The organism is Comamonas sp. MYb69 (assembly GCF_037479315.1).
GTDB lineage: Bacteria > Pseudomonadota > Gammaproteobacteria > Burkholderiales > Burkholderiaceae_C > Comamonas.
In genome coordinates this window covers 217,582-263,373 of record NZ_JBBGZG010000008.1, presented here as the reverse complement: position 1 = coordinate 263,373, position 45,792 = coordinate 217,582, and the positions used below count along the sequence as shown (strand labels likewise).

The following is a 45,792-nucleotide window of genomic DNA, read 5'->3' as shown; positions in this document are numbered from 1 at the left end:
CCGGGCCGTCCAGGCGCTGCAGGTTGCAGTTGATCACGAAGATCAGGTTGTCGAGGTTTTCACGCGCGGCCAGGCCGCTACGGTGGCGGTCGCTGCGGGCTTGCCGTCTGCGGGGGCTGCGGCCGATGCTGTGGTGGCTGCGGTGCCGGCAGCGGCTTGCTTGAGCTTGTTGAGCTCTTCGATGTTCTTGTTCAGCTCGGAGCTGCGCTCCTGGGCCGCATTGGCCTGCTGGGCGCTGGCGACGCTGGCTTCGGCCGACTTCGTGCCCTTGGCTGCTTCCTTGCTCAGCTTGAGCTGGTCCGGTGCCACGCTCTGGGGCTTCTTGTCGTCCACCGAGGCCTCGACCTTGCCGCTGGCAGCGCGCGTGTCGGTGGCGACCTGGGCCGGCGCTGCCTTGGCTGCGAGCTGGCTGCGGTAGCTGTTGAAGTCGCGGCTTTGTGCGGCCACCATCTGGCGCGCCTGGCGGGGCGATACCGCGCGGGCCTGCTCGGCCGTCGGCATGGTCAGCGTGACACCTGCCTTCATGCGGTTGACGTTGCCACCAACAAAGGCGTGCGGGTTGCTCTGGACCACGGCGATGAGCATCTGGTCGAGCGAGATATCCGCGGGCTTGTTTTGCGCGGCGATGCGGCCCAGCGTGTCGCCGCGTTGGGTGCGCACGCTGTCGCCACCGCTGTTGTTGCTGGCGGTGGCGGGAATATTGGCGCGTGCTGCGGGTGCTGGGCGCGGTGCAGCAGCGCTGCGGGCGGCGGGGGCCGGCGCTGGTGTGGCCGAAGCCAGGGGCTCCTCGATCACGCGCACAGGCGGTGCCGGTGGGCGCGCGGCAGGGGCGGCTGCGCTCAGCTGCGGCGCCACCGTGACGGCGGGTTCGGGCTTGCGCAGGTTGGGCGGGTCGAACAGCATGGTGTAGCTGCGCACGACCTGGCCGGAATTCCAGTTGGCGTCGATCACATAGTCGACAAAGGGATCATTGACCGGACGCTGCGTGGTCAGCACGATCACCGCCGTGCCATTGGCGCGGCGCTGCAGCTGGGCGCGCACGCCACTGACCGTGCCCGAGTAGTCCATGCCCTGGGTGCGGAAGACCGCCGACGAGGCCGTCTTGACCTGCAAGGTGTCGGCCTCGGCGTCGGTGATCTGCGGAACTTCGATTTCCGCGCGCAGGGGCTCGCCCAGCGCGGATTTCACATTGATCTTGCCCAGCGCGAGCGCTGATGCTTCCCCTGTGTACAGGCCAAAGGCTGCCATGGCGGCGGCAAGCGCAGTGATTTTCCAGCGATGCATAGTGCTATTTGATTGAATAGTAGAAGCGTGCGGGGTTGTTTTTGTACCCATGAGAAAGCCCTCCCCCTAAGACGCGAAATCGGTAATTATCAGTAAAAAGAACCTTAACAGTAATGTGTTGGAGTGACAAGTTAAGGAATGGGCATCTCATTTGATAGGGTGCTTGGGCTCACTCCGGTCGGTCTGATTGTTGTTCCAGAGCAACTTTTCAGAGGGGGGCTGCCGGGCAGACCCAGGCTTGAATCGTTAGCAAAAGCAGCAAGAAAAACACCTTCCGGCTGCTGGGGGCAGGCCCGGAAGGTGGGGTGGTTGGGCCGCTTATGCAACGGCCGGCATCAGGCCGCCAGCAGGATGCGCAGCATGCGGCGCAGCGGCTCGGCAGCGCCCCAGAGCAGCTGGTCGCCGATCACGAAGGCCGAGACGTACTCGGGGCCCATGTTCAGCTTGCGCACACGGCCCACGGCCACTTCCAGACCACCGGTCACCGCAGCGGGGGTCAGTTCCTTGACGGTCACGGCGCGCTCGTTGGGCACCCACTTGACCCAGTCATTGCCACCCTTGATCAGCGCTTCGATCTCGGCCAGCGGCAGGTCCTTGTTGAGCTTCAGGGTCAGCGCCAGGCTGTGGCAGCGCATCGCGCCAATGCGCACGCACAGGCCGTCGACGGGGATGGTGGCATCGGTGCCCAGGATCTTGTTGACCTCGGCCTGGCCCTTCCACTCTTCCTTGGACTGGCCATTGTCCAGCTGGGCATCGATCCAGGGGATCAGGCCGCCGGCCAAAGGCGCGCCAAAGAACTCGGTGGGCACATCGCTGCGGATGGTCTGGGCGACCTTGCGGTCGATCTCCAAAATGGCGGAGGCGGGCGTGGCCAGCTCATCGGCCACGGCAGCGTGCACCACGCCCATGCCCTTGAGCAGTTCGCGCATATGGTTGGCGCCACCGCCGGACGCGGCCTGGTAGGTCATCGACGAGACCCATTCGACCAGACCGGCGTTGAACAGGCCCGACAGGCCCATCAGCAAGATGGAGTTGGTGCAGTTGCCGCCGATCCAGTTCTTGCCGCCAGCGGCCAGCTTGCGCTGGATCAGTGCGTCATTGACAGGGTCCAGCACGATGACGGCATCGTCTTGCATGCGCAGCGACGAGGCGGCATCGATCCAGTGGCCGTTCCAGCCGGCAGCGCGGATCTTGGGGAAGACTTCCTTGGTGTAGTCGCCGCCCTGGCAGGTGATGATGATGTCGCACTTAGACAGCTCGGCGATGTCATTGGCATCCTTGAGCTGGGTGTGCACGGTGGCCATCGCCGGGGCCTTGCCACCGGCGTTGGAGGTCGAGAAAAACACCGGCTCGATCAGCGCGAAGTCACCCTCGGCCTGCATGCGGTCCATCAACACCGAGCCGACCATGCCGCGCCAGCCCACCAAACCTACCAATTGCTTGCTCATAAAACGCCCTTGTCTACCTAAACGAAAGGAAATGCCACGGGGGCTGAGGGCCTGGCTCGTCGGCCAGTTGGAGGCGCACGACGAACCAGGCTGGATCAGCCGGTAATCTTCGTGGTGGTTGTGAATGTGTATGCGCGCGCAGCCATACCCGCCTCAATGGGGGTGGTGGTGTTCAGCCAAGAAATAGGGCAGTGCGCAGACATAGGAAGCTATTCTAGCGCCAAATTTTAAAACCTGTGCAAGAAATTTTATAAGTTTCGAGTGCTGGCGCATCGAAGCGCATGCATATATGACGTTAAAAACTATTTTTCGACCATTTATGGTTTTTTAATTCGTCGAAATGACTAAAGTCGAAAGCGTGCCGTGCTTCTGTCGTCGTTTTGGTGTTGAAACGCGGCGGTTGCAAGTAGCAGTACCAGCGCTTCATGGTTCTGCAGGCGCAAAAAAGCGACCCGCAGGTCGCTCTTGGAAAGGCATTGTGAAGACGGCTGCTTACAGCGCGGCCACCACGGCATCGCCCATTTGCTGGGTGCCGACCTTGGTCGTGCCTTCGCTGTAGATATCCGGCGTGCGCAGGCCCTGGGCCAGCACCTTTTGCACAGCGGCTTCGATCTTCTGGGCAGCGGCTTCCTGGCCCAGGCTGAAGCGCAGCATCATCGCGGTCGACAGGATGGTGGCCAGCGGGTTGGCGACGCCCTTGCCGGCGATGTCCGGGGCCGAGCCGTGGCTGGGTTCGTACAGGCCTTGCTTCTTGTCGTTCAGGCTCGCCGAGGGCAGCATGCCGATCGAGCCGGTCAGCATCGAGGCTTCGTCGCTCAGGATGTCGCCGAACATATTGCCGGTGACGACCACGTCGAAACGCTTGGGTTCCTTGACCAGCTGCATCGCCGCGTTGTCCACATACATGTGGTCCAGCTGCACATCGGGGTACTGCTTGCCCACTTCGGTCATCACATCCTTCCAGAGCTGGAAGGTTTCCAGCACATTGGCCTTGTCCACGCTGGTCACGCGCTTGCTGCGCTTTTGCGCGGCCTGGAAGGCCACATGGCCGATGCGCTCGATCTCGGGGCGGGTGTAGCGCATCGTGTCGAAGGCTTCTTCGGCGCCGGGGAAGTGGCCGTCCGGTGCGCTGCGGCGACCGCGTGGCTGGCCGAAGTAGATGTCGCCGGTCAGCTCGCGGATGATCAGGATGTCGAGGCCGGACACCAGCTCAGGCTTCAGGCTGGAGGCGTGGGTCAGTTCCTTGTAGCAGATCGCGGGGCGGAAGTTGGCAAACAGGCCCAGTGCCTTGCGCAGGCCCAGAATTGCCTGCTCGGGGCGCAGTGCGCGTTCCAGCGTGTCGTACTTCCAGTCGCCCACGGCGCCAAACAGGATGGCGTCCGATGCCTTGGCCAGCTCCAGCGTGGCGGGTGGCAGCGGGTGGCCGGAGGCCTCATAGGCGGCGCCACCGACGGGTGCGCTTTGCAGGTGCAGGTCCAGCTTCAGGGCGTCGAGCACCTTCACGGCTTCTGCAACGATTTCTGGACCAATGCCGTCTCCGGGCAATACAGCGATTTTCATGGTTTTTTCTCAGTCAGGATGGCAGGGCCGCGCCCGGTGGGGCGCAGCAGGGATGGCGGTGAACCGGTTTTCGTGGCGCTCAGGCCTTGGCTTGCACCAGGCTGTGTGCCAGCCAGGGCTTGGTGGCCAGGCGGTTGGCTTCATAGGCCTGGATCTTGTCCTTGTGGCGCAGGGTCAGGCCAATGTCGTCAAAGCCGTTGAGCAGGCAGTACTTGCGGAAGGCGATCACATCGAAGGGGATGCTTTCGCCGCCGGGACGCAGGATGACCTGCTGGTCCAGGTCGATGGTCAGGCTGTAGCCGGGGTTGACCGCGACTTCGTTGAACAGCATGTCGATCGTGGCCTCGGGCAGCACGATAGGCAGCAGGCCGTTCTTGAAGCAGTTGTTGAAGAAGATGTCGGCAAAGCTGGGTGCCAGGATGGCACGGAAGCCGAACTGGTCCAGCGCCCAGGGTGCGTGCTCGCGGCTGGAGCCGCAGCCAAAGTTCTTGCGGGCGATCAGGATGCTGGCACCCTGGAAGCGCTGCTGGTTCAGCACAAAGTCCGGGTTGGGCTTGCGGGCGGACTCGGGCACGCCAGGTTGGCCGGGCTGGTCCAGGTAGCGCCATTCGTCGAAGGCGTTGACGCCAAAGCCGGTCTTCTTGATCGACTTGAGGAACTGCTTGGGGATGATGGCGTCGGTGTCGACGTTCTCGCGGTCCATGGGCGCCACGAGGCCGGTGTGGATGGTGAATTTCTGCATTTCAAGCCTTTGGTCTGCCCGCCGTCATTGGATGAGCGCGGGCAGCGGTAGATGTGATGGTTTAGCGTGCTGCGCGAGAGATGGCGTTGCCCGCTCCCTGCACATCCTGGCCAATGCCGTGGACGGTGTTGCAGCCCGACAGCAGCGCGGCGAGCGCGATGGTGATGAAGGCAAAACGGGTTTTCATCGCATAGCTCCTGGGGTCATGCAAAACGGCGGATATCCACAAAGTGGCCGTGCACGGCAGCGGCGGCCGCCATCGCGGGGCTCACCAGGTGGGTGCGGCCACCGGCGCCCTGGCGGCCTTCAAAGTTGCGGTTGCTGGTCGATGCGCAGCGCTCGCCGGGCTCCAGGCGGTCGGCGTTCATCGCCAGGCACATCGAGCAACCGGGCTCGCGCCACTCAAAACCGGCGGCGGTGAAGATCTGGTCCAGGCCTTCGGCCTCGGCCTGGGCCTTGACCAGACCCGAGCCGGGCACCACCATGGCCAGCTTCACATTCTTGGCCACTTTCTGGCCCAGCTTCTTGACCACGGCAGCGGCTTCGCGCATGTCTTCGATGCGGCTGTTGGTGCAGCTGCCGATGAAGACCTTGTCGACGAAGATGTCGTTGATCGGCTTGCCCGGTTCCAGGTTCATATAGGTCAGCGCACGCTCGATGGCGCCGCGCTTGTTCGGGTCCTTTTCCTTGTCCGGATCGGGCACGGTTGCATCCACGCCCAGCACCATTTCGGGGCTGGTGCCCCAGGTGACCTGGGGCACGATGTCTTCGGCGCGCAGGGTGACCACGGTGTCGAACTTGGCATCGACATCGGAGTGCAAGGTCTTCCAGTAGTTGACGGCCTGGTCCCATTCGACGCCGGTAGGTGCCAGTGGGCGGCCCTTGACGTAGTCGATGGTCTTGCTGTCCACGGCTACGAGACCGGCGCGGGCACCAGCTTCAATCGCCATGTTGCAGACCGTCATGCGGCCTTCGATGGACAGGTCGCGGATGGCGGAGCCGGCGAACTCAATGGTGTAGCCGGTGCCGCCAGCGGTGCCGATGCGGCCGATGATGGCCAGCACGATGTCCTTGGCGGTCACGCCGGGGGCGACCTTGCCGTCCACCTTGATCAGCATGTTCTTGGCCTTCTTGGCCAGCAGGGTCTGCGTAGCCATCACGTGCTCGACCTCGGAGGTGCCGATGCCATGGGCCAGCGCGCCAAAGGCGCCATGGGTGCTGGTGTGGCTGTCGCCGCAGACCACGGTCATGCCGGGCAGGGTGGCGCCTTGCTCGGGGCCCATCACGTGGACGATGCCCTGGCCCTTGTCCATGAAGGGGAAGAAGGCAGCAGCGCCGAACTCGCCGATGTTGTCGTTCAGGGTGACGATCTGTTCCTTGCTGATCGGGTCCTCGATACCGTCGTAGCCGCGCTCCCAGCCGGTGGTGGGGGTGTTGTGGTCGGCGGTGGCGACCACGGAGCTGACGCGCCAGAGCTTGCGGCCCGCCATGCGCAGACCTTCGAACGCCTGGGGGCTGGTGACTTCGTGCACCAGATGGCGGTCGATATACAGCACGGCGGTGCCATCCTCTTCGGTGTGGATGGTGTGCTCGTCAAAAATCTTGTCGTAGAGGGTGCGTCCGGTCATCGTGGTTCTCTTTGGGTCAAGGGTCTCATCAAGGGGCTAAATACGAAATATCAGAGATGGGCAAAGGTCTGCAGGTGCGCGGCCAGGTCGGCGTCTTGCTGGTCTGCGGCCTGGGCCTCGTCGGCAGGCCGGGGGCTCAGGTGCTCGACCAGCAGGCGGGCGGTCACCGGCAGTGCCTCAAAATCGCGGGCCATCAGGCGCAGCTCGCGGTGCGCCCAGGCGTCGGCCAGGCGGATGCCGCGCAGGTTGCCCACGCCATGCATCAGCGCAAAGGCGCGGTCCGGCAGCAGGCCAATGCCCAGGCCGTTGTCGATCATGCGGCACATGGCATCGAGGCTGGTGACCTGGATGCGCTGGCGCAGCGGCCGGCGCAGCTGGGCCGATGCGGTGCGCATGGCCTGGCTGATGCTGCTGCCCGATTGCAGGCCGACGATGTCCCATTCCAGTGCTTCTTCAAAGCTGATCGTGTTGCGCTGGGCCAGTGCATGGTCCAGCGGCACTACGAGCATCAGGTGGTCGCTGCGGTAGGGGCGCGACTGCAGATCGAGCTCGGCGGTGTTGGCAACGGCATCGGGGTTGCAGATGCCCAGGTCGGCCGTGCCTTCGTGCACGGCCTGGATCACCTGCGCACTGAGGTGCTCCTGCAGGTCGATCTTGATCTGGCTGTGCGCGCGGGCAAAGCTGCCCAGGTCCTCGGGCAGAAACTGCACGATCGCCGAAATATTGGCATGGATGCGCACATGGCCGCGCACGCCATCGGCGTATTCGCTGAGCTCGCCCTGCATGCGCTCCAGCCCGAACAGCACATTGCGGGCATGGTGCAGCAGGCTCTCGCCTGCCGGCGTCAAAGTGACGCCCCGGCTGTGGCGGTACAGCAACTGGGTGTCGACGGCTGTTTCCAGGTCCGACAGGCGCTTGCTGACGGCCGAGGCCGCGATGAACTCCCGCTCTGCCGCGCGGCCAATGCTGCCCAGCTCGCACACTGCCACAAACAGCTGGAGCGAGGTCAGGTCGATGCGGCGCGCAAAACTGCGCTCTGAGCTTTTCATGGCGGGGAGGTATCGTATTTTTAGAAATCAGCAGCTATTTTATCTATAAATAGCGTGTCTGGTATCGCGGATGACGATGGCTGATGTGTCATTTGCATGAAAACGTAGCGGGGCGCTCGGGCAAGGAGGGTTCGCCCGTCGGCGCTGAATGTGTTCGTTTTTGTAAAGCGTTGACCCCATTCGCTGGGCTCACAGCGATTGTGCAGACATCGCAAGCAGCGATGCTCTAGAAACGGAATCACCCATGTCTTCTCGCTCCCCTTCCTTTGGCCTGTTCAGCGCGCGTCCTGGTGGCCTGGCAGCCGTTGCCATCGCGGTGGCCGCCTTGCTGGCTGGCTGCTCGCCAGATGCCGGGCAGAGCGCGCCGCCCGCTGAAGCGCAGATGGCCACCCCTGCTGCGCCCGCGCCGGTAGCGCCGATGGCGGCGCGCTCCATGGCCAAGATGGCGACCAAGGAGATGGCGCCCGCCGCCGATATGGCTATGGGGCAGGGCGGTGCGGCTGCGCCCAGCGAGCGCTTTTTGGCGATCAGCCACCGCATCCAGGTGGAGACGCCTGCGGCCGAGCTGGCGGCGCTGTGGGAAGAGGTCAAAGCGCGCTGCGAGCGGCTGGACTGCTATGTCGAAGGCTCACAGCTGCGGCGCGAAACCCCGCAGTCGGCCGCCGAGGCCATGCTGGCGATGCGGGTCAGCCCCCAGGATTTTGCTGAACTGACCTCGTCGCTGGGCGCTGGCGCCAGGGTGCTTAACCACCAGACCACCACCGAGGACAAGACCTATGAGGTCGTGGATGTAGAGGCGCAGATCAAGAACCGTACCGAATACCGAGACAGCCTGCGTGCGCTGATGCTGGAGAAGAATGTCAAACGCACTTTGCAGGACCTGATGGCCATCCGCGACACGCTCTCCCAGGTGCAGGCCGAGATCGATGCGGCCAACACCCACCGCGCGCTGCTGCAGCGCGATACCGCCAAGCAGTTTGTGCAGATGCGTTTCCAGCCCACGCGCGCCATCGTCAGCGGCACCTACAGCCCCTGGCAGCAAACCTGGCAGCGCAGCTGGGATGGCCTGACCCGCAGCGTGCAGTCGCTCATTCTGACCGCCGCGCAATCGCTGCCCTGGTTGCTGGCGCTGGCCCTGGTGGTGCTGCTGCCGCTGCGCTTTGCCATCAAGCGCTGGATGCGCCGCAGCGCGGCCCGGGCGCAAGTAGCACACCAGGCAGACAACCAGAGCTGAGAGGCGCTGCGGCCATGAAAAAAGCACCAGCGAGGCTGGTGCTTGGCAGAGGAGACGCTGCATCGGCTGGATGCGGCGTTTCTTTCTATCAGGTGAACAGGTTCTTCAGGCGGTCGGCCCAGGACTGGTTGTTGGGCGTGTGCTTGGCGCCGCCCTTTTTCAGCGATTCATCGAGCTCCTTGAGCAGCTTGCGCTGGTGCTCGGTGAGCTTGACGGGCGTCTCGACGACGATGTGCACATACAAGTCGCCCGGGTAGCTGGCGCGCACGCCCTTGATGCCCTTGCCGCGCAGGCGGAACTGCTTGCCGGTCTGGGTGCCTTCGGGGATGTCGATCGCGGCCTTGCCACTCAAGGTCGGCACTTCGATTTCGCCGCCCAGTGCTGCGGTGACCATGCTGACGGGCACCTCGCAGTGCAGGTCATCGCCATCACGCTCGAACACCTCGTGTTTGCGCACGCGGATCTCGATATACAGATCGCCGGGCGGGCCGCCATTCTGGCCGGGTTCGCCGTCGCCCGTGGAGCGGATGCGCATGCCATCGTCGATACCGGCGGGGATGCTCACTTCCAAGGTCTTTTGCGACTTGGTGCGGCCCTGGCCGTGGCAGCTGGTGCAGGGCTCGGGGATGATCTTGCCGGTGCCGCGGCAGTGCGGGCAGGTTTGCTGCACCGCGAAAAAGCCCTGGCGCATCTGCACCTGACCGCTACCGTGGCAGGTGCTGCAGGTCTTGACCTGGGTGCCGGGCTTGGCGCCGCTGCCGTGGCAGGTGTCGCACTCGTCCCAGGACGGAATCTTGATCTGGGCGTTCTTGCCCGCTGCTGCCTCTTCGAGGCTGATGTCCATCGCGTAGGACAGGTCGTTGCCCCGGTAGACCTGGGGGCCACCGCCGCCGCGACGGCCACCGCCAAACATCTCGCCAAAGATGTCGCCAAACGATTCGGCAAAACCACCAAAGCCCTCGCCGCCCATGCCCGAGCGCATATTGGGATCGACCCCGGCGTGGCCGTACTGGTCGTAGGCGCCACGCTTTTGGCTGTCGGAGAGCATTTCGTAGGCTTCTTTGCACTCCTTGAACTTCTCTTCCGCTTCCTTGGCCTTGTCGCCCTGGTTGCGGTCGGGGTGGTACTTCATGGCCATCTTGCGGTAGGCCGTCTTGATTTCGACTTCCGTGGCGGATTTGCTCAGGCCAAGGACTTCGTAGTAATCGCGTTTGGACATGGTGTTCTTGAATTCTGTGGGGGTTTAACCAGCGGCGTTCAGGTACGCCCGGGCATGGGTGCCCACAAAGCTGCGGCCGGGATTGTCGCCGTCAATCCATTGCTGCGGTGGAAATAGCTCAAACAAGCCCACCTTGAACAAGGTGGGAATCGCCATCTTCAGCTCTTGTTCAACAGCGCCGCGCTCGCCGGCATTGTAGAGCGCGATGTTGTAGAGCATGGTGGCCACGGTGCCGGTCTGCACCCGGCTGCCGTCTTTGAGCGTGACGGCGGGCAACTCTGCCGCGCCATCGGTGATCTTCTGGTTGACACGGCTGAGCTCTGCAACATGCAGTGCGTCGCTCGCAGGTGCTGTAGTAGATGTCATCGTGTGCCTTTGGATGCTTGCGTGAAAGGGAGACAGGGCCTGCAGCCCACTGACCGGAGCTACGTGCTACAGAAGAAAGAGCGATTCTGTAGAAAAGCCATGCCGGAGTGCGGCAATGCGAACTCCGGCATGGGTGCTGGGTAGCGTCGGCTCCAAGCCTGTCGGAAGGCGATTAGTCCTTCTTGACTTCCTTGACTTCGGCATCGACGACATTGTCATCGGCTGCCGCAGCGCCGGCCGCGCCCGCTGCTGCACCGGCGGCTCCGGCCTGTGCAGCCTGGGCGTCGGCATACACCTTCTCGCCCAGCTTCTGGCTGGCGGTCATCAAGGCCGTGGTCTTGGCTTCGATCGCGTCCTTGTCCTCGGTCTTCAGTGCTTCTTCGAGCTCTTGAACCGCGCTGTCGATGGCCGACTTCTCAGCGGCATCGAGCTTGTCGCCATGCTCGCCCAGGCTCTTCTTGACGCTGTGGACAGCGGCTTCGCCTTGGTTGCGGGCCTGCACCAGCTCGAGCTTCTTCTTGTCGTCGGCGGCGTTCAGCTCGGCGTCCTTGACCATCTTCTGGATCTCGTCCTCGGACAGACCGGAGCTGGCCTTGATGGTGATCTTGTTTTCCTTGCCGGTGCCCTTGTCCTTGGCAGAGACGTTCAAGATACCGTTGGCATCGATGTCGAAGGCCACCTCGATCTGTGGCGTGCCACGGGGTGCGGCTGGAATGCCTTCCAGGTTGAACTCGCCCAGCAGCTTGTTGGCGCTGGCGATTTCACGCTCACCCTGGAACACCTTGATGGTCACGGCAGGCTGGTTGTCCTCGGCGGTCGAGTAGGTCTGCGCGAACTTGGTCGGGATCGTGGTGTTCTTCGTGATCATCTTGGTCATCACGCCGCCCAGGGTTTCGATACCCAGGGACAGAGGCGTCACGTCCAGCAGCAGCACGTCGGAGCGGTCACCGCCCAGCACCTGGCCTTGCACGGCAGCGCCCACGGCCACGGCTTCGTCAGGGTTCACGTCCTTGCGTGGGTCCTTGCCGAAGAATTCCTTGACCTTCTCCTGCACCTTGGGCATACGGCTCATGCCGCCCACCAGGATCACGTCGTCGATGTCGGACACAGCGATGCCAGCGTCCTTGATCGCGGTGCGGCAAGGGGCGATGGTGCGCTCGATCAGCTCGTCCACCAGGCTTTCGAGCTTGGCGCGGGTGAGCTTGATGTTCAGGTGCTTGGGGCCCGAAGCGTCAGCGGTGATGTAGGGCAGGTTGATGTCGGTCGCAGCCGAGCTGGACAGCTCGATCTTGGCCTTTTCAGCCGCTTCCTTCAGACGTTGCAGTGCCAGCACGTCCTTGGACAGGTCCACGCCTTGTTCCTTCTTGAACTCGGTGATGATGTATTCGATCACGCGTTGGTCGAAGTCTTCACCGCCCAGGAAGGTGTCGCCATTGGTCGACAGCACTTCGAACTGCTTTTCGCCGTCCACATCGGCAATTTCGATGATGGACACGTCAAAGGTACCGCCGCCCAGGTCATACACGGCGATCTTGCGGTCACCCTTGCCGCCCTTGTCCAGGCCAAAGGCCAGGGCTGCAGCGGTCGGTTCGTTGATGATGCGCTTGACTTCCAGGCCGGCGATACGGCCAGCGTCCTTGGTGGCCTGGCGCTGCGCGTCGTTGAAGTACGCAGGCACGGTGATCACCGCTTCGGTCACGGGCTCGCCCAGGAAGTCCTCGGCGGTCTTCTTCATCTTGCGCAGCACTTCTGCGGAGATCTGTGGTGGGGCCAGCTTCTGGTCACGCACTTGCACCCAGGCGTCGCCGTTGTCGGCCTTGACGATCTGGAAAGGCATCAGGTCGATGTCCTTTTGCACTTCCTTCTCGTCGAACTTGCGGCCGATCAGGCGCTTGGCAGCGTAGATCGTGTTGCGGGGGTTGGTGACAGCCTGGCGCTTGGCAGAAGCGCCCACCAGGATTTCGCCGTCTTCCTGGTATGCAACGATCGATGGCGTGGTGCGTGCACCTTCGCTGTTTTCGATCACGCGGGTGGTGTTGCCTTCCATCACGGCCACGCAGCTGTTGGTCGTGCCCAAATCAATACCGATAATCTTTCCCATTTCTCTACTCCTGTATTTGTTGGGGCGGCTCAGCGCCCTGATTGACTGTTATCTGTGGCTTTTTAGCGGTTGTTCAAGTGCGCAATGCAAAAAAGCCGGGAGGTACGTTTACTTGGGTGCAGCAACGGTCACCAGTGCAGGGCGCAGTACGCGCTCGGCAATGGCATAACCCTTTTGCAGCACGGCCACCACGGTGTTGGGGTCTTGCGCGGCAGGCACGGCGGAGATCGCCTGGTGGTGGTGGGGGTCGAACTTGTCGCCGGCAGCCGGGTTGATCGCGATCACCTTGTTGCGCTCCAGTGCGGAGACGAGCTGGCGCAGGGTGGCGTCCGAGCCTTCGCGCAGTTGCTCGGGGCTGGCGTTCTGGATCGCCAGCGCGGCGTCCAGGCTGTCGATCACCGGCAGCAGGCTCTCGGCAAAGCTCTCGACGCCGAACTTGCGGGCCTTGGCCACTTCATCATCGGCGCGGCGGCGGGCGTTTTCAACTTCTGCCTTGGCGCGCAGGTACTGGTCGGCCAGCTCGGCGTTCTTGGCCTTCAACTCCGCCAGCTCTGCTTCCAGTTGCGACTGGTTGGCAGCGGCAGCGGCTTCCAGCTCTTCGGCGGACATGGGGTTTTGGCCTTCGGGGTGGAGGTTGTCTGACATGGTGCTGTTCGTATTTCGTTAACAAAAAGGACTCTTGTGGCCGCACCTGGGGGCATTTCCTTGCTTTTCAAGGGGCTAATTTGGCTTTTCCGTCTGGGCAAGCTGCCCCCCGTGGTGTCCGCAGCGGCCCGTGTTTATAAACCATGTTTGACGGTTTTTGAATTGGTTTGTATAATCTTCGGTTTCCCTTGCCACACCGCGCTGTATTTGCAATCAAGTGCACTAGCGGGTGGCGCAATCCACAAGGAGTTTGCATGCGTCACTATGAGATCGTGCTGCTGATCCACCCCGATCAGAGCGAACAAGTTCCAGCCATGCTGGAGCGTTACAAAGGCATGATTACCGCCGGCGGCGGTAAGATCCACCGCGTTGAAGACTGGGGCCGCCGTCAACTGGCCTACATGATCAACAAGCTGGCCAAGGCCCACTATCTGTGCCTGAATATCGAAGCCGACCAGGCTGTGATGGCTGAACTGGAACACGCGTTCAAGTTCAACGACGCTGTGCTGCGCCAACTGACTGTGCAGAAGAAGAAGGCTGACACCGCTCCTTCGGCCATGATGAAGACCGTGGAACGCGAAGAAGCGCGCAAGGCCAACCAGGCTGAGCACGCCGCTGCAGAGCGTTAATCACACAGGAGGTGGAGAACCGCGTACTTGTCACCGCCGTCATCGCTGAAATCAAGATTTTGCGATACACGCCGGCTGGGCTACCTGCTGTAGATATTGTGCTGGAGCACCGCTCCACCCAGACCGAAGCAGCGCAACCCCGACAAGTCAATGCCGTGCTCAAGGCGATTGCCTTTGGTGCACTGGCAGAGCGAATCGCTCGGCAGGCTGTAGGGAGCACCTGGACATTCCAGGGCTTTTTGGCCACACCGCGCAACAGCAAATCGCTGGTTCTGCACATCCAGGATATTCAACAAGATACTTATTGAGAGGTCCGAAAATGGCCACGTTCAAGAAATTCAACAAAGACAAGCGCCCAAAGCGCAACACCCAGTCGCTGCTGTTCAAGCGCAAGCGTTTCTGCCGCTTCACCGTGGCTGGCGTCGAAGAAATCGACTACAAGGATGTCGACACCCTGCGTGATTTCGTTGCTGAAAACGGCAAGATCATTCCCGCACGTCTGACCGGCACCCGCGCCATCTACCAACGTCAGCTGAACACTGCCATCAAGCGCGCTCGCTTCCTGGCCATGGTTCCTTACTCTGACCAACACAAGATCTAAGGAGCACGAACATGCAAATCATTCTGCTCGACAAGGTCGTGAACCTGGGCAACCTGGGTGAAATCGTGAAGGTCAAGGACGGCTACGCACGTAACTTCCTGATCCCTTCGGGCCGCGCACGCCGCGCTACCGAAGCTGCCAAGGCTGAATTCGAAGCCAAGCGCGCTGAGCTGGAAAAGGCTGCTGCTGAAAAGCTGGCTGCTGCCCAAGCACAAGGCGAGAAGCTGTCCGGCCAGACCGTGAAGCTGACCCAAAAGGCAGGTGTGGATGGCCGTCTGTTCGGCTCCGTCACCAACCACGACATCGCTGATGAACTGGGCAAGATGGGCTTCCAAGTGGCCAAGTCGCAAGTGCGTCTGCCCAACGGTCCTATCAAGACCGTGAGCGAGACCGCTGTGGAAGTGGCTCTGCACACCGACGTGGTGGTGGAAGTGAACGTGTCCGTCTACGGCGAACACGTTTAATACTCCACGCTCTGCGTTGAGAAGCCGCCCTCGGGCGGCTTTTTCGTTCCCGGCCGCAGCACAGTCCCCGGGATGCGGGTTTTGTTCGTCGCTGTCAGCCTTGCGCGGCATCTGCGCTATTCTTGTGGATTGCTGGCTGCCAGGCCAGCGTTTGCTCATTTGGATTTCCCATGTCAGAGACCTTTCCCCCCCTGGATGACACTGCCTTCATCACCCCCGACAAGCAGGTGGCGCAGCTGCGCATACCGCCGCATTCGATCGAATCGGAGTCCAGCGTGCTGGGGGGCCTGCTGCTGGACAACAATGCCTGGGACCGGGTGGGCGATGTGCTGGCCGAGGACAACTTCTACCGCCATGAGCACAAGCTGATCTTCGCGGCCATGGCCAGCATGATCAATGCCGGCAAGCCCGCCGATGTGATCACGGTCTATGAGCACCTGCAAAGCATCGGCAAGGCCGAAGAGGTGGGCGGCCTGGCCTACCTGAACCAGCTGGCCCAGTATGTGCCCAGCGCCACCAATATCCGCCGCTATGGCGAAATCGTGCGCGAGCGCTCGATCCTGCGCAAGCTGGTCACCGCCAGTGACGAGATCGCCACCAACGCCTTCAACCAGCAGGGCAAGACGGTGGACCGCATTCTGGACGAGGCCGAGCAGAAGATCTTTGCGATTGGCGAGGAGGGCTCGCGCATGAAGCAGGGCTTCCAGTCGCTGGACAACCTGGTCGTGGACCTGCTCGACCGGGTGCAGGAGATGGCGGACAACCCGGTCGATGTGACCGGTGTGCCTACCGGCTTTGCCGACCTGGACCGCATGACCAGCGGCCTGCAGGCCGGTGACCTGGTGGTGCTGGCCGCGCGCCCCTCGATGGGCAAGACCTCGTTCGCGGTGAACATTGCCGAGCATGTGGCGCTCAACGAAGGCCTGCCGGTAGCCATCTTCTCGATGGAAATGGGCGCCGCCCAATTGGCGGTGCGTATCGTGGGCTCGATTGGCCGGGTCAACCAGGGCAATCTGCGCACCGGCAAGCTGACCGATGAGGAGTGGCCGCGCCTGTCCGAGGCGATCGAGCGGCTGCGCACGGTCTCGCTGCACATCGATGAGACCCCGGGCCTGACGCCGTCGGAGCTGCGCGCCAACTCGCGGCGCCTCGCCCGCCAGTGCGGCAAGCTCGGCCTGATCGTGGTCGACTACCTGCAGCTGATGAGCGGCTCGGGCTCGGCGGCCAGCTCGGACAACCGGGCGACGGAGCTCGGTGAAATCTCGCGCGGTTTGAAGATGCTGGCCAAGGAGCTGCAATGCCCGGTGATTGCGCTGTCGCAGCTCAACCGCTCGGTGGAGCAGCGCACCGACAAGCGCCCGATGATGTCCGACCTGCGCGAATCGGGCGCCATCGAGCAGGATGCGGACATCATCATGTTCATCTACCGCGATGACTACTACAACAAGGAGAGCAATGAGCCCAATGTGGCCGAGGTCATCATCGGCAAGCAGCGTAACGGCCCGACCGGCACGGTCAAGCTGTTCTTCCAGAAGAACCAGACCCGCTTTGAAAACCTGGCCGTGGGCGGCGACGACTACTGATGCACGCCAGCGCAGGGCAGGCTGGGGTGGGGCTCAGTCCTGCTGCCCCTGGCTTTGCTGGAGCACCCATTGCTCAAAAGCCTGCAGCGCGGCCGAGGGCTCGCGGTAGGTGGGGTAGCTGAACCAGTAGCTCTGCGTGCCCGGCAAGGTCTGGGTATGGGCGGGGATCAGCTGGCCCGCATCGAGCGCCGGTTGCACCAGCACCTCGGGCACCAGGCCTACGCCCAGGCCGGCGGCGGCCGCCATGATGACCATCGAGAACAGCTCATAGCGCGGCCCGCGCGAGGCCTGCACCGAGTAGTCCCAGCCCAGGCCGTTGTACCAGTCGCGCCAGGCAGCGGGCCGGCTCTCCAGCCCGATGTGTACCAGTGGCTGCCAGTCCTCCTGCGTGGCCAGCGCATGCTGCGCTGCAAAGGCCGGGCTGCAGACGGGGATGCAGGCGCCATCGCGGGCAATGCGCTGCCCCTGGGTCTTGGACCAGAGGCCGTCGCCCGAATAGATGGCGCCGTCAAAACCGCTTTCCTCGAACGCAAAAGGCTCTGAGCGCACCGACAGGTGCACATGGATGTCCGGGTGCAGCTGCGCAAAGGCGGGCAGCCGGGGCACCAGCCACTGCGTGGCAAAGCTGGAGACGACGGCCAGGTGGATGGCATAGCCCTGGGCGCGGCTGTTGGCGATCTCCTGCGTATCGCGCTCCAGGCCGTTGAGGTGCACACGCACACGCTGCGCATATCGTTTACCCGCATCGGTCAGCATGACGCGGCGTTTGTGGCGTACAAAAAGCGGCACCCCCAGCCGGTCCTCCAGCGCCGCCACATGGCGGCTGACGGCACTGGCGGTCAACGCTAACTCATTGGCAGCGCGGGAGAAATTGCCGTGCCGGGCCGAGGCTTCAAAAGCCATCAACAGGCCGATATTGGGAATCGCGTTGCGCATGGGTGGGGACTTTGTTCAAAAAACGCACTATGTCTCACCATTTTCTCATTTTGTTGTTCCTGATAGTTCACATAGTATTTTTAAGTTTGGTGCTTCTGCACCCGCTGCGCACTGCCGCAGGCGGGCCCTGTGCAGCCCTGTCACGGGCAGGGTGTACAAAGCGCTGTGCCCGTGTCCGGGCGCGCAGCGCTTTAAGCTGCATTGGCAGCACCCCCCCATCATGGTCCGGGCCCGCACTGAGGGCCGGACAGTTTCTGTTGTGATAGTGAATAGGAAAGACGAGCGATGACGCAATCCACCCAACGTTTGAACGATATTCTCAAGGCGCTTGCGCTCGACCTCCAGCCCCTGGCAGGCCAGGACATCACCAGCCGCTCGCCCGCCGACGGCGCCAGCCTGGCCGTGTTGAAGGCCCACAGCGCGCAGCAGGCGCAGGACGCCATTGCTGCTGCCCACCAGGCCTACCTGCAGTGGCGCACCGTGCCCGCCCCCGTGCGTGGCGAGTTGGTGCGCCGCTTTGGCCAGACCCTGCGCCAGCACAAGACGGCACTCGGCGCCCTGGTGTCGATTGAAGCGGGCAAGATCACCTCCGAAGGCCTGGGCGAAGTCCAGGAAATGATCGATATCTGCGACTTTGCCGTTGGCCTGTCGCGCCAGCTCCATGGTCTGACGATTGCCAGCGAGCGCCCCGGCCACCGCATGATGGAAACCTGGCACCCGATGGGCGTCGTGGGCATCATCTCGGCCTTCAATTTCCCCGTCGCCGTCTGGTGCTGGAACAGCGCGCTGGCCCTGGTCTGTGGCGACGTGGTGGTGTGGAAGCCGTCCGAGAAGACCCCGCTGACCGCCGTGGCCTGCCAGCACCTGCTCGAGCAGACGATTGCTGCCTTCAACCAGGAGCAACCTGGTGCCGTGCCAGCGGGCCTGGCCCAGCTGCTGATTGGCGCCCGTGAAGTGGGCGAAGTGCTGGTGGACAGCCCGCTGGTGCCCGTGGTCAGCGCCACCGGTTCGACCCGCATGGGCCGCCAGGTCGGCGTCAAGGTGGCCGAGCGCTTTGGCCGCTCCATCCTGGAGCTGGGTGGCAACAACGCGATGATCGTCACGCCGTCGGCCGACCTGGAGCTGGCCGCCCGCGCCATCACCTTTGCAGCCGTCGGTACTGCCGGCCAGCGTTGCACCACCTTGCGCCGCCTGATCGTGCACAAGTCGGTGGCCGAGCAGCTGGTGGCGCGCCTCGAAAAGATCTACGGCAGCGTCACCGTGGGTGACCCGCTGACCGATGGCACCCTGGTGGGCCCGCTGATCGACAAGGCCTCGTTCGACGGCATGCAGGCCGCACTGGCCCAGGCCAAGGAAGAGGGCGGCACCGTCATCGGCGGCCAGCGCGAGCGCGAAGACCTGGGTAAAGATGCCTACTACGTGCGCCCGGCTCTGGTCAAGATGCCTTCCCAGACCAAGGTGATGGAGCACGAAACCTTTGCGCCCATCCTCTACATCGTCACCTACGACGGCAGCGCCGACGATGCGATCGCGGTGCAGAACGCCGTGCCCCAGGGCCTGTCGTCGGCCATCTTCACCAGCGACCTGCGCGATGCCGAGCGCTTCATGTCGCCAGCCGGCAGCGACTGCGGCATTGCCAACGTCAATATCGGCACCTCGGGTGCGGAGATCGGTGGTGCCTTTGGTGGCGAGAAGGAAACCGGCGGTGGCCGCGAATCGGGCTCGGACGCCTGGAAGGGCTATATGCGCCGTGCCACCAACACCATCAACTACAGTGGCGCGCTGCCACTGGCGCAAGGCGTGCGCTTTGACGTGTGATGGGCGGGCAGCTGCAGGCCGGCGCCGTGGGCATACTGCCCGCTGCCCGGGCTTGCAGGTCTCCCCACCGGGGCGGCCGCTGCGCCGCCGGGTGTGTGCTGCCAGCGCAGGCCACTGATATGCCTGTGCCCTGTGCGGCCACTCACCCAGGCAGGGGCTTTGCGCCCCTGTCTGCAACCCCACCAGCATCCGCCAAGGGCTGGCCTGCCACCGTTGCAGGCCAGCCCTTGTGGCATCCGATGCTGCCGTTTTTTGCGGCGCTGCGCAGCCATTTGCTGCGCTGGCGCAATGTGTAGCCAGGCCAGATCGGGTTCAATCCCCCGCTTCTGGCGCATCGATGACAAGACAAAGGAGACAAGACATGGCAGACAAGCAAGCAACACGCACCGGTGGCCAGCTGGTGGTGGACCAGCTGCTGATCCACGGCGTGCAGCAGATTTTCACGGTGCCGGGCGAGAGCTTTCTGGCGGTGCTCGATGCGCTCTATGACGCGCCCATCGAGACGACGATCTGCCGTCAGGAGGGCGGCGCCGCGATGATGGCCGAAGCCCAGGGCAAGCTCACCGGCCAGCCAGGCATCTGCATGGTCACGCGGGGGCCAGGTGCTACCAATGCCTCGGCTGGCTTGCACATCGCGATGCAGGACTCGACCCCGATGATCCTCTTCGTCGGCCAGATCGAGCGCTCGGCGCGCGGCCGCGAGGCCTTCCAGGAGCTGGACTACCGCGCCGTGTTTGGCAGCATGGTCAAGTGGGCCACCGAGATCGACGATGCGGCGCGCATCCCCGAGACCATGGCCCGCGCCTTTGCCGTGGCCACCAGCGGCCGCCCCGGCCCGGTGGTGATAGCGCTGCCCGAAGACATGCTACGCGATGCCGTCAGCGTGCCTGATGCGCGCCGCTACCAGCCTGCGCCCGCGCATGCCGCCGATGCCGATGTGGCCGCCGTCGTCGCCCAATTGGCCGCCGCGCAAAACCCCATCATCATTGCCGGCGGCTCGCGCTGGACTGCGCAGGCCCATGCGGATATCGCCGCCTTTGCTGCCGCCCATGCGGTGCCGGTGGCCTGCTCCTTCCGCCGCCAGATGGTGTTCCCCGCCCACCACGGCAACTATGCCGGCGATGTGGGCCTGGGCGTCAATCCCAAGCTGATCGAACGCATCAAGCAGGCCGATCTGGTGGTGCTGCTGGGCGGGCGCATGTCCGAGGTGCCCTCGCAGGGCTACAGCCTCTTGGGCATTCCGGCCAGCAGCGGCCAGCGGCTCATCCATGTACACCCCGATCCCGATGAGCTGGGCCGGGTCTACCAGGCTGACCAGGCGATTGTGGCCGCGCCCGACTCCTTTTGCGCCGCCCTGGCCCGCCAGCCCGCCACTGCGCCACGCGCCGAGCGCCAGGCGCTGGTGCAGCAGGCCCATGCCGACTACCTGGCCTGGAGCAATCCTGCGCCCATCCAGGTGCCTGGCGCGCTGCAGATGGGCCAGCTGATGGTCCATCTGCGTGAGGTGCTGCCGGCCGATACGGTCTGGTGCAATGGCGCGGGCAACTTTGCCACCTGGGTGCACCGCTTCTGGCCGTTCACGCACTATGGCAGCCAACTGGCCCCCACCAGTGGCAGCATGGGCTATGGGCTGCCCGCCGCCGTCGGCGCCAAGCGCCTGGACAAGCAGCGCAGCGTCGTCTGCATTGCCGGCGATGGCGACTTTCTGATGCATGGCCAGGAGTTTGCGACCGCCGTGCAGTACCAGCTGCCCGTCATCGTGCTGCTGATCGACAACGGCATGTACGGCACCATCCGCATGCACCAGGAGCGCGACTACCCGAACCGGGTCAGTGCCACCGAGCTGCGCAACCCCGACTTTGTGGCTTACGCCAAGGCCTTTGGCGGCAATGCAGCGTTGGTCGAGAAGACCGAAGACTTTGCCCCTGCGCTCGCTGCCATGCGCAGTTGGGCGGAACAGCACCAGCTGCCGGTGATCCTGCACTGCAAGCTCGATCCGCAGGCGATTACGCCGGCGCGCAGCCTGGACCAGATCCGAGGCACTGGCGTTTAAGCCCCGGCTGAAGGCGCAAAAAAAGGCACCGAGCAAAAACTCGGTGCCTTTGTATTTGGCTTTTTGGGGCTTTTGGCCTGGGCCTTGGCGGAGGCTGTGCAGCCCCTGCTGCGGCCTAGCGCGGTTTACAGCACATCGCTGGCAAAGTCGGCCAGGCGCGAGCGCTCGCCGCGTGCCAGGGTGATGTGGCCGCTGTGTGGCCAGCCCTTGAAACGGTCCACCACATAGGTCAGGCCCGAGGAGCCTTCGGTCAGGTAGGGCGTGTCGATCTGGGCCAGGTTGCCCATGCAGATGATCTTGGTGCCGGGGCCGGCACGGGTGATCAAGGTCTTCATCTGCTTGGGCGTCAGGTTCTGCGCCTCGTCGATGATCACGTACTTGTTCAGGAAGGTACGGCCGCGCATGAAGTTCATGCTCTTGATCTTGATGCGGCTGCGGATCAGGTCATTGGTGGCAGAGCGCCCCCATTCGCCAGGATTGCCGCCGTCGCCCTTGGCCAGGAACTCCAGGTTGTCGTCCAATGCGCCCATCCAGGGGCCCATCTTCTCTTCTTCGGTTCCGGGCAGAAAACCGATGTCCTCGCCTACGCTCACGGTGGCGCGGGTCATGATGATCTCGGTGTAGCGGCGCTCGTCAAGCACCTGGTTCAGGCCGGCGGCCAGGGCCATCAAGGTCTTGCCGGTGCCTGCCGTGCCGGCCAGGGTGACAAAGTCCACATCCGGGTCCATCAGCAGGTTCATCGCGAAGTTCTGCTCACGGTTGCGTGTGGTCACGCCCCACACATTGTTCTTCTGGTGGCCGTAGTCTTTCAGCGTCTCGAGCACGGCGGTCTTGTCACGGATCTCGATCACGCGGGCAAACAGGCTGTTCTCGCCGGGGGCTTCGTAGAAGACAAACTGGTTGATGTGCAGCTGCTGGGTGATGGCGCCGCTGATGCGGTAGCAGGTGGAGGCGCCCGACTGCCAGCTCTCGACCTTCTTGCCGACCTTGGCCCAGAAATCCAGCGGCAGCTGCAGCATGCCGGTGTAGAGCAGGTCGCCGTCTTCCAGCGTCTTGTCGTTCTGGTAGTCCTCGGCCTCCAGGCCCAGCGCACGCGCCTTGACGCGCATGTTGATGTCCTTGGACACCAGCACCACAGGGCGGTCAGGGTGGCGCTGGCGCAGGGCCTCGACCACGCCCAGGATCTGGTTGTCAGCCTTGCCCTGGGGCAGGCTCTCGGGCAGCTGGTAGTTCAGCGGCTCGGTCTGGAAGAACAGGCAGCCGCTGGCGCCCTTCTGGCCGGTGGCATCGAGGCGAATGCCCTGGGCCAGATGCGCTTCCTGGCTGGCGACCAGCGCATCGAGCGTGCGGCTGGCCTGGCGGCCGTTGCGGGCCACTTCGGTCATGCCCTTCTTGTGGCCATCGAGCTCTTCGAGCACGATCATCGGCAGGTAGATATCGTGCTCTTCAAAGCGGAACAGGCTGCTGGGGTCATGCAGCAGCACATTGGTGTCGAGCACAAAGAGCTTGGCCTTGTCGCTGCGCGGTTTGGCGGCCTTGGCCGGCTTGCTGGCCACGACGGGGCTGGCTTCGGCCACGGCAGGGCTGCGGGCCGGTTGCGCAGGCTTGGCTGCTGGCGGCGCCTTGGCGCTTGCGGCCACCGGCGCAGGGGCTTGCACGGGAGCAGGGGTGGCCGCCGCTTTCTTGCTGCGGCTGCTGGCCTTGGGGGCGGCAGCGGCTTGCGTGCCACGGCGCGGCGCAGGGCTCGCGGCCACGGCGGCGGGCGCCGTGTCCAGGTCTAGAAGATCGTCGTCTTGTTCATCGCGCGCAGCGGCCGCGGATGCACGGGATGGGGTGTTGGTCTTGGCGGAAAAGTCACCAGCGGAAAGCTGGCTGCCACGGCGGGTAGGTGCGGGAGGCAAGGGCATGGAGCTCGGGGCCTTTATCTAAACACTCGCCAAATGGGCGAACTCACTCCGAACGCCTGCCACCCCGGATGCAAAAAAGGCCATCTCGCAAGCAAGACAGCCTTTTTCATGGGGAATGACAGAACAATCCGGACTCACATACATATGGAGCCCATTATGCACATTCTGGGCGCCCCGAAACCAGCAATCGCAGTCATGGATCGCGGTGTCGGCCCAGAAAGACGGAAACAGCAACGGCGCGCATCCGCAGATCGCGCGCCGCCACACGGTTGCCGCCTGGCGCAGCGGCTTAGGCAGCCTTCTTTTGCGCAGCCTTCATCGACTTGACGGCCTTGAGCACTTCTTCGACATGGCCCAGCACCTTCAGGCCGCGCCATTCTTGCACCAAGATGCCATCAGGGCCGACCAGGAAGGTCGAGCGCTCGATGCCCTTGACCTTCTTGCCGTACATGATCTTGTTCTTGACGACGCCGAACATGTGGCACAGCTTCTCTTCGGTATCGGCGATCAGCTCGAAGGGCAGCTCAAGCTTTTCCTTGAAGTCGTCGTGCGACTTCATGTTGTCGCGCGACACGCCGAAGACGGCTGCACCAGCCTTGACAAAATCCGCGTACTTGTCGCGGAACTGCATGGCTTCGGTGGTACAACCGGGGGTGTTATCCTTGGGGTAGAAGTACAGCACCAGAATTTGCCCCTGATGCGACGCATTGGAGACCTTCAGGCCTCCCGTCGCTTGTGCTTCAAATTCTGGCAAGGGTTTGTTGACAACAACAGCCATAGCTCTCTATTTTCTCCGGAGTAATCGCAAAAAGGCCGCAGGAATCAAAGTATTCATCTAGTTGTTATTCAGGCCCGCGGCCGCAAGCGAGTATTTTAACCCGAATCGAAATATTTATCGAGCCCCACTGATAAACACAGGCTATCGATTGTGGTTATAGAGCAGGAGCCTCCAGCAGCACGGCCAGCAAGACCTTGCGTCCCTCACCAGCCAATACGTTGTAGGTACGGCATGCAGCGGGCGTATCCATGGTCTCGAAGCCGATACGTTTTGCAATCAGTGGAGCCAGCCAGGCAGGCGAAGGAAAACGTAACCGATTGCCACTGCCGAAAATGACCGTTTCGACATCGGCCTCGGCGAGCTGGGCGAAATGGGCGGGGCCCAGGTCTTCGAAGCGCTCGCAATCCCAGCGCTGGAGGGTGCCGTTGGAGCCGACCACCAGGCTGTATGCATAGGACTGCTTGTCCACGGCCAGCCAGCCCGGGCCATAGCCTGTGATGGTCAAGGTGTCGGATTTATCGGGCTGGAACTTCATGGCGCGGGCTTTCTGCAAACGGGGCTGGGACGGGGCGGTGCCCGGTGCCGCAGGCACAGGGAGCCACTACAGGGCGATCAACGCAAGGATCTGTGGTCAAATTATAGTTTTCACCTAGTTGGGTTGTGGGTTCGAGGTATTGGCATGGTTGCCAGCCGGCTGCAATCCCGTGTTTTCAGAGGTAGTGGTTTCTGTCATGAAGACGATTCAAAAATCCGCCAAGCTGGCCAATGTGTGTTACGACATTCGAGGGCCGATCATGGACGCGGCGAAGCGGATGGAGGACGAAGGACAGAAGATCACCAAGCTCAACATCGGCAACCTGGCGGTGTTTGGCTTCGATGCCCCTGAAGAGGTGCAGCAGGACATGATCCGCAACCTGCCCAACTCGGCGGGCTACTCCGACAGCAAGGGCATTTTTGCCGCGCGCAAGGCGGTGATGCACGAAACCCAGCGCCTGGGCATCAAGGGCGTGGGTCTGGACGACATCTACCTGGGCAATGGCGCCTCCGAGCTGATCAGCCTGGCCACCAATGCGCTGCTCGATACTGGCGACGAAATGCTGCTGCCAGCCCCCGACTACCCGCTGTGGACGGCGGCGACCAGTCTGTCGGGCGGCACCCCGGTGCACTATATGTGCGACGAAGAAAACGGCTGGATGCCCAACCTGGCGGACATCCGCGCCAAGATCACGCCCCGCACCAAGGGCATCGTGGTCATCAACCCCAACAACCCCACCGGCGCGCTGTATTCCGACGCCCTGCTGCGCGACATCGTGCAGATCGCGCGTGAGCATGGCCTGGTCATCTTTGCCGATGAGGTCTATGACAAAGTGCTGTATGACGATGCCAAGCACACGCCGATGGCCTCGCTGTCGCAGGATGTGCTGACCATCACCTTCAATTCGCTCTCCAAGGCCTACCGCAGCTGCGGCTACCGCGCCGGCTGGATGGTGATCTCCGGCGACAAGACGGGCGCTGCCGACTATATCGAGGGCCTGAACATGCTCTCAAACATGCGCCTGTGCGCCAATGTGCCCGGCCAGTGGGCCGTGCAGACCGCGCTGGGCGGCCACCAGAGCATTGATGAGCTGGTGCAAGAAGGCGGGCGCCTCCGCAAGCAGCGTGACCTGGCCTGGGAGCTGATCAATGCCATCCCCGGTGTCAGCTGCGTCAAGCCCCAGGGCGCGCTCTACATGTTCCCCAAGCTCGACCCTGCGGTCTACCCGATCGAGGACGACCAGGAATTCTTCCTGCAGGTGCTCAAGGAGACTCGCGTGATGCTGGTCCAGGGCACCGGCTTCAACTGGCCACGGCCTGACCACTTCCGCATCGTGTTCCTGCCCCATGAGGCGGACCTGCGCGAAGCGATCAACCGCCTGGCCGCTTTCCTGGCCAAGTACCGACTTCGCCACGGAACCGAGCAGCTTGCGCAAGCCCATAAGGCCGATATCAAGCTGGTCAAGACCAAGGCAGAAAAATCCGCTGCCTGAGTCGCCGCCTTTCCTATCTGACAACGACAGGCGTCCGGCTGGGCGCCTTGTTGGTTATTCAACGTATCCAAGAGAATTTATGAAACCGATCCAAGTAGGCTTGTTGGGCATCGGCACCGTCGGTAGTGGTGTCTTCAACGTGTTGCAACGTAACCATGACGAGATTCGCCGCCGCGCTGGCCGCGATATTGCCGTGACCATGGTGGCCGATCTGGATGAAGCCCGTGCCCGTGCGGTGGTGGGTGACCAGGCCGCCGTCTTCAAGGACGCGCGCGAGGTGATCGCCAATCCCGACATCGATGTGGTCATCGAGCTGATCGGCGGTTATGGCGTGGCCAAGACCCTGGTGCTGGAGGCGATTGCCGCTGGCAAGCATGTGGTGACGGCCAACAAGGCCCTGCTGGCCGTGCATGGCTCGGAGATTTTCAAGGCAGCGGCCGACAAGGGCGTGATGGTGGCCTACGAAGCGGCCGTGGCCGGTGGCATCCCGATCATCAAGGCGCTGCGCGAAGGCCTGACCGCCAACCAGATCCAGTGGATTGCCGGCATCATCAACGGCACCACCAATTTCATCCTCTCCGAGATGCGCGACAAGGGCCTGGACTTTGACGTGGTGCTCAAAGAAGCGCAGCGCCTGGGCTACGCCGAGGCCGACCCGACCTTCGACATCGAAGGCGTGGACGCCGCGCACAAGGCCACCTTGATGAGCGCCATCGCCTTTGGCGTGCCGGTGCAGTTCGACAAGGCCTATGTCGAGGGCATCACCAAGCTGTCGTCGGTCGATATCCGCTATGCCGAGCAGCTGGGCTACCGCATCAAGCTCCTGGGCATCACCAAGCGCACCGACAAGGGCATCGAGCTGCGGGTGCATCCGTCGCTGGTGCCATCCAAGCGCCTGATCGCCAATGTGGAAGGCGCGATGAATGCCGTGGTGGTGCATGGCGATGCCGTGGGCACGACCCTGTACTACGGCAAGGGCGCAGGCTCCGAGCCCACCGCCTCGGCCGTGATTGCCGATCTGGTCGACATCGCCCGCCTCGAAGGCGCTGCTGTGGCCCACCGCGTCCCGCCCCTGGCCTTCCAGAGCAGCACCTTGCGTGAAGCGGGGCAGGAGCTGCCGGTGCTGCCGATGGCCGATATCACCACCAGCTACTACCTGCGCATGCGCGTGGCCGACGAGGCCGGCGTGCTGGCCAAGGTCACCGGGCTGCTGGCGGGCGCCGGCATCAGCATCGATGCGGTGCTGCAGCGCGAAGCCGACGAAGTCGGTGGCGAAGGCTCGACCCAGACCGACCTGATCATCCTCACGCACGACACGCGCGAAGGCGATATGGACAAGGCGCTCGCCGAAATCCAGGGCCTGCCCACCGTGCTGGCGCCGATCACCCGCATCCGCAAGGAAGAGCTGAACTAAGCGAGCGCTAGAGCCGCTGCGGCCGCCGGTCGCACCGCCCGGCGCCTGCCGCCTACCCAACCGCCTGTGGCCGATCCGGCCCAGGCGGTTTTGCTTTTTGGGGTCCAACGGCTGCAAAAACATTCGCATCATTCTGTTACTTGTCGGCATTTGTTCACGTCATTATTTTTCTAAATAATGGCCGCTCACAAATGCAGCGCCCCTCGGGGGCTGCAGATCGATAACAAAGACGGGGAGTTGCACTATGTCGGACACCGACAAGAAATGGCTGGCGCTGGCCAAGCGTTGGGGGGTGTTGTTCGGGATTCCGCTGCTGATGCTGGCCATTGGCCTTTGGCAATGGTCGCGGGCCGATACGCCGGTCTCGGATGTGGGCGCGCAGATCGCCCAGTACCAGCAGGTGGTGCGTCAGCTCGAGGCGATCGAGGCCGAAAAGCCCGGCCGCCGTGCGACGGTGCGGGACAGCGAGGGCAAGGAATACCCGGTCTGGAAGGTCAAAAACGAGTACCTGATGGCCATCCAGGACCTGCAAAACCAGGGTCTGAATGTCACCACCCGTAACTTGCAGCCGGTGCTGGCGGGCTGCACCATCGCCTTCAGCGTGCTGGCGCTGCTGTGGTCGGCGCTGGGTGTGGTGTACCAGCGCGGCATGGGCGCCAAGGCCCTGCAATCGCGCGAGCAGCTGCTCGCGACCTTCCAGAAGGGCCGCAAGCTCTTGCCGACCTATATGGTGGTCATGGTGCTGCTGCTGTTCGGTGCGGCCATCCCGCTGCTGGTCTACGAGATGATGCCCATCCTGCGCCACCGCAACTACAGTAAGGGCGACATGAAGCTGATGTTCATCCTCGGCGGCCTGGCGCTGTTCCTGCTCTACTCGGGCTGCAAGGTGCTGATCGATGTCTGGAAGGCATCGCGCAAGCCGCTGGAGAACGCGCCCATCGAGGTGATGGGCCAGACCGTCAGCCGCCAGCAGGCGCCCGAACTCTGGGCCTTTGTGGACCGCGTGGCCGCCAAGACCGGCGCCGGCATGCCCGATGCTCTGGTTGTCGGCCTGAACGAAGGCTTTTTTGTGACCGAGCACCCGGTGCAGCTGGCCAGTGGCGCCTTGCTGCCCCAGGGGCGGGTGCTGTACCTGCCCTTGCCCTATATGGCCTTTCTCAATGCCGGCGAGGTTGCTGCGGTGATCGGCCATGAGCTGGGCCACTTCATCGGCGAGGACACGCTCTACAGCCAGCGCTTCTCACCGATCTACAGCGCCACCCTCCACCACCTGGTGGCCATCAGCGGCGGTGAGCGCCATGAGGGCTCCTGGATGGACATTCTGCGCCGGCCAGCCACCTTGTTTGGCGAGATGTTCTTGGACAGCTTCCACGAAGCGGTGCGCTACTGGAGCCGCAAGCGCGAGCTGGCCGCCGATGCGGTGGGCGCGCAGGTCGTGAGCCCGCAGGCCGTTGCGTCGTCCTTGCTGCGCATCAGCGCGCTGGCCCCCCTGGTGGATGAGGCGCTGCAGGCCAACTGGGACCGGGGCGAGACGGTCGCAGGCGGCGTGCTGGGCCATGTGCGCCAGCTGGTCGCTGCCAAGGGCATGACCGACCCGAGTGAGCACCTGGACCAGCGCCAGGCCCACCCGACCGACACCCACCCTGAGCTGGCCGAGCGCCTCGCTGCGCTGGGTGTGCCCGTCAGCCCCGAGTTGCTGGCCCGCGCGATGGATGCCCAGGGCAGCCAGCTGCTGCAGGAGTTTGGCCTGGAGCAGGGCGCGCCCGCTGCCAGCAGCCGCACCCTGGCCGGGGCGGTCGCACCGGCCCCGGTCGCCGATCTGAATGCCGCCTTGCAAAACGAGCTCAGCAGCGCAGCCGCGTCCCACCGCAGCGCCAAGCTGGCCGAGCTGCGCGAGATCGCGGCGCTGGCTGCGCCCGAGACGGTGATCCATGAGCGCTCGGCCTTCATGGTGGGCTTGTTCGGCTTTCTGGCCTTGGCCTGCTTTGGCGGCGCGGTGGCCTTGTTCATGGCGGGTCTGCACATGGCGGTCGGTGCAGGTGTGCTGGCCGGTGGTCTTGTCTGCGTATGGGTGGCGCGGCTGTTCTGGCGCGACAGCCAAAGCCCGGCGATGGTGCTGCAGCCCGCGGGTGTGCGCCTCTTCAACGCGCAGGCCTTGCTGCCCTGGTCGTCGATCGATGATTTTGAGTTCAACCAGGCCAACCACATGCTCACCGTCATCATGGCGCTGGAGCCCGGTGTGCAGCCGCCTGCGATGGGCGTGGGCAAGCGCCGCGCCCAGTTCCAGAAGAAAAAGCAGCGCGTCGTCGTGATGCTCAAGGGCGTCAAGAAGATGAAGAACCAGGCCTTTGCCGAGCTGGTGCTGAACCAGTGGCGCGCCTACTATGCCCGCCAGGAGCTGGCGCGCATGGGAGAGCAGGTCTAACGGCTGCTCCACAACCCAGCCAGGCCTCGGACCCAGTCCGGGGCTTTTTTATGCCAGCGGCTGCCCTCGGTGTCGCAGCCTGGCCGCTGCTGCCAGCTGCTGTGCCCCACATTCCTGCGCAAGCTGTGCCAGTACTGGCGACTGCAGGATAATAAGCAGTTGCTCCTTGCCCGTGAGCGGGCTGTGTCCACTTATTTCGCACCCTCCATGCTGTATCTCTCCACGCGCGGCCATGCCGAACAAAAACGTTTTTGCGACATTTTGCTCGAGGGCCTGGCGCCCGATGGCGGTCTGTACATGCCGGTGCAGTACCCGCAGATTGACGACGCCAAGCTGAGCGCGCTGCGCGAGACGCTCAAGAGCAAGGGCTATGCCGCGCTGGCGTTCGAGATTCTGTCGCTGTACATCGACGACATCCCCGCCGATGACCTGCGCGCGCTCTGCAACAAGACCTACACCGAGGCGGTGTTCGGCACGGCGGCGATTGTTCCAGTGCGCCAGCTCGAAGGCCAGTTGATGATCGAGGCGCTCTCCAATGGCCCGACCTTGGCCTTCAAGGACATGGCCATGCAGCTGCTGGGCAACCTGTTCGAGTACGAACTGGCGCGCCGCGGCGAAGAGCTCAATATTCTGGGTGCCACCAGCGGCGACACTGGCAGCGCAGCAGAATACGCGATGCGCGGCAAAAAGGGCGTGCGTGTGTTCATGACCAGCCCGCACGGCCGCATGAGCCCCTTCCAGCAGGCACAGATGTTCAGCCTGCAGGACGAGAACATCCACAACATCGCCATCGAAGGCGTGTTTGACGACTGCCAGGACATCGTCAAGGCGGTCAGCAACGACCACGCCTTCAAGGCGCAGTACAAGATTGGCACCGTCAACTCCATCAACTGGGCGCGCCTGCTGGCCCAGGTGGTCTACTACTTTGCCGGCTACCTGCAGGCCACCAGCCAGAACAGCGAGAAGGTGAGCTTCACGGTGCCCAGCGGCAACTTTGGCAATGTCTGCGCCGGCCATGTGGCGCGCCAGATGGGCCTGCCGATTGCCAAGCTGGTGGTGGCCACCAACGAGAACGATGTGCTGGACGAATTCTTCCGCACCGGTGTCTACCAGGTGCGCGGCGCTGCCCACACCTTCGAGACCTCGAGCCCGTCGATGGACATCTCCAAGGCCAGCAATTTCGAGCGCTTTGTGTTCGACCTGGTCGGCCGCGATGGCGCACGCCTGCAGCAGCTGTTTGCGCAAGGCGTGGCCCAAGAGGGCCGCTTTGACCTGCAGGCCGATCCGGCTTTTAAGGATGCTGCCGGCCGCTATGGCTTTGTCAGCGGCAAGAGCACGCATGCCGACCGCCTGGCCACCATCCAGGACACCTACCAGCGCCTGGGCCAGATGATCGACACCCATACCGCCGATGGCGTGAAGGTGGCGCGTGAGCACCTGGGTGCCGAGCCGATGATCGTGCTGGAGACGGCCTTGCCGATCAAGTTTGCCGCCACCATTGAAGAGGCGCTGGGCCGCACACCCGAGCGCCCCGCCAAGTTTGACGGCATCGAAGACCTGCCCAAGCGCGTGGTCGTGATGCCCGCCGATGTGGACCAGGTCAAGACCTATATCAAGGACCACTGCCGCTGAACCGGCTAAGCTGCCGCTACCGCTTCGAGCCTGGGTGCCGAGGCCGGCCGTGGAATCATCAAGGAGGCGGGTATGCAGGTCGTGTGTTTTGCAGGCTATTCGGGCAGTGGCAAGACGACCTTGATCGAGCAGGTCATCCCGGTACTGATTGCGCAGGGCCAGCAGGTGTCGGTCATCAAGCATGCCCACCACCGCTTTGACATCGACACCCCTGGCAAGGACACCTGGCGCCACCGCCAGGCCGGCGCCTACGAGGTGCTGGCTGCCTCCGACCAGCGCGTGGTGCTGATGCGCGAGCTGCCAAAGACGCAGGAGCCCGATGTGCATGCGCTGATCGCCCAGCTCGACAGCCAGGTGGACTGGGTGCTGGTGGAGGGCTTCAAGGACTGCGACCTGCCCAAGCTGGAGGTGCTGGCCAATGCGCCAGAGGCTAACGGCAAGGCGCCGCTCTACCCGCAGGATGCGGCCGTGCAGGCGGTGGTGCTGTCACCCGCCCGCGAGCTGTTGCCCGCCACGGCCCTGCCGCTGCTGCCCCGCGATGCGCCCGCTGCCGTGGCGCAGTGGCTGCTGGCGCACAGCGCCCGCTTTGCCTATACCCCGCCCGGTGTTTTTGCGATCGATACCGCCGGCTAAGCGGCCCGTGTCGATGTTCGGCCAGCCTAAAGGCGGCCGACAACCCAAGGAATGATTGAATGAACAGCCAGTCCCGTCCCCCTCTGAAATCCCTCGATGCCGCCCTGGCCGAGCTGCTGGCCCATGCCCAGCCGCTGGCGGGCCACGAACTGCTGGACACCTTTGATGCCGACGGCCGCGTGCTGGCGCAGGACCTGGTCGCTGGCTTGCAAGTGCCACCTTTCGACAACAGCGCGATGGATGGCTATGCGCTGCGCGCCGCCGACCTGAGCGGGCCCGCACTGGCCCTGCCGGTCAGCCAACGCATTGCAGCGGGCAGCATCGGCGAGCCGCTGGCAGCGGGCACCGCCGCCCGCATCTTTACCGGGGCCGCGGTGCCTGCGGGCGCCGATGCCGTGGTGATGCAGGAAGAATGCAGCCTGCTGGACGATGGCCGGGTGCAGATCAATGCGGCGGTCAAGGCAGGGCAGAACATCCGCAAAAGTGGCGAAGACATGCAGCTGGGCAGCACGGTGCTGATCGCTGGCACGCGCCTGGGCCCGGCCGAGCTGGGCCTGGCTGCCAGCATGGGCTGTGCGCGCCTGCCGCTGGCCCGCCGCCCGCGCGTGGCCTTGTTCTCTACTGGTGATGAGCTGGTCATGCCCGGCGAGGTGGCGCCCCAGGACCTGCCCTTGGGCAGCATCTACAACAGCAACCGCTTCTTTTTGCGCGCCATGCTCCAGCGCCTGGGCTGCGAGGTGCGCGACCTGGGCATCGTGCCCGACAGCTACGAGGCCACCGTGGCCGCGCTGCAGACGGCGGCGCAGCACAGCGACCTGGTGCTGACCAGTGGCGGCGTGTCGGTGGGTGAGGAAGACCATGTCAAGCCGGCCGTGCAGGCCTTGGGCAGCCTTGACCTGTGGGCCATTGCCGTCAAGCCGGGCAAGCCCTTTGCCTATGGGCGCGTGGGCCAGGCCCATTTCATCGGCCTGCCGGGCAACCCGGTCTCCAGTTTTGTGACCTTTGCGCTCTTGGTGCGGCCTTTTCTGCTGCGCCTGCAAGGCGTGCAGGCGCTGGCGCCGCAGGCGATCGATATGCGCGCCGATTTTGACTGGCCGAGAGCCGACAAGCGCCGCGAATTCTTGCGGGTGCGCGTCAATGCGCAAGGCGGGCTGGAGCGTTTTGCCAACCAGGGCTCGGGTGTGCTGACCTCGGCCGTCTGGGCCGATGGCCTGGTCGACAACCCGCCCGGCCAGACGATTGCGCAGGGCGACACCGTGCGCTTTGTGCCCTTTGCCCAGCTGCTGGGCTGAGGAGATGACGATGAAGACTTTGCAACTGCGCTATTTTGCAAGTATCCGCGAGGCCATTGGCAGCGGCAGCGAGGCCTTTGCCACCGAGGCCGGCACCGTCGCCGAGCTGCGCGAGGCCCTGCTGGCACGCGGCGAGCCCTATGCCAGCTGCCTGGCTCGGGGGCGCGCGGTGCGCACCGCCGTCAACCAGGTACTCAGCGATGACAGCACGGTGCTGGAGGCGGGTGCCGAGGTGGCGTTTTTTCCGCCAGTGACGGGCGGTTAAGAAGCTTTAGATAGCGCCATCTTCTGCGGGGCTGGGCAGCAGCAGCTCGGGCGCTTTCCATTCCAGCAGTTCGGCCAGGCGCAGCACTAACCAGCGGGCTTCCTCGGCGCAGACGCCGGCGTCCGGCGTCTGCAGGCCGCTGTAGATGGTCTGCAGGATGGCGCTCTCGGAGGGCGCGCTTTGGTGGTAGAGGATCTGCGCCTGCTCGACCAGCATCTGCGCCAGGTCTTCGCAAAGCTCATAGCGCTGGGCGATCTCATCGAGCGGCTGGCGCAGGCGCTGGTTGCGGCCCTGGAACAGGGCGATGAAGGAATCAGGGACAAAGATCTGGCTGCCGTCTTGCATGGGAGTGGCTCAGGTGGTGTGCGTGTTCAGGGCGTAAAGCGCTTTTCAAAGCGGGCCACATCTTCTTCCAGCTCAAAGGTCACGACCTGGCCCATTTTCTTGTCGCTCTCGCGGCAGGCGGCATAGACGCTGGTCTTGCCGACCAGGTCCATCGCCGGGATGTCGATGATCGCGTAAGGGTAGGGCACGAACACGTGGTGCTCGAACACAATCCGGTGCTGGTTGCGCGGATTGGGGTAGAGCAGGAAGCCGTGGGCATTCAGGGTCTGACTGGGCATGGAAAGCATCCAAAGAGAAAACAGGTCCTGCAAGCGCGCGGGCAGCTGCTGGAATGCGGGCATTCCAGCAGCGCAAAGCTTGCAGAGGGCCACCAGTGTGCCGCAATCGCGAAGCTGGGGTGGCCTGCCATGGTTTGCAGCCAGGCCCGGTGGGCATGCTAGGCTTCGGTCTTGATGCTTTTTTCGCCGAGATACCGCCATGCTGCACACCCATATCGCCGTCCAGACCGCTGACTTTGATGTGAGCGAGGAGCTGCGCCTGCTGCGCGCCGCCGATGGCCGCATCGGCGCGGTCTGCAGCTTTGTCGGCACGGTGCGCGACCGCAATGCGGGCAGCGAGGTGGCGACGATGGAGCTGGAGCACTACCCGGGCATGACGGAAAAATCGATCGCCCAGATGGTCGAGGCCGCCAGCCAGCGTTTTGACATCTTTGGCGCCCGCATCATCCACCGCGTGGGGCTGCTCGCGCCTGGCGAGCAGATTGTGCTGGTCGCCGTCTCCTCGGCGCACCGGGGCGAGAGCTTCCAGGCCTGCGAGTTCTTGATGGACTACCTCAAGACCGAAGCGCCATTCTGGAAGAAGGAAGACACGCCGGAGGGCGCGCGCTGGGTCGATGCCCGCGTCAGCGACGAGGCGGCGATGGCGCGATGGGGCCTGCCCCAGCGCCAAAGCTAAAAAACGGGCCCATTGCAGCGGCCTTGACCGGGCGCAAGCTTTCTCAGCCCTATAGCTGCTGCAATGGGTGCGGGGAGCGCGGCCGCCTTGCTGCAATGTTCGCAGGGCGTAGGAGACGGCGCACAGCACTTGGCGACGTGGGCCGACAGAAGCTATATGTGCGGCGAGGTTCTTGAAAATACGGCGTCCAGCGCAAAATATTCCCCAGTAACAATTGTTGAGTGGGGAACATTCATGCGAATCGACAAACTGACAACCAAATTTCAAGAAGCGCTGGCCGACGCCCAATCGTTGGCCCTGGGCAATGACAACGCCTATATCGACCCGGTCCATGTGCTGGCAGCCATGCTGCGCCAGCCCGATGGCCCCAAATCGCTGCTGGCGCGCGCAGGCGCCAATGCCACGGCGATGAGCACGGCCGCAGAAAACGCGATCAAGCGCCTGCCGCAGGTGCAAGGCCAGGACCAGGTCACGGTAGGCCCCGATCTGCAGCGCATGCTGCAGGCCACCGAGAAGGAAGCCATCAAGCGCGGCGACCAGTTCTATGCCAGCGAGCTGTTCTTGCTGGCGCTCACCGATGACAAGGGGGAGGCCGGCCGTATCGTCAAAGAGGGGGGCTTGAGCCGCAAGGCACTGGAAGCGGCGATTGACGCCGTGCGCGGCGGCCAAGCCATGGACAGCGCCGACGGCGAAAGCCAGCGTGAAGCCTTGAAGAAATACACGTTGGACCTGACCGAGCGCGCCAAGCTGGGCAAGCTCGACCCGGTCATTGGCCGCGATGACGAGATCCGCCGCACCATCCAGGTGCTGCAGCGCCGCAGCAAGAACAACCCTGTGCTGATCGGTGAGCCCGGCGTGGGCAAGACGGCCATCGTCGAAGGCCTGGCCCAACGCATTGTGGCGGGCGAAGTGCCGGACACCTTGCGCGACAAGAAGGTGCTGGTGCTGGACATGGCCGGTCTGCTCGCGGGCGCCAAGTACCGGGGGGACTTTGAAGAGCGGCTCAAATCCGTGCTCAAGGAAGTCGCGCAGGAAGAGGGCCGGGTGATTCTCTTCATCGACGAGATCCACACCATGGTCGGCGCCGGCAAGGCCGATGGTGCGATGGACGCGGGCAATATGCTCAAGCCTGCGCTGTCGCGGGGCGAGCTGCACTGCATTGGCGCCACCACCCTGGACGAATACCGCAAGTACATCGAAAAGGATGCGGCGCTGGAGCGGCGCTTCCAGAAGGTGCTGGTCAATGAGCCCTCGGTGGAAGACACCATTGCGATCCTGCGCGGCCTGCAGGAAAAGTACGAAGCCCACCATGGCGTGGACATCACCGACCCGGCGATTGTCGCTGCGGCCGAGCTGTCGGCACGCTATATCACCGACCGCTTCCTGCCCGACAAGGCCATCGACCTGATTGATGAGGCAGCGGCCAAGATCAAGATCGAGATCGACTCCAAGCCCGAGGTGATGGACAAGCTTGAGCGCCGCATGATCCAGCTCAAGATCGAGCGCGAGGCGATGAAGAAGGAAAAGGACGAGGCCTCGCAAAAGCGCCTGTCGCTGATCGAAGAGGACCTGTCCAAGATCGAGCGTGAATACGCCGATATGGAAGAGATCTGGAAGGCCGAGAAGGCCGATGCGATGGGCTCGGAGCAACTGCGCAAGGAGCTCGACCAGGTGCGCTTCCAGATCCAGGAAGCCACGCGCAGCGGCGACTTCAACAAGGTCGCCGAGTTGCAGTACGGCAAGCTGCCCGCGCTGGAGAAACAGCTGGCCGAAGTGCAGGCCGACGAGAAAAGCGAAGGGGCCAAGGACAAGGGCCACAAGCTGCTGCGCACGCAAGTGGGCGCCGAAGAAATTGCCGAGGTGGTCAGCCGCGCCACGGGCATCCCGGTCTCCAAGATGATGCAGGGCGAGCGTGACAAGCTCTTGCGCATGGAAGACAAGCTCCACGAGCGCGTGGTCGGCCAGGATGAGGCGATCTCTGCGGTGTCCAACGCCATCCGCCGCTCGCGCTCGGGCCTGTCCGATCCGAACCGGCCCACCGGCTCCTTCCTGTTCCTGGGCCCCACCGGCGTGGGCAAGACCGAGCTGTGCAAGGCGCTGGCGGGCTTTTTGTTTGACAGCGAAGACCACCTGATCCGCATCGACATGAGCGAGTTCATGGAGAAGCACTCGGTCTCGCGCCTCATTGGTGCGCCCCCGGGCTATGTGGGCTATGACGAGGGCGGCTACCTGACCGAGGCCGTGCGCCGCAAGCCCTACAGCGTGATCTTGCTCGACGAGGTGGAAAAGGCCCACCCCGATGTGTTCAACATCCTGCTGCAGGTGCTCGACGACGGCCGCCTCACCGATGGCCAGGGCCGCACGGTGGACTTCAAGAACACCGTGATCGTGATGACCAGCAATATCGGCTCGCAGCTGATCCAGGCGATGGTCGGCGAATCGTATGAGGATGTAAAAGACGCGGTCTGGGGGGAACTGAAAAACCATTTCCGGCCCGAATTCCTCAACCGCATCGATGAAACCGTGGTGTTCCATGGCCTCGACGCCCAGCACATCGAGTCGATTGCACGCATTCAGCTGCACCAGCTCGAAAACCGCTTGGCGAAGATGGACCTGCATCTGGAGGTGTCCGATGCGGCGATGGCCGAGCTGGCCAAGGTGGGCTTTGATCCGGTGTTTGGTGCACGGCCGCTCAAGCGGGCGATCCAGCAGCGCATCGAGAACCCGCTGTCGCGCTTGCTGCTCGAAGGCGTCTACCCGCCCAAGAGCCGTATCCCCGTGACCGTGGATCCGGTGCAGGCACCGGGCGAGTTCCATTTTGGCAAGGCCGATGTGCAGTAATGCCCTTGGCGGTGGGCCATGCATAACCATGCATGGCCCACCATCTTTACGCTGCGATATGCTTGTTGACAGTGCAGGGGGCTTGAAAAAGCCTGGCATCGGCATAACATGGGTAGCAAGCGCTGTCATACAGCGATGAAAGGAAGTGCGTTGAACGAGTTGTTGGCAACTGTGGTGAGCTGGACTTTGCGTATTGCGATGGTGCTGGCTGGTCTGGTGTTTTTTGTCAGTCTGATGGTGGTGGCCGCAATCGCTGCCATGCTCTGGGCTGTGCGCCTGCTATGGGCCAAAGTCACCGGCAAACCTGTGGTGCCTTTCGCGTTCAAGATGAACCCCGCTTCGGGCTGGACCACGGTCTACCGCAGCACGGCGCGCTGGTCGGCCAACAAGGGTGCACGCGCTGCTGAATCGGCTGCCAGCCCCTCGGGCATGCGCGCTTCCGTGATCGATGTGACGGACGTGGAGCCTCGTGAAATCCGTTCACAACACTGACTGACCTGACGCAGGCTGCGGCCTGCCTTGTGTACAAAGCCCGGTTGTGCCTGATGCAGACCGGGTTTTTTTATGGGGCCATGCTATGGATGTGAGCGAGTTGCACAGCCGTTTTGAGGCCATGCGTGCGGCCAGCCGCGCGCAGGCCGATACGCCGCTGCTGCTGCGGCGCGAGCGCTTGCTGCGGCTGCAAAAGCTGCTGCAGGACAACGAGACGCGGCTGTGCGCCAGCGTGCAGGCCGATTTTGGCCAGCGCTCGGCCCGGGTGACGACCTTGACGGAATTGTTGCCGCTGTACAGCCAGCTGCGCCAGGCGCTGGGCGCTCTGCGGCGCTGGGCAGCGCCCCGGCCCGAGGCCACGCCCTGGCATTTCTGGCCTGCGCGCGCCTGGGTGCAGCCCATGCCGCTGGGCGTCATCGGAGTGATCGCTCCCTGGAACTATCCCCTGCTGCTGTCCTTGGGGCCGCTGGTCAGCGCGCTGGCTGCGGGCAACCGCGTGATCATCAAGCCCAGCGAATACACGCCGCAGACCATGGCGCTGCTCGCCGAGCTGCTGCCCAGCTATTTCGCCGATGACGAGGTGGCACTTTTGGCGGGTGACGCCGGGGCTTCAGCCGAGATGGCGGCCCTGCCGCTGGACCACCTGCTGTTCACCGGCTCGGCGGCTACCGGCCGCAAGGTGGCGCTGGCCGCTGCCAACCAACTGGTGCCCACCACCTTGGAGCTGGGTGGCAAATCGCCCTGCCTGCTGGAGCAAAGCTGCGATATCCAGGACGCGGCGCGCAAGATTGCCCATGCCAAACTGCTCAATGCCGGCCAGACCTGCATTGCGCCCGACTATGTGCTGCTGCCGCGCAGCAGCGCTGCCGCCTTTGTCGAGGCCTATACCCAGGCCGTGCAGCGCATGTACCCGCAGCTGCAGGGCAACCCCGATTACACCTCGGTCATCCATGCGGCCCATGCCAGCCGGCTGCTGGGCATGCTGGCCCAGGCCGAGCAGGCCGGTGCCCAGGTGATCCGCCTGGCAGGCGGTGGGGAGGAGGTGTCCCAAAGCCGTATCGGCGACGGCATCAGCCGCCAGCTGGTGCCGGCGCTGGTGCTGGGGGTGGGCGCGCAGATGCAGCTGATGCAGGAGGAAATCTTTGGCCCGGTGCTGCCGGTGCTGCAGTACGACGACCGCGAGGAGGCGATTGCAGCGATCAACCATGGCGAGATACCGCTGGCGCTGTACTGGTTTGGCCAGGACCGCCGCCAGGGCCGCGATGTGGCGCAGCGCGTGCGGGCTGCTGGCATGTGCATGAATGACTGCCTGCTGCAGTTTGCCCATGGGGCCCTGCCGTTTGGCGGCTGGGGCAAGAGCGGCTGGGGCGCGCTGCATGGCTACCATGGATTCATGCGCTTTTCTCATGGCAAGCCTGTGCTGTGTCAAGGTGCCTGGTCAGCGGCTACATGGCTCTATCCGCCTTATGGCCGGCGCTTTGATGGCCTGATGCGGTGGCTCGGTCGCAGCTTTATGCGCTAAGACCTTGATTTGTAGGCAGGGGCACCCTTCGGGTAAACGCCTAGCGCAAATGCAGTCATTTGCAAACCCCTGCACAAATTGACCTACAAGCCTATTGTGGGGCTACCCAAATGATGTCAGGAGTGAGACAATGGCGGGCTTTCGCGCACCATACTCTCTAGCGCGCTGTTCACGCGCTGACTCTTCCATATGCCCTTAAAAAAGCCTTCAGCAGTGCCTTGTTGCCTGCTGATGCTGCGTGAGCCATGGTGTGTTGCAGGTGGGTGGATGTTGAGCCTCAGGGTGCTCCATCCCCACTTGACACCCGGCCGGGCGTGATGGTCGCAGTGTACGACGAGATATACGTGCTTTTTGGTTAATTCATTGATTTTTGTTTTCGGTTATCCATGTCTGAAACTATCCAGGTTCGTCCCGCAACTCTCCGTGATGCCAAAGCCATTGCCCAAATCCATGCCGCCGCTTCGGTGGAGAGCTATCGCGGTGTTTTGCCCGATGACCAACTGAAGTCCATCTCTTCCGTCGAAAAGCGCCAGGCTTACTGGCGCGAAGCCATCGAATACTGCGAGCCGCAGGTGCAAGTGGCCGTTGAAAACGACAAGATCGTCGGCTTCATCGGTTTTGACCGCTCGCGCGATGCCAAGACCCGCCCCACCACCGGTGAGATCTGGGCGATCTATGCTGCCCCTACCCACTGGGACCAGGGCGTGGGCGTGGCACTGTGGGATGCGGCGCGTGATGGCCTGTCCGAAGAAGGCTGCACCTCGGTGACCGCCTGGGTGCCACTGCGCAACGAGCGCGCACTGCGCTTCCATGAGTCTGCCGGTTTCAAGCGCGAGATGTCGACCGCCAAGACGGCCACCGTCGGTGCCATCAAGATCGAAGAAGTGCGCATGCAGCGCTCCTTGATGAACCGCTGATCCTTGCTGGCCGGGCATGCGCCGGCCCTGCGCAGGCAGGGCGGGGCAGCCTTGCTCTCAAGAGGCCGTCTTGGACGGCCTCTTTGTTTTTCCCCCTTGGCAGCTGGCGCCTTGCCGCACTGCCCCAGAAAGCCTTTTGTATGACCACTGCCCAGCCAGAGAGTTTGCCCACCATCCACTGGGAGGAAGGCGGCGATGCACGCAGCGCGCGCTGGCGCAGCGAGCGCGGTGCGGCCGCCGCCGCCCGCGTGGTGCTGGCCGATGACACCTTGCCCGCCGATGTGGCCTACCGGCTGGCCTGCGAGGGCACGGCGCTCTTGTGGCGCGGTGACTTTCAAAATGCCCGCATGCTGCTGCAGTCGCTCACGCGCCGTCTGGACAAGACCGGCGAGCGCAAGGCCAAGAAAAAGCCCGCTGCCGCTGCGGTGGCCGGCATGCCCACGCCGCAGCTGGCCTTGCCCTTCCACCAGCAGCGCCAGCTGCAGGCGCAGCGCGCCCGCGTGCTGTCGATGGTGCTGATCGAGTTGGACCCGCAATATGCCATCCACCTGCGCCGCGCGCCTGAGGTGCAGGCCGCTTGTATCGACGCCTGGGGCGCGCCCGCAGGCGACCAGCCCCAGGTGGTGTCGCTGCGCGAGCTGCAGGCCCTGGTGGGCGCCCATGAATGGCGCAAAAAAGGCGTGGAAATCCCCGCGCTGGCCAAGCTGGCGCCCAAGGGCTATGACCGCATCCACCCGCACTACGGCGTGTTCTCGCCGGTGCGCGGCGAGTATGTCGACCTGATTGCGCAGGCGCCGCTGCCCACCGCGCTGGCCAAGCAGTCGCTGGCCTATGACATCGGCACCGGTACCGGCGTGATCGCTGCCGTGCTGGCGCGCCGTGGCATCCAGAAGGTGCTGGCCACCGATACCGACCCGCGTGCCCTGGCCTGCGCCAAGGAAAACCTGGAGCGCCTGGGTGTGGACCAGCGCGTGGAGCTGGCGCAGACCGATCTGTTCCCCGAAGGCAAGGCCGCGCTGGTGGTCTGCAACCCGCCCTGGGTGCCTGCCAAGCCCAGCGCGCCAGTCGAGCGCGCCGTCTATGACGAAGGCAGCCGCATGCTGCGCGGCTTTCTGGCCGGAGTGCCCGCCCATCTGGTGCCCGGTGGCGAGGCCTGGCTGATCCTGTCCGATTTTGCCGAGCACCTGGGCCTGCGCAGCCGCGAGGAGCTGCTCAGCTGGATCGCCGAGGCCGGCTTGCAGGTGGTGGGCAAGAACCACATCCGCCCGCGCCACCCCAAGGCCCAGGATGGCAGCAACCCGCTGCACCAGGCCCGCGCGGCCGAGATGACCACGCTGTGGCGCCTGCAGGTGGCCTGGTGATCGGCCTGATGGTCTGAACGGGGGCCCACATGCGCTTGTTGCTTGCGCCCATGGAGGGCCTGCTCGACTTTGTGCTGCGCGATGTGCTCACCAGCATTGGCGGCGCCGACCGCTGCGTGTCGGAGTTCATCCGCATCACCGGCAGCTTGCTGCCCGACAAGGTCTACCTGCGCACCATGCCTGAGTTGCGCAACGGTAGCTGCACGGCAGCCGGCACCCCGGTGCGCGCGCAGCTGCTGGGCAGTGATGCCGCCAGCATGGCGGCCAATGCGGTGCAGCTGGCGGCGCTGTCGCCCGAGGGGATCGATCTGAACTTTGGCTGCCCGGCCAAGGTGGTCAACCGCCATGGCGGTGGCGCGGCCTTGCTGCAGGACCCGGCCGCCATCCATGCGGTGGTCAGCGCGGTGCGCGGCGCTGTGCCCGCCGCCATGCCGGTGTCGGCCAAGATGCGCCTGGGCTTTAACGACCGGGCGCTGATGCTGGACTGCGCCTTGGCGATGCAGGAGGCGGGCGCCTGCGAGCTGGTTGTGCATGGCCGCACCAAGCTCGATGGCTACCGCCCGCCTGCCTACTGGGACCAGATTGCGCGGATCCGCGAGGCGGTGCACATCCCCGTCGTGGCCAATGGCGAGATCTGGACCGTGGAGGACGCCTTGCGCTGCCAGGCCGAATCCGGCTGCCAGGACCTGATGCTGGGCCGTGGCATTGTGGCCGACCCGGGCCTGGCCTGGCGCATCCGCAAGGCCGTTGCCGAGCGTGATGGCCTGCCGCTGCCCGCGGGCATGCGCGATGTGCAATGGCCGGATCTGCTGCCCGCCTTGCTGCGCTTTTGGCAGCTGGTCTGCGAGGACCTGGAGCCGCGCCAGCGCGCTGGCCGCTTAAAGCAGTGGCTCAACCTGATGCGCCGGGCCTTCCCCGAGGCCGAGGACGCCTACCAGCATGTGCGGGTGATGACGGACCAGGCAGCGATCACCGTGTGGCTGGATGACTTGCAGCAGCAGACGCAGGTGGAAGCAGCTGTTTAAATCAGCGCTTAAAGCAAAGAGTCAGGCGTAAAGGGGCTGATGATCTTGAGCATCAGCCGCAGCGGCAGGCTGGCATCGGGCTCGGTGGTCTGGTCCTTCAGCCGCGTGTTCTGCGGTGCCTGCCACAGCAGCTTGCCGTCTTTGAGCACCACATGCCAGGCGGCGCTCTCCAGGCCCTTCTCGATCATGCCAGCGGCCTGCCCCGAGAGCTTGCGGCTGCGCACCAGCACGGCGATCTCGGTGTTTTGCAGCTTGGAGCGCTGGTCCAGGTTCATCGAACCCACGACCAGCAATTGGCCGTCAAGCACCAGCACCTTGCTGTGCAGCATCACACGCCGCCCTTCACGAAAACTGTTCTGTCCGCTGCCCAGGCCAAAGGCGGCGCGCAAGTCGCTCTCGTCGCTGACCAGCTCGTACAGCTCGACCCCGTCGCGCAGCAAGGTCTCGCGGTGGCGGGCATAGCCGATATGGGCAATGGGCGCATCGTTGGAGGACAGCGAGTTGGTCAGGATGCGCACCCGCACGCCGCGCTGCACGGCATCCTTGAAGGCCTGGCGCATCGATTCGCCGGGCACAAAGTAGGGCGAGACGATCAGCAAATCCTTTTTGGCGTAGCCCAGCAGTTGCACCAGGCCATCGACCACTGAATCGGCGCTGGGGCTGTGGCCGGGGTTGCGCGTTTCTGCCAGCGCCCGCAGCTGCGCCAGGCGCTTGTTGTCCAGCACGCCAGGTGCGGCGCTCAGCGGGTTGGTCTGGCCGTCGGAGTCGACCGCCGGTATCTTGCTGGGCGCATCGGCCATCACCACCGAATGGGCCCAGACCAGCGGAACGGTCTGGAGGTCCACTGGCTGCATGTCCCAGGCGCGCTCGCGCTGCTCGTCGGAGATTGCGCCGCCCGGGCGCGGCTCGCCATCGGGCGGCGAGGGCAGGGCGCCGCCGCTGCTGTTGCGGGCAGCGGGCTCGGATGCCGCATTCGCCGCATCGTCATCGCCCCCTTTGCTTTGGCGGGCCTGGTAGGCCTGCTGCATGTCTTCCAAGGTCTTTTTGCTGATCAGCGACTGCACCGGGTAGGCGCGCTCGTTGTTCCAGTAGCTGTCAAAGCTGCTCGACAGATCCCGCACGGCCGGGCCCATGACGAGCACATCGGTGTCCAAGAAGTTGGAGCTCTCGTCGTTGTCGAAATAGGCATCGCCCAGGTTGCGCCCGCCCATGATGCCCATCACGTTGTCGGCCAAAAACAGTTTGTTGTGCATGCGCTGCTGCGCGCGCTGGAAATCGGTGGCCGCGTTCCACATGCGGCTGATCGGCGAGTCGCGGTCACCGGGCAGCGGGTTGAACATGCGCATCTCGATGTTGGGCTCAAAAGCCAGGCGCATCACCTGCGCATTGCGCCCGGTGCCATGGAAGTCATCGAGCAGCACGCGCACGCGCACGCCCCGGCGCGCGGCATTCACCACGCTTTCGAGCAGGCGCGCGGTGCTGGCATCGGCATGGATCGCGTAGTACTGCACATCCAGCGTGTGCTTGGCGCCTTGTACCAGTGCCAGGCGCGCGCCGTAAGCAGCTTGCGCGCCGGCCAGTATCTCGAAGCCCGACACTCCGGGCCCGGCCTTGCTCTCGGCCTTTTGGCGCTGCTGGCTGATCTGCACCAGCGGGCTGCTGGCCGCTGGCGGCTGGGCCGATGAGACCGGCCTGTCCACCTGGGTCGGCAGCTTGCTGGCGCATCCGGCCAGCAGCACGGCCGCGCAGACCATCACCAGCCCGCGCTGCAACTGGGGCCAGGAGGTTGTCTCGGAGGGGCGCAACGGAGACAGGGCAGAGGTCAGCAAAGCAGGCAGCATGGCGGCAGGTTCAATCAGTGGGCTGGCGCTATTGTGCGTGAGCGCAGGCCATTGCGGTGGCCGCGTGGCTGCTTTGGCGGTGCTGTCGTACAGCCAGATGGCGCTACTGCGTCGTGGCGCAGCAACGCCGCGGCAAGCGGGGTGGCCGCTCAGCAGGGTTTGTGCCCGGACCGTTGCTGCAGACCTGCCGCTAGGATTGTTGAAAGCATTGGGGAGATGGACATCGATAGCCAATAGGAGGCCTGCTTATGCTGCGATCACTGCGCTTTTCCACACTGGTGCTGCTGCTGGCGGCCATGGCCATGCCGCCCGAGAGCGCCTGGGCCGCGCGCAAGAAAAATACCGAGGCCACGCAGGCGTCCAAAAAACCGGCCAAGGCCAGAGTCAAAGTCAAACGCCAGCGCAGCAGCAGTGCCGAAACCCTGGCCGAGCGCGACCGCCGCCTGCTGCGTGAATGTAAGGGGCTGCCCAATGCGGGCGCCTGCCTGGGCTACGCCAAGAGCCCCTAACACCACCCTTGATACGTCGTTACCAAGCCTTGTCGTACGCCTGTACTGCCTGCGGCTTGGCGCCTCGTCTCAACCGCAAACCTTCGGTTTGCTGGGTCGTGTGAGAGGCTCTAATGCGCTTGAATCAGAAGACCCCATGGCCCTGGAGCCGGGCGAGCACGCGCAGGTCGGCGCCCAAGGGCTCGATCGAGCGGATGTCCAAGGCGGGCGCCTGGTCCAGCTTTTGCAGCGCCATGCCGGCAAACGCGGGCA

General features: G+C 63.9%; 42 protein-coding genes (1 of these 42 only partly in view). 23 read left to right on the top strand and 19 right to left on the bottom strand.

What is annotated here, in order from left to right; genetic code table 11:
* Positions 1–42: 42 nt before the first annotated feature.
* From WH303_RS13545 to WH303_RS13515, 7 genes are all read right to left on the bottom strand, one after another.
* Positions 43–1,248 (bottom strand): type IV pilus assembly protein FimV, encoded by a 1,206-nt coding sequence (locus WH303_RS13545; RefSeq protein ID WP_445228286.1) that lies wholly within the window; start codon positions 1,246–1,248, stop codon positions 43–45.
* Positions 1,249–1,619: 371 nt separating this feature from the next.
* Positions 1,620–2,732 carry an aspartate-semialdehyde dehydrogenase gene (gene asd / locus WH303_RS13540; RefSeq protein WP_339519109.1) on the bottom strand — a complete coding sequence of 371 codons (1,113 nt, stop codon included), beginning with the start codon at positions 2,730–2,732 and terminating at the stop codon, positions 1,620–1,622.
* 492 nt (positions 2,733–3,224) lie between these two features.
* Positions 3,225–4,292 carry a 3-isopropylmalate dehydrogenase gene (gene leuB / locus WH303_RS13535; protein ID WP_339519107.1) on the bottom strand — a complete coding sequence of 356 codons (1,068 nt, stop codon included), beginning with the start codon at positions 4,290–4,292 and terminating at the stop codon, positions 3,225–3,227.
* A gap of 79 nt (positions 4,293–4,371) precedes the next feature.
* On the bottom strand, positions 4,372–5,034 hold the full coding sequence (gene leuD / locus WH303_RS13530; RefSeq protein ID WP_133855414.1) for a 3-isopropylmalate dehydratase small subunit: 663 nt from the start codon (positions 5,032–5,034) through the stop codon (positions 4,372–4,374).
* Between the two features lie 61 nt (positions 5,035–5,095).
* Positions 5,096–5,221, bottom strand: coding sequence for an entericidin A/B family lipoprotein (locus WH303_RS13525; RefSeq protein WP_133855415.1), 126 nt, complete (start codon positions 5,219–5,221; stop codon positions 5,096–5,098).
* Between the two features lie 16 nt (positions 5,222–5,237).
* The gene (gene leuC, locus WH303_RS13520; RefSeq protein ID WP_133855416.1) at positions 5,238–6,662 is read right to left on the bottom strand and encodes a 3-isopropylmalate dehydratase large subunit; all 1,425 of its coding nucleotides are present in this window, start codon (positions 6,660–6,662) and stop codon (positions 5,238–5,240) included.
* 50 nt (positions 6,663–6,712) lie between these two features.
* A complete protein-coding gene (locus tag WH303_RS13515) occupies positions 6,713–7,711 on the bottom strand; it encodes a LysR family transcriptional regulator (RefSeq protein WP_133855417.1) in 999 nt (332 codons plus the stop codon).
* Between the two features lie 244 nt (positions 7,712–7,955).
* On the opposite strand from WH303_RS13515, the gene WH303_RS13510 reads away from it, so the two are divergent.
* Entirely contained in the window at positions 7,956–8,945 is a 990-nt protein-coding gene (locus WH303_RS13510) for a DUF4349 domain-containing protein (protein WP_339519104.1), read from the top strand.
* Positions 8,946–9,033: 88 nt separating this feature from the next.
* Here the strand turns inward: WH303_RS13510 and dnaJ are convergent, their stop codons facing one another.
* From dnaJ to grpE, 4 genes are all read right to left on the bottom strand, one after another.
* Positions 9,034–10,164: a molecular chaperone DnaJ gene (gene dnaJ, locus WH303_RS13505; RefSeq protein ID WP_021028340.1), complete on the bottom strand. Its 1,131-nt coding sequence runs from the start codon at positions 10,162–10,164 to the stop codon at positions 9,034–9,036.
* A gap of 24 nt (positions 10,165–10,188) precedes the next feature.
* Complete coding sequence (locus tag WH303_RS13500; protein WP_021028341.1) at positions 10,189–10,530, bottom strand: DUF7709 family protein; 342 nt, start codon at positions 10,528–10,530, stop codon at positions 10,189–10,191.
* A gap of 172 nt (positions 10,531–10,702) precedes the next feature.
* The gene (gene dnaK, locus WH303_RS13495) at positions 10,703–12,631 is read right to left on the bottom strand and encodes a molecular chaperone DnaK (protein ID WP_339519102.1); all 1,929 of its coding nucleotides are present in this window, start codon (positions 12,629–12,631) and stop codon (positions 10,703–10,705) included.
* Between the two features lie 108 nt (positions 12,632–12,739).
* Entirely contained in the window at positions 12,740–13,276 is a 537-nt protein-coding gene (gene grpE, locus WH303_RS13490) for a nucleotide exchange factor GrpE (RefSeq protein WP_133855422.1), read from the bottom strand.
* 254 nt (positions 13,277–13,530) lie between these two features.
* Between grpE and rpsF the strand changes: the two genes are divergently transcribed.
* The 5 genes from rpsF (at position 13,531) to dnaB (ending at position 16,553) form a co-directional block, all read left to right on the top strand.
* A complete protein-coding gene (gene rpsF / locus WH303_RS13485; RefSeq protein WP_021028344.1) occupies positions 13,531–13,905 on the top strand; it encodes a 30S ribosomal protein S6 in 375 nt (124 codons plus the stop codon).
* A gap of 11 nt (positions 13,906–13,916) precedes the next feature.
* Complete coding sequence (priB, locus tag WH303_RS13480; RefSeq protein WP_021028345.1) at positions 13,917–14,213, top strand: primosomal replication protein N; 297 nt, start codon at positions 13,917–13,919, stop codon at positions 14,211–14,213.
* 11 nt (positions 14,214–14,224) lie between these two features.
* On the top strand, positions 14,225–14,506 hold the full coding sequence (gene rpsR / locus WH303_RS13475) for a 30S ribosomal protein S18 (RefSeq protein ID WP_021028346.1): 282 nt from the start codon (positions 14,225–14,227) through the stop codon (positions 14,504–14,506).
* Between the two features lie 11 nt (positions 14,507–14,517).
* The gene (gene rplI / locus WH303_RS13470) at positions 14,518–14,970 is read left to right on the top strand and encodes a 50S ribosomal protein L9 (RefSeq protein ID WP_021028347.1); all 453 of its coding nucleotides are present in this window, start codon (positions 14,518–14,520) and stop codon (positions 14,968–14,970) included.
* Between the two features lie 170 nt (positions 14,971–15,140).
* Entirely contained in the window at positions 15,141–16,553 is a 1,413-nt protein-coding gene (dnaB, locus tag WH303_RS13465) for a replicative DNA helicase (RefSeq protein ID WP_021028348.1), read from the top strand.
* A 33-nt stretch (positions 16,554–16,586) separates the two neighbouring features.
* Here dnaB and WH303_RS13460 read toward each other — a convergent pair whose 3' ends face one another.
* The gene (locus WH303_RS13460) at positions 16,587–17,489 is read right to left on the bottom strand and encodes a LysR substrate-binding domain-containing protein (protein ID WP_021028349.1); all 903 of its coding nucleotides are present in this window, start codon (positions 17,487–17,489) and stop codon (positions 16,587–16,589) included.
* A gap of 285 nt (positions 17,490–17,774) precedes the next feature.
* Between WH303_RS13460 and amaB the strand changes: the two genes are divergently transcribed.
* Both amaB and WH303_RS13450 read left to right on the top strand, forming a co-directional pair.
* On the top strand, positions 17,775–19,307 hold the full coding sequence (amaB, locus tag WH303_RS13455; RefSeq protein WP_339519097.1) for an L-piperidine-6-carboxylate dehydrogenase: 1,533 nt from the start codon (positions 17,775–17,777) through the stop codon (positions 19,305–19,307).
* Positions 19,308–19,668: 361 nt separating this feature from the next.
* Complete coding sequence (locus tag WH303_RS13450) at positions 19,669–21,360, top strand: thiamine pyrophosphate-binding protein (protein ID WP_339519096.1); 1,692 nt, start codon at positions 19,669–19,671, stop codon at positions 21,358–21,360.
* A 125-nt stretch (positions 21,361–21,485) separates the two neighbouring features.
* On the opposite strand, the gene WH303_RS13445 is transcribed toward WH303_RS13450, so the two are convergent.
* The 3 genes from WH303_RS13445 to WH303_RS13435 all read right to left on the bottom strand — a co-directional run bounded on the left by WH303_RS13445 (position 21,486) and on the right by WH303_RS13435 (position 24,580).
* Entirely contained in the window at positions 21,486–23,267 is a 1,782-nt protein-coding gene (locus WH303_RS13445) for a PhoH family protein (protein WP_339519095.1), read from the bottom strand.
* 289 nt (positions 23,268–23,556) lie between these two features.
* A complete protein-coding gene (locus tag WH303_RS13440) occupies positions 23,557–24,045 on the bottom strand; it encodes a peroxiredoxin (protein ID WP_021025569.1) in 489 nt (162 codons plus the stop codon).
* Between the two features lie 154 nt (positions 24,046–24,199).
* Positions 24,200–24,580: an Mth938-like domain-containing protein gene (locus tag WH303_RS13435; RefSeq protein WP_021025568.1), complete on the bottom strand. Its 381-nt coding sequence runs from the start codon at positions 24,578–24,580 to the stop codon at positions 24,200–24,202.
* Positions 24,581–24,776: 196 nt separating this feature from the next.
* On the opposite strand from WH303_RS13435, the gene WH303_RS13430 reads away from it, so the two are divergent.
* The 7 genes from WH303_RS13430 (at position 24,777) to WH303_RS13400 (ending at position 33,733) form a co-directional block, all read left to right on the top strand.
* Entirely contained in the window at positions 24,777–26,072 is a 1,296-nt protein-coding gene (locus WH303_RS13430) for a pyridoxal phosphate-dependent aminotransferase (protein ID WP_021025567.1), read from the top strand.
* 79 nt (positions 26,073–26,151) lie between these two features.
* A complete protein-coding gene (locus tag WH303_RS13425) occupies positions 26,152–27,486 on the top strand; it encodes a homoserine dehydrogenase (protein ID WP_339519092.1) in 1,335 nt (444 codons plus the stop codon).
* 244 nt (positions 27,487–27,730) lie between these two features.
* Positions 27,731–29,911 carry a M48 family metallopeptidase gene (locus WH303_RS13420; RefSeq protein ID WP_339519091.1) on the top strand — a complete coding sequence of 727 codons (2,181 nt, stop codon included), beginning with the start codon at positions 27,731–27,733 and terminating at the stop codon, positions 29,909–29,911.
* 207 nt (positions 29,912–30,118) lie between these two features.
* The gene (thrC, locus tag WH303_RS13415) at positions 30,119–31,543 is read left to right on the top strand and encodes a threonine synthase (RefSeq protein WP_339519088.1); all 1,425 of its coding nucleotides are present in this window, start codon (positions 30,119–30,121) and stop codon (positions 31,541–31,543) included.
* Positions 31,544–31,615: 72 nt separating this feature from the next.
* On the top strand, positions 31,616–32,176 hold the full coding sequence (gene mobB / locus WH303_RS13410) for a molybdopterin-guanine dinucleotide biosynthesis protein B (RefSeq protein WP_339519086.1): 561 nt from the start codon (positions 31,616–31,618) through the stop codon (positions 32,174–32,176).
* A 59-nt stretch (positions 32,177–32,235) separates the two neighbouring features.
* Positions 32,236–33,468 (top strand): molybdopterin molybdotransferase MoeA, encoded by a 1,233-nt coding sequence (locus WH303_RS13405; protein ID WP_339519084.1) that lies wholly within the window; start codon positions 32,236–32,238, stop codon positions 33,466–33,468.
* A 4-nt stretch (positions 33,469–33,472) separates the two neighbouring features.
* Positions 33,473–33,733 carry a MoaD/ThiS family protein gene (locus WH303_RS13400; RefSeq protein WP_445228284.1) on the top strand — a complete coding sequence of 87 codons (261 nt, stop codon included), beginning with the start codon at positions 33,473–33,475 and terminating at the stop codon, positions 33,731–33,733.
* A gap of 6 nt (positions 33,734–33,739) precedes the next feature.
* Here the strand turns inward: WH303_RS13400 and WH303_RS13395 are convergent, their stop codons facing one another.
* On the bottom strand, positions 33,740–34,078 hold the full coding sequence (locus WH303_RS13395; protein WP_339519080.1) for a hypothetical protein: 339 nt from the start codon (positions 34,076–34,078) through the stop codon (positions 33,740–33,742).
* Between the two features lie 26 nt (positions 34,079–34,104).
* Positions 34,105–34,356: a hypothetical protein gene (locus WH303_RS13390; protein ID WP_027010667.1), complete on the bottom strand. Its 252-nt coding sequence runs from the start codon at positions 34,354–34,356 to the stop codon at positions 34,105–34,107.
* A 199-nt stretch (positions 34,357–34,555) separates the two neighbouring features.
* Here WH303_RS13390 and moaE point away from each other — a divergent pair, with 199 nt between their 5' ends.
* From moaE to WH303_RS13355, 7 genes are all read left to right on the top strand, one after another.
* Positions 34,556–35,032, top strand: a complete 477-nt coding sequence (moaE, locus tag WH303_RS13385; RefSeq protein ID WP_021025925.1) for a molybdopterin synthase catalytic subunit MoaE — start codon at positions 34,556–34,558, stop codon at positions 35,030–35,032.
* 234 nt (positions 35,033–35,266) lie between these two features.
* Positions 35,267–37,873: an ATP-dependent chaperone ClpB gene (gene clpB / locus WH303_RS13380; RefSeq protein WP_021025924.1), complete on the top strand. Its 2,607-nt coding sequence runs from the start codon at positions 35,267–35,269 to the stop codon at positions 37,871–37,873.
* A 150-nt stretch (positions 37,874–38,023) separates the two neighbouring features.
* A complete protein-coding gene (locus WH303_RS13375) occupies positions 38,024–38,365 on the top strand; it encodes a hypothetical protein (protein WP_021025923.1) in 342 nt (113 codons plus the stop codon).
* A gap of 46 nt (positions 38,366–38,411) precedes the next feature.
* Positions 38,412–39,887 carry an aldehyde dehydrogenase family protein gene (locus WH303_RS13370; protein WP_339519077.1) on the top strand — a complete coding sequence of 492 codons (1,476 nt, stop codon included), beginning with the start codon at positions 38,412–38,414 and terminating at the stop codon, positions 39,885–39,887.
* A gap of 386 nt (positions 39,888–40,273) precedes the next feature.
* On the top strand, positions 40,274–40,804 hold the full coding sequence (locus WH303_RS13365; protein ID WP_021025922.1) for a GNAT family N-acetyltransferase: 531 nt from the start codon (positions 40,274–40,276) through the stop codon (positions 40,802–40,804).
* Between the two features lie 140 nt (positions 40,805–40,944).
* On the top strand, positions 40,945–42,165 hold the full coding sequence (locus tag WH303_RS13360; protein WP_339519074.1) for a class I SAM-dependent methyltransferase: 1,221 nt from the start codon (positions 40,945–40,947) through the stop codon (positions 42,163–42,165).
* 29 nt (positions 42,166–42,194) lie between these two features.
* Positions 42,195–43,190: a tRNA dihydrouridine synthase gene (locus WH303_RS13355; RefSeq protein WP_021025920.1), complete on the top strand. Its 996-nt coding sequence runs from the start codon at positions 42,195–42,197 to the stop codon at positions 43,188–43,190.
* A gap of 8 nt (positions 43,191–43,198) precedes the next feature.
* Here the strand turns inward: WH303_RS13355 and WH303_RS13350 are convergent, their stop codons facing one another.
* Positions 43,199–45,031: a phospholipase D-like domain-containing protein gene (locus tag WH303_RS13350; RefSeq protein ID WP_339519072.1), complete on the bottom strand. Its 1,833-nt coding sequence runs from the start codon at positions 45,029–45,031 to the stop codon at positions 43,199–43,201.
* A 248-nt stretch (positions 45,032–45,279) separates the two neighbouring features.
* On the opposite strand from WH303_RS13350, the gene WH303_RS13345 reads away from it, so the two are divergent.
* Positions 45,280–45,540 carry a hypothetical protein gene (locus WH303_RS13345; RefSeq protein WP_021025918.1) on the top strand — a complete coding sequence of 87 codons (261 nt, stop codon included), beginning with the start codon at positions 45,280–45,282 and terminating at the stop codon, positions 45,538–45,540.
* 124 nt (positions 45,541–45,664) lie between these two features.
* Here WH303_RS13345 and ribD read toward each other — a convergent pair whose 3' ends face one another.
* Positions 45,665–45,792, bottom strand: partial view of a bifunctional diaminohydroxyphosphoribosylaminopyrimidine deaminase/5-amino-6-(5-phosphoribosylamino)uracil reductase RibD gene (ribD, locus tag WH303_RS13340; RefSeq protein ID WP_339519070.1) — the final stretch only. Its footprint extends 997 nt past the window's final position; 128 of the gene's 1,125 nt are visible here — the last part of the coding sequence; its start codon lies off the right edge, out of view; the stop codon is at positions 45,665–45,667.

Excerpts from the sequence above, each read along its gene's own strand:
- WH303_RS13405 (WP_339519084.1), top strand. The coding sequence starts at position 32,236 with ATGAACAGCCAGTCCCGTCCCCCTCTGAAATCCCTCGATGCCGCCCTG.
- WH303_RS13350 (WP_339519072.1), bottom strand. The coding sequence starts at position 45,031 with ATGCTGCCTGCTTTGCTGACCTCTGCCCTGTCTCCGTTGCGCCCCTCC.
- grpE (WP_133855422.1), bottom strand. The coding sequence starts at position 13,276 with ATGTCAGACAACCTCCACCCCGAAGGCCAAAACCCCATGTCCGCCGAA.
- WH303_RS13545 (WP_445228286.1), bottom strand. The coding sequence starts at position 1,248 with ATGGCAGCCTTTGGCCTGTACACAGGGGAAGCATCAGCGCTCGCGCTG.
- WH303_RS13515 (WP_133855417.1), bottom strand. The coding sequence starts at position 7,711 with ATGAAAAGCTCAGAGCGCAGTTTTGCGCGCCGCATCGACCTGACCTCG.
- WH303_RS13420 (WP_339519091.1), top strand. The coding sequence starts at position 27,731 with ATGTCGGACACCGACAAGAAATGGCTGGCGCTGGCCAAGCGTTGGGGG.
- WH303_RS13355 (WP_021025920.1), top strand. The coding sequence starts at position 42,195 with ATGCGCTTGTTGCTTGCGCCCATGGAGGGCCTGCTCGACTTTGTGCTG.
- WH303_RS13460 (WP_021028349.1), bottom strand. The coding sequence starts at position 17,489 with ATGCGCAACGCGATTCCCAATATCGGCCTGTTGATGGCTTTTGAAGCC.
- WH303_RS13365 (WP_021025922.1), top strand. The coding sequence starts at position 40,274 with ATGTCTGAAACTATCCAGGTTCGTCCCGCAACTCTCCGTGATGCCAAA.
- WH303_RS13435 (WP_021025568.1), bottom strand. The coding sequence starts at position 24,580 with ATGAAGTTCCAGCCCGATAAATCCGACACCTTGACCATCACAGGCTAT.
- rpsF (WP_021028344.1), top strand. The coding sequence starts at position 13,531 with ATGCGTCACTATGAGATCGTGCTGCTGATCCACCCCGATCAGAGCGAA.
- moaE (WP_021025925.1), top strand. The coding sequence starts at position 34,556 with ATGCTGCACACCCATATCGCCGTCCAGACCGCTGACTTTGATGTGAGC.
- WH303_RS13400 (WP_445228284.1), top strand. The coding sequence starts at position 33,473 with ATGACGATGAAGACTTTGCAACTGCGCTATTTTGCAAGTATCCGCGAG.
- WH303_RS13360 (WP_339519074.1), top strand. The coding sequence starts at position 40,945 with ATGACCACTGCCCAGCCAGAGAGTTTGCCCACCATCCACTGGGAGGAA.
- WH303_RS13510 (WP_339519104.1), top strand. The coding sequence starts at position 7,956 with ATGTCTTCTCGCTCCCCTTCCTTTGGCCTGTTCAGCGCGCGTCCTGGT.
- rpsR (WP_021028346.1), top strand. The coding sequence starts at position 14,225 with ATGGCCACGTTCAAGAAATTCAACAAAGACAAGCGCCCAAAGCGCAAC.
- WH303_RS13390 (WP_027010667.1), bottom strand. The coding sequence starts at position 34,356 with ATGCCCAGTCAGACCCTGAATGCCCACGGCTTCCTGCTCTACCCCAAT.
- mobB (WP_339519086.1), top strand. The coding sequence starts at position 31,616 with ATGCAGGTCGTGTGTTTTGCAGGCTATTCGGGCAGTGGCAAGACGACC.
- WH303_RS13525 (WP_133855415.1), bottom strand. The coding sequence starts at position 5,221 with ATGAAAACCCGTTTTGCCTTCATCACCATCGCGCTCGCCGCGCTGCTG.
- WH303_RS13425 (WP_339519092.1), top strand. The coding sequence starts at position 26,152 with ATGAAACCGATCCAAGTAGGCTTGTTGGGCATCGGCACCGTCGGTAGT.
- WH303_RS13345 (WP_021025918.1), top strand. The coding sequence starts at position 45,280 with ATGCTGCGATCACTGCGCTTTTCCACACTGGTGCTGCTGCTGGCGGCC.
- WH303_RS13395 (WP_339519080.1), bottom strand. The coding sequence starts at position 34,078 with ATGCAAGACGGCAGCCAGATCTTTGTCCCTGATTCCTTCATCGCCCTG.
- rplI (WP_021028347.1), top strand. The coding sequence starts at position 14,518 with ATGCAAATCATTCTGCTCGACAAGGTCGTGAACCTGGGCAACCTGGGT.
- WH303_RS13450 (WP_339519096.1), top strand. The coding sequence starts at position 19,669 with ATGGCAGACAAGCAAGCAACACGCACCGGTGGCCAGCTGGTGGTGGAC.
- clpB (WP_021025924.1), top strand. The coding sequence starts at position 35,267 with ATGCGAATCGACAAACTGACAACCAAATTTCAAGAAGCGCTGGCCGAC.
- WH303_RS13430 (WP_021025567.1), top strand. The coding sequence starts at position 24,777 with ATGAAGACGATTCAAAAATCCGCCAAGCTGGCCAATGTGTGTTACGAC.
- amaB (WP_339519097.1), top strand. The coding sequence starts at position 17,775 with ATGACGCAATCCACCCAACGTTTGAACGATATTCTCAAGGCGCTTGCG.
- leuB (WP_339519107.1), bottom strand. The coding sequence starts at position 4,292 with ATGAAAATCGCTGTATTGCCCGGAGACGGCATTGGTCCAGAAATCGTT.
- leuC (WP_133855416.1), bottom strand. The coding sequence starts at position 6,662 with ATGACCGGACGCACCCTCTACGACAAGATTTTTGACGAGCACACCATC.
- dnaJ (WP_021028340.1), bottom strand. The coding sequence starts at position 10,164 with ATGTCCAAACGCGATTACTACGAAGTCCTTGGCCTGAGCAAATCCGCC.
- WH303_RS13440 (WP_021025569.1), bottom strand. The coding sequence starts at position 24,045 with ATGGCTGTTGTTGTCAACAAACCCTTGCCAGAATTTGAAGCACAAGCG.
- thrC (WP_339519088.1), top strand. The coding sequence starts at position 30,119 with ATGCTGTATCTCTCCACGCGCGGCCATGCCGAACAAAAACGTTTTTGC.
- dnaB (WP_021028348.1), top strand. The coding sequence starts at position 15,141 with ATGTCAGAGACCTTTCCCCCCCTGGATGACACTGCCTTCATCACCCCC.
- WH303_RS13445 (WP_339519095.1), bottom strand. The coding sequence starts at position 23,267 with ATGCCCTTGCCTCCCGCACCTACCCGCCGTGGCAGCCAGCTTTCCGCT.
- dnaK (WP_339519102.1), bottom strand. The coding sequence starts at position 12,631 with ATGGGAAAGATTATCGGTATTGATTTGGGCACGACCAACAGCTGCGTG.
- asd (WP_339519109.1), bottom strand. The coding sequence starts at position 2,732 with ATGAGCAAGCAATTGGTAGGTTTGGTGGGCTGGCGCGGCATGGTCGGC.
- WH303_RS13500 (WP_021028341.1), bottom strand. The coding sequence starts at position 10,530 with ATGACATCTACTACAGCACCTGCGAGCGACGCACTGCATGTTGCAGAG.
- leuD (WP_133855414.1), bottom strand. The coding sequence starts at position 5,034 with ATGCAGAAATTCACCATCCACACCGGCCTCGTGGCGCCCATGGACCGC.